The sequence below is a fragment of the Streptomyces sp. 351MFTsu5.1 genome, from assembly GCF_000383655.1.
GTDB classification, from domain to species: domain Bacteria; phylum Actinomycetota; class Actinomycetes; order Streptomycetales; family Streptomycetaceae; genus Streptomyces; species Streptomyces griseorubiginosus.
In genome coordinates this window covers 171,929-229,011 of record NZ_KB911779.1, presented here as the reverse complement: position 1 = coordinate 229,011, position 57,083 = coordinate 171,929, and the positions used below count along the sequence as shown (strand labels likewise).

The 57,083-nt window shown below is 71.4% G+C and carries 48 protein-coding genes (2 of these 48 running past the window's edge); 33 read left to right on the top strand and 15 right to left on the bottom strand.

Annotation, left to right across the window (positions count from 1 at the left end; genetic code table 11):
• The 3 genes from H295_RS0113025 to truA all read left to right on the top strand — a co-directional run.
• Window positions 1–920: the 3' portion of a DNA-directed RNA polymerase subunit alpha gene (locus H295_RS0113025; protein ID WP_003966937.1), read on the top strand. Its footprint begins 103 nt before the window's first position; the window shows 920 of its 1,023 coding nt (coding positions 104–1,023); its start codon lies off the left edge, out of view; it ends in the stop codon at window positions 918–920.
• 117 nt (window positions 921–1,037) lie between these two features.
• Window positions 1,038–1,550, top strand: a complete 513-nt coding sequence (gene rplQ, locus H295_RS0113020) for a 50S ribosomal protein L17 (protein ID WP_020135801.1) — start codon at window positions 1,038–1,040, stop codon at window positions 1,548–1,550.
• A 68-nt stretch (window positions 1,551–1,618) separates the two neighbouring features.
• The gene (truA, locus tag H295_RS0113015) at window positions 1,619–2,473 is read left to right on the top strand and encodes a tRNA pseudouridine(38-40) synthase TruA (protein ID WP_020135800.1); all 855 of its coding nucleotides are present in this window, start codon (window positions 1,619–1,621) and stop codon (window positions 2,471–2,473) included.
• A gap of 18 nt (window positions 2,474–2,491) precedes the next feature.
• Here the strand turns inward: truA and H295_RS0113010 are convergent, their stop codons facing one another.
• Complete coding sequence (locus tag H295_RS0113010) at window positions 2,492–6,898, bottom strand: choice-of-anchor D domain-containing protein (protein ID WP_020135799.1); 4,407 nt, start codon at window positions 6,896–6,898, stop codon at window positions 2,492–2,494.
• 292 nt (window positions 6,899–7,190) lie between these two features.
• Between H295_RS0113010 and H295_RS0113005 the strand changes: the two genes are divergently transcribed.
• From H295_RS0113005 to H295_RS0112980, 6 genes are all read left to right on the top strand, one after another.
• Window positions 7,191–8,783: a glycosyltransferase family 2 protein gene (locus H295_RS0113005; RefSeq protein ID WP_051135547.1), complete on the top strand. Its 1,593-nt coding sequence runs from the start codon at window positions 7,191–7,193 to the stop codon at window positions 8,781–8,783.
• The gene (locus H295_RS0113000; protein WP_020135797.1) at window positions 8,780–9,829 is read left to right on the top strand and encodes a glycoside hydrolase family 26 protein; all 1,050 of its coding nucleotides are present in this window, start codon (window positions 8,780–8,782) and stop codon (window positions 9,827–9,829) included. Before H295_RS0113005 ends, H295_RS0113000 begins: the two co-directional genes overlap by 4 nt.
• Window positions 9,826–11,673 (top strand): ArnT family glycosyltransferase, encoded by a 1,848-nt coding sequence (locus tag H295_RS0112995; RefSeq protein ID WP_020135796.1) that lies wholly within the window; start codon window positions 9,826–9,828, stop codon window positions 11,671–11,673. Before H295_RS0113000 ends, H295_RS0112995 begins: the two co-directional genes overlap by 4 nt.
• Window positions 11,670–13,478, top strand: a complete 1,809-nt coding sequence (locus H295_RS0112990; protein WP_020135795.1) for a glycosyltransferase family 39 protein — start codon at window positions 11,670–11,672, stop codon at window positions 13,476–13,478. Before H295_RS0112995 ends, H295_RS0112990 begins: the two co-directional genes overlap by 4 nt.
• Before the next feature lie 67 nt (window positions 13,479–13,545).
• Entirely contained in the window at window positions 13,546–14,304 is a 759-nt protein-coding gene (locus H295_RS0112985) for a polyprenol monophosphomannose synthase (protein ID WP_020135794.1), read from the top strand.
• An 8-nt stretch (window positions 14,305–14,312) separates the two neighbouring features.
• Window positions 14,313–14,840 carry a GtrA family protein gene (locus tag H295_RS0112980; protein ID WP_020135793.1) on the top strand — a complete coding sequence of 176 codons (528 nt, stop codon included), beginning with the start codon at window positions 14,313–14,315 and terminating at the stop codon, window positions 14,838–14,840.
• A 63-nt stretch (window positions 14,841–14,903) separates the two neighbouring features.
• Here H295_RS0112980 and H295_RS0112975 read toward each other — a convergent pair whose 3' ends face one another.
• On the bottom strand, window positions 14,904–15,797 hold the full coding sequence (locus tag H295_RS0112975; protein ID WP_020135792.1) for a hypothetical protein: 894 nt from the start codon (window positions 15,795–15,797) through the stop codon (window positions 14,904–14,906).
• Between the two features lie 870 nt (window positions 15,798–16,667).
• Here H295_RS0112975 and rplM point away from each other — a divergent pair.
• The 3 genes from rplM (at window position 16,668) to glmM (ending at window position 19,223) form a co-directional block, all read left to right on the top strand.
• Window positions 16,668–17,111 carry a 50S ribosomal protein L13 gene (gene rplM, locus H295_RS0112970; RefSeq protein WP_028809313.1) on the top strand — a complete coding sequence of 148 codons (444 nt, stop codon included), beginning with the start codon at window positions 16,668–16,670 and terminating at the stop codon, window positions 17,109–17,111.
• Between the two features lie 42 nt (window positions 17,112–17,153).
• Window positions 17,154–17,675, top strand: a complete 522-nt coding sequence (gene rpsI, locus H295_RS0112965) for a 30S ribosomal protein S9 (RefSeq protein ID WP_007384094.1) — start codon at window positions 17,154–17,156, stop codon at window positions 17,673–17,675.
• Window positions 17,676–17,864: 189 nt separating this feature from the next.
• Entirely contained in the window at window positions 17,865–19,223 is a 1,359-nt protein-coding gene (gene glmM / locus H295_RS0112960; protein ID WP_020135790.1) for a phosphoglucosamine mutase, read from the top strand.
• A 66-nt stretch (window positions 19,224–19,289) separates the two neighbouring features.
• Here glmM and H295_RS0112955 read toward each other — a convergent pair whose 3' ends face one another.
• The 4 genes from H295_RS0112955 to H295_RS0112940 all read right to left on the bottom strand — a co-directional run bounded on the left by H295_RS0112955 (window position 19,290) and on the right by H295_RS0112940 (window position 26,781).
• Window positions 19,290–20,210 carry a DUF389 domain-containing protein gene (locus tag H295_RS0112955; RefSeq protein WP_020135789.1) on the bottom strand — a complete coding sequence of 307 codons (921 nt, stop codon included), beginning with the start codon at window positions 20,208–20,210 and terminating at the stop codon, window positions 19,290–19,292.
• A gap of 26 nt (window positions 20,211–20,236) precedes the next feature.
• Window positions 20,237–21,205 (bottom strand): type I pantothenate kinase, encoded by a 969-nt coding sequence (coaA, locus tag H295_RS0112950; RefSeq protein WP_020135788.1) that lies wholly within the window; start codon window positions 21,203–21,205, stop codon window positions 20,237–20,239.
• 547 nt (window positions 21,206–21,752) lie between these two features.
• The gene (locus tag H295_RS0112945; RefSeq protein WP_028809311.1) at window positions 21,753–22,175 is read right to left on the bottom strand and encodes a hypothetical protein; all 423 of its coding nucleotides are present in this window, start codon (window positions 22,173–22,175) and stop codon (window positions 21,753–21,755) included.
• Window positions 22,168–26,781, bottom strand: a complete 4,614-nt coding sequence (locus H295_RS0112940; RefSeq protein ID WP_020135786.1) for an RICIN domain-containing protein — start codon at window positions 26,779–26,781, stop codon at window positions 22,168–22,170. Before H295_RS0112940 ends, H295_RS0112945 begins: the two co-directional genes overlap by 8 nt.
• A gap of 433 nt (window positions 26,782–27,214) precedes the next feature.
• Here H295_RS0112940 and glmS point away from each other — a divergent pair, with 433 nt between their 5' ends.
• On the top strand, window positions 27,215–29,062 hold the full coding sequence (glmS, locus tag H295_RS0112935) for a glutamine--fructose-6-phosphate transaminase (isomerizing) (RefSeq protein WP_078616639.1): 1,848 nt from the start codon (window positions 27,215–27,217) through the stop codon (window positions 29,060–29,062).
• Window positions 29,063–29,075: 13 nt separating this feature from the next.
• Here glmS and H295_RS0112930 read toward each other — a convergent pair whose 3' ends face one another.
• Genes H295_RS0112930 through H295_RS0112915 form a run of 4 tightly spaced genes read right to left on the bottom strand, consistent with a single transcriptional unit; the run spans window position 29,076 to window position 32,737 of the window.
• Window positions 29,076–30,686: a M16 family metallopeptidase gene (locus H295_RS0112930; protein ID WP_020135784.1), complete on the bottom strand. Its 1,611-nt coding sequence runs from the start codon at window positions 30,684–30,686 to the stop codon at window positions 29,076–29,078.
• 16 nt (window positions 30,687–30,702) lie between these two features.
• On the bottom strand, window positions 30,703–31,674 hold the full coding sequence (locus tag H295_RS0112925; protein WP_020135783.1) for a hypothetical protein: 972 nt from the start codon (window positions 31,672–31,674) through the stop codon (window positions 30,703–30,705).
• A 33-nt stretch (window positions 31,675–31,707) separates the two neighbouring features.
• A complete protein-coding gene (locus H295_RS0112920; protein ID WP_020135782.1) occupies window positions 31,708–31,896 on the bottom strand; it encodes a DUF397 domain-containing protein in 189 nt (62 codons plus the stop codon).
• A gap of 7 nt (window positions 31,897–31,903) precedes the next feature.
• Window positions 31,904–32,737, bottom strand: a complete 834-nt coding sequence (locus H295_RS0112915) for a helix-turn-helix domain-containing protein (RefSeq protein ID WP_020135781.1) — start codon at window positions 32,735–32,737, stop codon at window positions 31,904–31,906.
• A gap of 174 nt (window positions 32,738–32,911) precedes the next feature.
• On the opposite strand from H295_RS0112915, the gene H295_RS0112910 reads away from it, so the two are divergent.
• A complete protein-coding gene (locus H295_RS0112910; protein ID WP_020135780.1) occupies window positions 32,912–33,313 on the top strand; it encodes an ATP-binding protein in 402 nt (133 codons plus the stop codon).
• 9 nt (window positions 33,314–33,322) lie between these two features.
• On the opposite strand, the gene H295_RS0112905 is transcribed toward H295_RS0112910, so the two are convergent.
• Window positions 33,323–33,946, bottom strand: coding sequence for a histidine phosphatase family protein (locus tag H295_RS0112905; protein ID WP_020135779.1), 624 nt, complete (start codon window positions 33,944–33,946; stop codon window positions 33,323–33,325).
• 100 nt (window positions 33,947–34,046) lie between these two features.
• Between H295_RS0112905 and H295_RS0112900 the strand changes: the two genes are divergently transcribed.
• Window positions 34,047–34,418: a holo-ACP synthase gene (locus tag H295_RS0112900; protein ID WP_020135778.1), complete on the top strand. Its 372-nt coding sequence runs from the start codon at window positions 34,047–34,049 to the stop codon at window positions 34,416–34,418.
• A gap of 40 nt (window positions 34,419–34,458) precedes the next feature.
• Here the strand turns inward: H295_RS0112900 and H295_RS0112895 are convergent, their stop codons facing one another.
• Window positions 34,459–35,085 (bottom strand): TOPRIM nucleotidyl transferase/hydrolase domain-containing protein, encoded by a 627-nt coding sequence (locus H295_RS0112895; protein WP_028809310.1) that lies wholly within the window; start codon window positions 35,083–35,085, stop codon window positions 34,459–34,461.
• A gap of 97 nt (window positions 35,086–35,182) precedes the next feature.
• Between H295_RS0112895 and H295_RS0112890 the strand changes: the two genes are divergently transcribed.
• The 6 genes from H295_RS0112890 to H295_RS47505 all read left to right on the top strand — a co-directional run bounded on the left by H295_RS0112890 (window position 35,183) and on the right by H295_RS47505 (window position 40,783).
• Window positions 35,183–36,622, top strand: coding sequence for an NAD(P)H-hydrate dehydratase (locus H295_RS0112890; protein WP_106960832.1), 1,440 nt, complete (start codon window positions 35,183–35,185; stop codon window positions 36,620–36,622).
• Between the two features lie 104 nt (window positions 36,623–36,726).
• Window positions 36,727–37,377 carry a M23 family metallopeptidase gene (locus tag H295_RS0112885; protein WP_020135775.1) on the top strand — a complete coding sequence of 217 codons (651 nt, stop codon included), beginning with the start codon at window positions 36,727–36,729 and terminating at the stop codon, window positions 37,375–37,377.
• Between the two features lie 74 nt (window positions 37,378–37,451).
• Entirely contained in the window at window positions 37,452–38,621 is a 1,170-nt protein-coding gene (gene alr / locus H295_RS0112880) for an alanine racemase (protein ID WP_020135774.1), read from the top strand.
• A gap of 87 nt (window positions 38,622–38,708) precedes the next feature.
• The gene (locus tag H295_RS0112875; protein ID WP_020135773.1) at window positions 38,709–39,962 is read left to right on the top strand and encodes an alpha/beta fold hydrolase; all 1,254 of its coding nucleotides are present in this window, start codon (window positions 38,709–38,711) and stop codon (window positions 39,960–39,962) included.
• Window positions 39,934–40,440 carry a tRNA (adenosine(37)-N6)-threonylcarbamoyltransferase complex ATPase subunit type 1 TsaE gene (gene tsaE / locus H295_RS0112870; RefSeq protein WP_020135772.1) on the top strand — a complete coding sequence of 169 codons (507 nt, stop codon included), beginning with the start codon at window positions 39,934–39,936 and terminating at the stop codon, window positions 40,438–40,440. Before H295_RS0112875 ends, tsaE begins: the two co-directional genes overlap by 29 nt.
• Window positions 40,441–40,606: 166 nt before the next feature.
• Window positions 40,607–40,783, top strand: a complete 177-nt coding sequence (locus H295_RS47505) for a hypothetical protein (RefSeq protein ID WP_020135771.1) — start codon at window positions 40,607–40,609, stop codon at window positions 40,781–40,783.
• A gap of 25 nt (window positions 40,784–40,808) precedes the next feature.
• Here H295_RS47505 and H295_RS0112860 read toward each other — a convergent pair whose 3' ends face one another.
• Window positions 40,809–41,378, bottom strand: coding sequence for a hypothetical protein (locus H295_RS0112860; protein WP_020135770.1), 570 nt, complete (start codon window positions 41,376–41,378; stop codon window positions 40,809–40,811).
• Between the two features lie 118 nt (window positions 41,379–41,496).
• On the opposite strand from H295_RS0112860, the gene tsaB reads away from it, so the two are divergent.
• Genes tsaB through H295_RS0112840 form a run of 4 tightly spaced genes read left to right on the top strand, consistent with a single transcriptional unit; the run spans window position 41,497 to window position 44,021 of the window.
• Window positions 41,497–42,153, top strand: coding sequence for a tRNA (adenosine(37)-N6)-threonylcarbamoyltransferase complex dimerization subunit type 1 TsaB (tsaB, locus tag H295_RS0112855; RefSeq protein WP_020135769.1), 657 nt, complete (start codon window positions 41,497–41,499; stop codon window positions 42,151–42,153).
• The gene (gene rimI, locus H295_RS0112850; protein WP_020135768.1) at window positions 42,150–42,656 is read left to right on the top strand and encodes a ribosomal protein S18-alanine N-acetyltransferase; all 507 of its coding nucleotides are present in this window, start codon (window positions 42,150–42,152) and stop codon (window positions 42,654–42,656) included. The genes tsaB and rimI overlap by 4 nt, the downstream gene beginning before the upstream one ends.
• Window positions 42,649–43,773, top strand: a complete 1,125-nt coding sequence (tsaD, locus tag H295_RS0112845; RefSeq protein ID WP_020135767.1) for a tRNA (adenosine(37)-N6)-threonylcarbamoyltransferase complex transferase subunit TsaD — start codon at window positions 42,649–42,651, stop codon at window positions 43,771–43,773. The genes rimI and tsaD overlap by 8 nt, the downstream gene beginning before the upstream one ends.
• On the top strand, window positions 43,770–44,021 hold the full coding sequence (locus H295_RS0112840) for a hypothetical protein (RefSeq protein ID WP_020135766.1): 252 nt from the start codon (window positions 43,770–43,772) through the stop codon (window positions 44,019–44,021). The genes tsaD and H295_RS0112840 overlap by 4 nt, the downstream gene beginning before the upstream one ends.
• Before the next feature lie 33 nt (window positions 44,022–44,054).
• Here H295_RS0112840 and H295_RS0112835 read toward each other — a convergent pair whose 3' ends face one another.
• A complete protein-coding gene (locus tag H295_RS0112835) occupies window positions 44,055–46,352 on the bottom strand; it encodes a glycoside hydrolase family 3 N-terminal domain-containing protein (protein ID WP_020135765.1) in 2,298 nt (765 codons plus the stop codon).
• A gap of 132 nt (window positions 46,353–46,484) precedes the next feature.
• Here H295_RS0112835 and H295_RS0112830 point away from each other — a divergent pair, with 132 nt between their 5' ends.
• From H295_RS0112830 to H295_RS44750, 6 genes are all read left to right on the top strand, one after another.
• A complete protein-coding gene (locus tag H295_RS0112830) occupies window positions 46,485–47,549 on the top strand; it encodes a LacI family DNA-binding transcriptional regulator (protein WP_028809309.1) in 1,065 nt (354 codons plus the stop codon).
• Window positions 47,550–47,742: 193 nt separating this feature from the next.
• Window positions 47,743–48,792 carry an LCP family protein gene (locus H295_RS0112825; protein ID WP_106960831.1) on the top strand — a complete coding sequence of 350 codons (1,050 nt, stop codon included), beginning with the start codon at window positions 47,743–47,745 and terminating at the stop codon, window positions 48,790–48,792.
• Between the two features lie 130 nt (window positions 48,793–48,922).
• A complete protein-coding gene (locus tag H295_RS0112820) occupies window positions 48,923–50,332 on the top strand; it encodes an FG-GAP and VCBS repeat-containing protein (RefSeq protein ID WP_020135762.1) in 1,410 nt (469 codons plus the stop codon).
• 137 nt (window positions 50,333–50,469) lie between these two features.
• On the top strand, window positions 50,470–50,826 hold the full coding sequence (locus H295_RS0112815; protein WP_020135761.1) for a YciI family protein: 357 nt from the start codon (window positions 50,470–50,472) through the stop codon (window positions 50,824–50,826).
• 46 nt (window positions 50,827–50,872) lie between these two features.
• The gene (locus H295_RS0112810) at window positions 50,873–52,153 is read left to right on the top strand and encodes an RNA polymerase sigma factor (protein WP_020135760.1); all 1,281 of its coding nucleotides are present in this window, start codon (window positions 50,873–50,875) and stop codon (window positions 52,151–52,153) included.
• A gap of 112 nt (window positions 52,154–52,265) precedes the next feature.
• Complete coding sequence (locus tag H295_RS44750) at window positions 52,266–54,308, top strand: cell wall-binding repeat-containing protein (protein WP_234021598.1); 2,043 nt, start codon at window positions 52,266–52,268, stop codon at window positions 54,306–54,308.
• Here H295_RS44750 and H295_RS0112800 read toward each other — a convergent pair.
• Window positions 54,286–55,482, bottom strand: a complete 1,197-nt coding sequence (locus H295_RS0112800; protein ID WP_020135758.1) for a class I SAM-dependent methyltransferase — start codon at window positions 55,480–55,482, stop codon at window positions 54,286–54,288. The two genes, H295_RS44750 and H295_RS0112800, sit on opposite strands and share 23 nt — an antisense overlap.
• Window positions 55,483–55,611: 129 nt before the next feature.
• On the opposite strand from H295_RS0112800, the gene H295_RS0112795 reads away from it, so the two are divergent.
• Window positions 55,612–56,538, top strand: a complete 927-nt coding sequence (locus tag H295_RS0112795; RefSeq protein ID WP_020135757.1) for a polysaccharide deacetylase family protein — start codon at window positions 55,612–55,614, stop codon at window positions 56,536–56,538.
• Window positions 56,535–57,083 carry the 5' portion of a polysaccharide deacetylase family protein gene (locus H295_RS0112790; RefSeq protein ID WP_020135756.1) on the top strand. Its footprint extends 246 nt past the window's final position, so 549 of the gene's 795 nt are visible here — the first part of the coding sequence; the start codon lies at window positions 56,535–56,537; its stop codon lies beyond the right edge, outside the window. Before H295_RS0112795 ends, H295_RS0112790 begins: the two co-directional genes overlap by 4 nt.

Below are 57,083 nucleotides of genomic sequence, written 5' to 3'. Positions count from 1 at the left end.
GTAACTCCCTCCGCCGCACCCTCCTGTCGTCGATCCCCGGCGCTGCTGTCACCAGCATCCGCATCGACGGCGTCCTGCACGAGTTCACCACCGTGCCGGGCGTCAAGGAGGACGTCACCGACCTGATCCTCAACATCAAGCAGCTGGTCGTCTCCTCGGAGCACGACGAGCCGGTCGTGATGTACCTGCGCAAGCAGGGCCCGGGTCTGGTCACCGCCGCCGACATCGCGCCCCCGGCCGGTGTCGAGGTGCACAACCCCGACCTGGTCCTCGCCACGCTCAACGGCAAGGGCAAGCTGGAGATGGAGCTGACGGTCGAGCGTGGCCGCGGTTACGTCTCCGCCGTGCAGAACAAGCAGGTGGGCCAGGAGATCGGCCGTATCCCGGTCGACTCCATCTACTCGCCGGTTCTCAAGGTCACCTACAAGGTCGAGGCGACCCGTGTCGAGCAGCGCACCGACTTCGACAAGCTGATCGTCGACGTCGAGACCAAGCAGGCCATGCGTCCCCGTGACGCCATGGCGTCGGCCGGCAAGACCCTGGTCGAGCTGTTCGGTCTGGCCCGCGAGCTCAACATCGACGCCGAGGGCATCGACATGGGCCCGTCCCCGACGGACGCCGCCCTTGCCGCCGACCTGGCGCTGCCGATCGAGGAGCTGGAGCTCACCGTTCGGTCGTACAACTGCCTCAAGCGTGAGGGCATCCACTCCGTGGGTGAGCTCGTCGCCCGCTCCGAGGCCGACCTGCTCGACATCCGCAACTTCGGTGCGAAGTCGATCGACGAGGTCAAGGCGAAGCTGGCGGGTATGGGCCTGGCGCTCAAGGACTCGCCTCCCGGGTTCGACCCGACCGCTGCGGCGGACGCGTTCGGCGCGGACGACGACGCGGACGCCGGGTTCGTGGAGACCGAGCAGTACTAAGCGCTCCGCACCCCTTCCAGGCCCCTTCGGGGGCCTGGATCTCTGACAGGCGACCGTCTGCTCAGATACTGACTCCGGTACCTGGTACGGCCGGGGCAGACACCTAGGAGAAACATCATGCCGAAGCCCACCAAGGGTGCCCGTCTGGGCGGCAGTGCCGCGCACGAGAAGCTGCTGCTCGCGAACCTCGCGAAGAGCCTCTTCGAGCACGGCCGTATCACCACCACCGAGGCGAAGGCGCGCAAGCTGCGTCCGTACGCCGAGCGTCTGATCACCAAGGGCAAGAAGGGCGACCTTCACAACCGCCGTCAGGTGCTTCAGGTGATCACGGACAAGAGCGTCGTCCACACGCTCTTCACCGAGATCGGCCCGCGCTACGAGAACCGTCCGGGTGGTTACACCCGTATCACCAAGATCGGTAACCGCCGTGGCGACAACGCGCCCATGGCTGTCATCGAGCTGGTCGAGGCGCTGACGGTCGCGCAGCAGGCCACGGGTGAGGCCGAGGCCGCCACCAAGCGTGCCGCCAAGGACGCCGAGGCTGCTCCGGTCGCCGAGGAGACCAAGGTCGAGGAGACCGAGGTCGTCGAGGACGCCAAGCCTGAGGCCGAGGAGTCCAAGGACGCGTAAGCGTTCTGCCGCGGGCCCGTTCCTTTCGAGGAGCGGGCCCGCTTTGGTGTTCTTGAGAGGATCTCCGTGTGAGTGACGAAGTGCAGCCCGGGTACGTCCGTGTCCGTCTCGACCTGTCCTACGACGGGACCGAGTTCTCCGGGTGGGCCAAGCAGGCCGGCGGCCGGCGGACCGTGCAGGGCGAGATCGAGGACGCGCTGCGGACCGTGACGCGGTCCGGGGACGTGACGTACGAGCTGACGGTGGCCGGGCGCACCGACGCCGGGGTGCATGCGCGGGGCCAGGTGGCGCATGTGGACCTGCCCGCGGGGCTGTGGGAGGAGCATCGTGAGAAGCTGCTGAAGCGGCTCGCGGGGCGGCTGCCGAAGGACGTGCGGGTGTGGTCCCTGCGGGAGGCTCCCGACGGGTTCAACGCCCGGTTCGCGGCGCTGTGGCGGCGGTACGTCTACCGGGTGGGGGACCGGCCCGGAGGTGTGGACCCGCTGCTGCGCAACCATGTGCTGTGGCACGACTGGGAGCTGGATGTCGCCGTCATGGACGCCGCCGCCAAGTCCCTCGTCGGTGAGCACGACTTCGCGGCGTACGCGAAGAAGCGTGAGGGAGCGACGACGATCCGCGAGATCCTCGACTTCGGGGTGCGGCGGCGCGCGGACGGGGTCGTGGAGATCGAGGTCCGGGCCGACGCCTTCTGCCACAACCAGGTGCGGTCCATGGTCGGCGCGCTGCTGTTCGTGGGGGACGGGCACCGGGGCGTGGAGTGGCCGCGGAAGGTGCTGGACGCGGGCGTCCGGGACAGTGCCGTCCATGTCGTACGGCCGCACGGGCTGACCCTCGAGGAAGTCGGGTATCCGGCGGACGAGTTGTTGGCGGCGCGGAACAGGCAGGCGCGGAACAGGCGGACGTTGCCTGCGGCCGGCTCCTGAACCGGCCGCAGGCGGAGCTCATCGCCTGACGGTGAAGTACTGCCAGGCTCCCCAGGTGTCGATGTTGGTGTTGTCCCGGCTGCTGTGCACGTACTGCGCGGCCACCCGGTACCGGTTGTTGAGCCCGTTGGTGAGGGACATCTTCTGGCGGCCGGTGCTGCTGGAGCTGAGGGCCGCGCAGGCCGAGGTGGACTGTGTGTGCCAGGCACCGCTGTAGTACCGCTGCACCCGGTACTTGACGCACTGGCCGGCCTTGTTGGGCGCCACGGTGACGTCGAGCTGCTCCTTGGCGGTGCGGTGGTACACCCGGTAGACGGTGCTCCCGATGGTCGTGTTCGTGTAGTAGCCGGACAGCTTCTGCGAGACCCCCGCGTAGGTGTGCACCGCGCGGGCTGCCGTCTTCGGGGCGTACCGGTAGTCGCCCGTGAACACCGCGCTGAACGTGGTGTTGCGGGTGAGCTTGTACGACGCGGTCAGGTTGCCCTTCGAGTCGACCTTGGCGGACTTCACCAGGACCTTGCTGCCGCTGTACGGCTGGGCGTAGATCGCCACCGTACGGCTGTTGTAGGTGGTGCCGAGGTGGGCGGTGACCTTGGCGGTCTGGCCGTACTTGTACGTCCCGTGGTCGGTGGCGACCGTCAGGGACGTGGCGGCCCTGGACACCTGGACGGTGGCGCTGCCGCTGCCCTGCTTGTGCGAGACATCGCCGCCGTAGGACACCTTGTACACGTTGGCGCCGCCGATCTGCGGGGTGTCCGGGAACGAGAACGAACCGTCCGCGGCGACCTTCGCGTCCGCCAGCGCGGTGCCGGACGTGTGCCCCAGGTCGGTCTTCGTCACCTTGACGACCCCGCCGCTCGCGAAGGGCGCACCGGAGAGCTTGCCCGACACGGTCAGCTTCTGCGCGCGGGTGGCCGTGGCCGGGGCCGTCACGCTGACCGAGGTGGTCAGCCTGGTCGCCTGGACGAGCTTGGTGGCGTTCGCCGCCGCGTGGGTCGCGTCGCCCGCGTAGCTCGCCGCGTAGGTGTGGGTGCCCTCCGCGGGCGGGGTGTCGGTGAAGGTGAAGGTGCCGTCCGCCTTCGTCGTCGCGTCGGGCAGTGCGGTGCCGTTCCGGGTGAGGTGCACGACCTGGCCCGCGGGAAGGGCCGCGGTCGAGGCCAGGGTGCCGGTGACGGTGAGCTGCCGGCCCGGGACACCCGTGCTCGGGGCGGTGAGCTGGAGCGAGGTGGACGCTTTCGGCTCGGTGACCGGCGCCGCCTCGCTGACGACCGGGCCGCTCACCGACTGCACGTCGGCGGTGTCGCCGGTGGCACCGGAGAAGGCCAGGAGCGCGGTGGACGTCAGGGTCGGTGTCGCGTCCGTCACCTGCGTCCCGTCGATCCAGACGTACAGATGACCGGCGGCGACCTGGATGTCGATCTGGTGCGTGCCCTGGCGCAGGGCGATGCCGAGGGTGTTCGGCGACGCGTAGTCGATCGTTGGGGAACCGGCCGTGCTGCGGCCCACGGCGACGAAGTTCTGCGTCTTGATCGTGTCGTTCCAGCCGGTGCCGAACGCCACCACCGTGCCCGGCCGCCCGGCGATGCCGAGGCCGTCACCGGAGTCGCCCAGCGCCGAGGCGGAGTTCTGGGCCGGGTCGAGGAGGGCGAACGTCATGCCCTTCCCGCTGGTGCCGGGGCCGAACTTCGCGGTGAAGGTGGCGCGCAGACCCTCGGTGCGCACCGGCTGGGTGTAGACCGCCGAGCCCGCCTGGTAGCTGGTGGCCGGGGTCAGCTGGACCCCGCCGCCGTCCGCGGGTACCGCCGAGCCGTTGGTCTGCCACTTCCCGTCGGCGGCCGAGGTGGTCGTGGCGGTGCCGGTGCCGGTGCCCTTGATCTGCACGTACATGGCGCCCTGGGCGGAGCCGTTCGCGTCGGTGCCGGTGCCGGTGACCTCGTAGAAGGCGCTCAGGTCCGTGCCGGAACGCGGGGTGAACGTCACGCTCTGCACCGCGGTCTGCTCGGGACCGATGATCAGGCCCTCCGAGAGCTGCACCGGGCTGTTGAAGTCACCGGTGGGGGCCTTGGCCTTGGTCACCTTCACGGGGATGTTGCCGGTGTTGGTGATCGTGAACGACAGCGACTTCGAGCTGCCGACCGGGACCTGGCCGAAGTCCAGCGAGTCCGTGGAGAACTCCAGGTGCCCCTGGCCCGTGATGGCCGTCGCGCTGAGCGGCACGCTCAGGGTGTGCGTGGCGCCGCCGCCGCTGCTGCTGACGACGAGTGCGTCGGTGTCGAGCTGGTCGCCGTCCGGTGTGTAGGTGACCGAGAGCACGAACGAGCCGCCGGCCGGTACGACCGTGCCCGTGCTGGGCAGCCCCGAGGCGGAGAAGGCGCCGCCGGGCGCGTCGACCGCGTCGATGGTCTCGGGGGCGGTGCCGGTGTTGGTGATCTGGAGGTTCAGCGTCGAGGTGCTGCCGGTGGGGACCTCCCCGAAGTCCAGGGCGCCGGGTGCGGCTCCGAAGCCGGGCCGGGTGCCGACGCCGTGGAGGGCGAAGACCAGCTTCTGGCCGTCGGAGAGGTTCGCGGTCAGGGTGCCGTTGATGCCGCCGGTGGTGGTGGGGGCGAAGCTGATCGGCACGTCCAGGGTGGCGTCCGTCGCCAGCGCGGTGGGCTGGTCGGGGGTGGGCACGGCGGACGGGTCGACCGAGAACGCCCCGGAGGCCTTGAGGCCGGTGATGCTGACGTCCTGTGTGGCGGTCAGCTTCATCGTGGCCGCGCTGCTGTCACCCACGCCGACCTGGCCGAAGTTCAGCGAGGCCGCGGTCAGGGCGGTGCGGGCGGGGCTGCCGAAGCCGTAGAGGACACCGTCGCGGGTGCCGACGTACACCTTGCCGTGGTCTGCGGTCGGGGTGCTGAACTTGGTGGCGGTGCCGATGGGCGCGGACCACAGCAGCTGGAGCAGGCCGTTGCCGTCGGGGGTGGGGCTGTAGGCGCGCAGGGTGCCGTCGGCTCCGGAGGCGTTGCTCGCGGAGGTCATCCACACCAGGGCGCTGGACTCGTCGTCGCCGTCGGAGGTGACCAGGGGGGAGCCGCTGGTGTAGCCGAAGGTGTCCTGGCTCTGGCCGGTCAGGGTCAGTGTGGGCGTGCCGCCGTTGCGCACGCCGTACTTGAGGGCGCGCAGCGGACCCTGGTTGCCGACGACGTAGACGTAGCCGCCGTCGCCGCCCCAGAACGCGGGGTGGCCCCACATGCCCTGGTAGGGGCCGGACACGCTCACCGCGGCGTCGCCGCCCTGGGGGCCCTGGCCCATGCCGCCGAGGTTGTCGCGGTCGAGCAGGAAGACCCGCCCGTCCTTGCCCTGCTGGACCAGCAGGTGGGGGTGGTCGGCGGTGCCGTAGCCGTCCGGGAGTGCCATCGGGGCGCCCGAGGAGATGTCCTGGTCGGTCAGGTCCAGAGTCGCGGCGTCGCTGGGGCTGAAGAAGTCGGCGGTGCTGAGGCTGTTGTCCGCGCCGACCTGGAGGCGTACGACGGACTCGGCCAGGGTGCCCTGGACGGTCTTGCCCGGTCCGGGCGCCGGGCTGATGCCGTTGCCGGTGCTGAAGAAGATCCGGCCGGAGCCGTCCGAGACCAGTCCGCCGCCGGACTGCCAGATGCCGGCGCCGCCCGTGGTGGCACCGGTCACGGTGGCCCACATCGAGGTGATGCTGTGTCCGGTGGTGCTCACGCCGACGACGTAGCCGCGGTACGGCCAGGCGTCGCAGTGGGCGCCGAACCCGGCGTAGACGACGCCGTCCATCAGCAGCAGGCCGGGGCGCTGCTGCTCGTAGTAGGCGTCGAAGGAGACGCCCGGGTCGTTGACGGGGCTTCCGGCGATGGTGACCGGCCACCCGGGGCGCTCGGCTCCGGACGCCGGGTCCACGGAGTGCATCAGCCACTTCGGGTTGCGGTGCGTGGCGGTGCCGTCGTCGACCTTGGTGGTGAAGTAGAGGGAGCTGGTGGCGGGGTCGTAGACGGGGGTCGCGGTGGCCCCGATGTCGGGGGTCAGGTCCCCGCAGCCGATCGCCGAGGCGGGCCAGGACGGTCCGTAGTTCTTGCTCCACTCGATCGCGCCGGTGGTGCGGTCGAGGCCGTACAGGGTGTTCCGCTCCGTGACCGCGATCACCTGGTCGCCGAGCACCAGCGGCTGGGCGTAGATCTGTCCGTCCAGCTTGGTGGCGAAGAGCCGGCCGAAGGCGGAGGACTGGACGACCGCGGGGGAGAGCGCGGACTCGTCCTGGTCCCAGTTGGTGCGGAGGTTGTCCACACCCTGGGTGTTCTGGTCCGCCTGGGCGGAGGACGCGATCAGGCTGATCATCGTGCCGATCAGCGCCGCGACGGCCGTGGCGACGACGGACAGCAGCCATGTGCGCCGCCGACCGCGGTGCCGGCCACCGCGTGCGGGCATGGGAAACCCAGGCAAAACGGAACCCCCCTCTGGTGTCCGCGCCCGGAATGTTCACAGGTACGGCACAAACATGAAGACTGAGTGGTCGTTCCTATCATCAGTTGACCCGATTGCACACTGGGGCGACAGCTGTTACCCGTGTGATCCGTGATGAAACCCTCACTTAACAAGAAAGTTGAGGCGTAAAGCGCAAAGCCGGATATGCTTTCGCGGTCCGGCCGAGAGTTCGATTTATGGGGATGGTCGGTCATCCGCAGGGGTAGGCAGGGCCGGTTCGGCCCTGGGGGGTTTGATGACTAGTGCAGTCGGCACCGCCGCGCGTTCTCGTCGGCGCAGGCGAGTCGAGGAGACCCACGGGCTGCTGCCGCAGCCGCCGGACGACGTGGAGAAGTACTCCTACACGCGCCGCCACCTGTGGGTCCTGACGGCGGGTTCGTTGATCAGCTTCGCGTGTCTCGCGGTGAGCCAGCTCCTGTTCACCGCGTCGAGCCCGTGGTTCTGGCTGACCCTGCCGCTGCTGGCGTTCGTCATCGCGGACTACCTGATCTCGCTGTACCTCGACGGGCTCAGCAAGGACTTCGACGTCAAGAAGCACAAGCGCCTCGTCCGCGCGTGGCAGCCCGCCCGGTATCCGAGCGTGGACATCTTCCTGCCGGTGTGCGGCGAGCCCCTGGAGGTGCTGCACAACACCTGGGTCCATGTGAACCGGCTGGCCGGCAGCTACCAGGGCGTCGTGAAGACGTACGTCCTCGACGACGCCGCCGAGGACGAGGTGGGTGCCATGGCGGCCGACTTCGGCTTCCACTACGTGGTGCGGCCCAACCGCGGCTGGTTCAAGAAGGCCGGCAACCTCAACCACGCCTTCGAGAAGACCGACGGCGACCACATCCTCATCCTGGACGCCGACTTCGCGCCGCGCGCCGACCTGCTCGACGAACTGCTGCCGCACATGGACGACGACGAGAAGGTCGCCATCGTGCAGTCGCCGCAGTTCTTCCGCATCGTCGACGCGCAGAACTGGATCGAGCGGGGCGCGGGCGCCGTGCAGGAGCAGTTCTACCGCTCCGTGCAGACCTCCCGTGAGGACCACGACGGGTCCATCTGCGTCGGCTCGTGCGCCATCTACCGGCGTACGGCCCTCGAGCAGACCGGCGGCATCACGCTGATCGAGCACTCCGAGGACATGTACACCGGCTTCGACCTGCGGGCGCTGGGCTGGAAGCTGCGCTACGTGCCGGTCGCCCTGTCCGCCGGCGTGTGCCCGGACACGGCCGGCGCGTTCCACAACCAGCAGTACCGCTGGTGCATGGGCTCGCTCGAACTGCTCACCAGCAAGCGGTTCTGGGAGATGGACCTCAAGTTCAAGACCCGGCTCTGCTACGTCTCGGGCTTCCTCTACTACCTCCAGACCGCGCTCGCCACGTTCATCGCGCCGATCATCCCGCTCGGCCTGATGATCCTGCGCCCGGACCTGATGCGGGCCGAGGCCACCCTCTGGGTGCTGCCGAGCGTCGTGTACGTCACGCTGGTGCTGCCGCTGTGGCACCGGGCGCCGTACCGGCTGGAGGCCTGGGCCGTCCGTGTCATGTACGGGTGGTCGCACGTCTTCGCCGTCTGGGACGTGATGCGGGGCCGCCCCATGGGCTGGAAGCCCACCGGTTCGGCGGGCGCCAAGAAGAACGGCATGCGCCGCTACTGGAACTGCATGGTCATCTGGACCGGCGGCACCGCCCTGGCCTGGATCCTCGTCGCGGCCTGGCGCATGCTCACCCTCTATCCGCCGGACTTCGCGCTGATGCTGTCCGCCGGCCTCTTCTACGCCATGGTCGTCGGCCGTGTTCTCGTCCAGCCGCACGCCCAGGAAGTGCAGGAAGCGACCGCATGAGTTTCTCCGTACGCCAGCTGCGAGCCCCGCGTCCGGTACGGGCGCTGGCCGCCGTCCTGCTCGCCGGCGCCCTGCTGGCCGGATGCAGCACGTTCTCCGACGAGGGCCGCGCCCAGTACGAGCGCGGCCAGGGCGAGAACCCGGAGGCCACCGGCACGGCCGCGGCCACCGAGTCGGCGAAGCCCGAGCCGCCGTACGACGTGCGGCCGCTGCTGGACCCGAAGAAGAAGTACCTGGGGGTGGCCGCCGACGGCGCCCCCGCCAGGATGACGGCCGTCCAGGACTTCGCGCGAAGGGCCGGCAAGAAGCCCAACCTGGTGGAGTTCTACTCGGCCTGGGGCGACCAGTACGAGCAGCGGCTCGTGCAGAACTCCTGGGACTACGGCGCGGTGGCGTTCATCGCCTGGGAGCCGTTCAAGACGAGCCTGAAGGACATCGCCTCGGGCAGGCAGGACGCCTACATCCGCGAGTACGCGCAGTCCGTCGCGGACCTGAACCTGCCCGTGGCGATCAGCTTCGGGCACGAGATGAACGGCTTCTGGTACCCGTGGGGCACCAAGAAGGCCACCGCCGCCCAGTTCACCGCCGCGTACAAGCACATCCACGACATCTTCGACGACGAGGGCGCCACCCAGGTCATCTGGGTGTGGAGCCCGAACGTCACGCACCCGATGCCGGACGTGAAGCTCAAGCCGTTCTGGCCGGGCGACGACTACGTCGACTGGGTCGGTGTCATCGGCTACTACGGGGCCACCGGTCCGAACACCTACAAGACGCTGTACGGCCCGACGATGAGCGAGATCCGCAGCTTCACGAAGAAACCGTTCATCATCGCGGAGACCGCCGCCCAGGCCGGTGAGCGCAAGCCCGCCGACATCACGTCCCTCTTCCAGGGGACCGCCGACCGCGACGACGTCATCGGGTTCGTCTGGTTCAACTTCGACAAGGAGACGGACTGGCGCATCAACAGCGGTCCGCTGTCCGAGAAGACCTTCAAGGAGCAGGCCGCGAACCCGGACTTCGGATTCGATGTGACGAAGCCGTGAGCGATCGCACCACGCCCACGTGGGCGGACGAGCCCGAGGTGCACGACCCGTACGGGTACGGACAGCAGCAGCGGGAGAGCCTGCGGCAGTACGCGCAGCAGGCCCACGCGCCGGAGACGGAACGGGCCGGTGACTACCAGCCCGGCTACTTCACCGAGACCGGCAGTTGGCGCTTCGACGTCCACGGCCGGACGTCCGAGTACACCGACCAGCAGGCCTACGACACCTTCGCGCCCTTCGACCCGTACGCCTCCTACACCGCCGTCGAGCCCGAACCGGCGGCACCCGCCGCCGCGGAGCCCGAGCCGAGGAAGCCCGGCTACACCCTGCCGCCCGTGGCGGAGTCGTCGTGGGCGGTGGACACCCGGCGCAGCAAGCTGCTCGGGCGCGGGGTGCTGCTGTTCATCCTGCTCGTGCAGGCGGGGCTCTCCCTGCGGCTGACCGGGACGGCCTTCCAGGACGAGGCGCTCTACGTCGCGGCGGGCCACTACGAGCTGGCCAACCTGCTGCACGGCACCAAGCTCCCGGTGGACTTCGCGGCCTACTTCTCCGGGCACCCCAAGCTGTACCCGGTGCTCGCCGGCGCCGTGGACACCTACTTCGGCCTCGCCGGCGTACGCGTGGTCAGCCTGCTGTTCATGCTGGGCGCCACCGCGCTGCTGTACGCGCTGACCCGGCGCCTGTTCAACCTGCGCGCCGCGCTCGGGGCGGCCGCGCTCTTCTCGGTGCTCCAGTCGACGATCGTGCTCGGCAACTTCGCCACCTACGACGCCGCCGCCATCTTCCTGCTCGCGCTGTCCGCCTGGGCGGTGGTGCGCACCGACCGGATGAAGGCCTTCGCCGTGCTGCTCGCGGCCCCGCCGGCCGCACTGGCGTTCGGCGTGAAGTACGCCTCCGGTCTCTACCTCCCGACCCTGGTGGTGCTCGCGGTGATCACCGCGCACCGGCACCGCGGCATCCGCGCGCTGGGCCGCGGTGTGGTGCTGGGCACGGGCATCGCGGCCCTGCTCGGGATCGGCTATTACTTCTCCGGACCGCTGGGCGGCATCAGCTCCACCACCACCGACCGCGCCAAGGGCACGGACACGGCGGCCACGATGCTCCAGCACAGCGCGGAGTGGGGCGGGCTGGTCTTCCTGGCCGCGCTCGGCGGCACGATCGCCTACGTGCTGCGCGGGCGGATGGGCGAGATGCCCTGGATCGAGGGCGAGACCCCGGGGCGGGTACGGCGCGCCGCGCTCGGCCTGGTCCTGACGGGCACCGCACTGCTCGCTCCCGCCTACCAGATCCACCTCCACACCGAGATCTCGCTCTACAAGCACGTCGGCTTCGGACTGTTCTTCGCCGCGCCGCTGGCCGGCCTCGGCATGGCCCGGCTGGTCGGCCCGCACTTCCGGCATCCGCAGCTCGGGATCCTGCTGTACGTCGCCACCCTCGTGTTCGGCATGGTGCAGGCCCAGCGGGCGTACAGCTTCCCGGACTCCACGCAGATGACCGCGTACCTGAGCACGGTCGTCGACCGGAAGGGCACCTACCTCGCCGAGGAGCAGGAGGTCCCCGCCTACTACCTGCGGGACAAGACCAACTGGACGCAGTGGCAGAACACCTACTTCATGGACTACCGGGGCAAGAACGGCAAGCAGTACACCGGCCCCGACGCGTTCCGCCAGGCCGTCCGTGACGGAAAGTTCGACGCGATCGTGATGCACGGCGACGTCAGCCCGGTGACGTACCAGGCGGTGAAGGAGGGGTTGAAGAACAACTCCCACTACCGGCTGGCGGCCGTCTTCCCGTACACCACGAGCAGCGGAGAGCACGCCTACCGGATTTGGGTGAAGCGATGAGTCCCCACGCCCCCGCGCCCTACGGAGGCGGGTACCCCGACACCTCGGGCGGCCACGACCCCTACGCGGACCAGGGCGGCTACGCCGGGCAGGGCACGTACGCCGACCCGGCGCAGGGCACGTACGCCGACCGGGGCGCGTACGGCGTTCCACGGCAGTACGCCGACCGGGGCGGGTATCCGGGCGGGCAGGACACGTACGCCCCCGAGCCCACCGCGCCCGAACCGGTAGACCCGCAGCCGCCCACGGACGAGCCGGCCGCCGAGGAGCCCGGGACCCCGAAGGGCGGGCGGCTCGCCGCCGCGGTGGTCTTCCTGGTGCCCACGGCGCTCGCCCTCGCGCTGATCCTGCACCGGATCGGCGACCGCGAGCTGTGGCGCGACGAGCACGCCACCTGGTGGGCGGCCACGCTGTCCTTCCACGACCTGAGCCTGCTGATCCGCTCCATCGACGTCGTGTTCACGCCGTACTACGTGCTCATGCACTTCTGGATCGCCGTGGCCGGGGACTCCCCGACCGCGATGCGCATCCCGGGAGCGGTGGCCATGGCGGCCTCCGCGGGCCTGCTCGCCCTGCTCGGGCGGCGGCTGTTCACCACACAGGCGGGACTGCTCGCGGGGCTCGCCTTCGCCGTCGTGCCGACCACCACGCGGTACGGGCAGGAGATCCGCCCCTACGCCTTCGCGGTGGCCGCGGTGCTGCTGTCGACGCTGCTGCTCGCCAGGGCGCTGGACAAGCCGTCGTTCAAGGTGTGGGTCGCCTACACCCTGTCGGTGCCCATGATCGGCTGGAGCCACCTGGCCTCGATGGCCGTCCTCGGCGCGCACCTGGTGATGATCCTCATCGCCCGGCGGTCCGGCGACAAGATCGTGGGCTGGGCCTTCGCCGCGGCCTGCACGCTGGGCCTGTGTTTCGTCATCCCCATGGCCGTCTCCGGCTCGGGGCAGAGCGGACAGATCGCCTGGAACAATCCGACGGTCAACGACCTGCTCGACTTCCCGAAGAACCTCTTCGGGACCTGGGCGGTGGCCGTGCCGGTCATGGCGCTCGGCGCGCTCGGGCTGTTCTTCGCGGGACGGCGTGCCCTTCCGCTGGCCGTCTGGATCGTGCTGCCGCCCGTGGCGACCTACGCCACCGCCGCGCAGCTGCACCTCTTCCTGCCCCGCTATCTGCTCTTCACCGCGCCCGCCTGGGTGCTGCTCGCGGCCGTCGCCGTGGTGCGGATCGCGGGGCCGGTGGCCGGGGCGAAAGCCGGCACGGGAGCGGCGGTGCGGCGGGGCTTCGGCTGGGTGCTCGTGGCGGCGGCGGTCGCCGGGCTCGCCTTCCAGGCCCTGCCCGGCATCCGCGAGACCCGGCACAACGCCCTGGGCGAGCCCGACTTCCGCGGCGCCGCCCAGCTCGTCGAGGCCGGGCAGAAGAAGGGCGACGGCATCGTCTTCAGCGGTGTGATGTCCGAGCGCCGGGCCATGGACTACGAACTGCGCGACGACGCCGGCCGGCCGCGCGACACGCTGATGTACCGGACCCCGCAGCAACTGGGGTCGTTCGGCGCGCTCGAATGCCCGGACGCCGCGAGGTGCCTGGCCAAGGCCGACCGGCTGTGGCTCGTGTCGACGACGCTCGACGGGCAGCCGTTCAGCGGCATGCCGAAGACGACGGCGACCGCGATCAACAAGAGCTTCAAGGTCGTGAGGACCAAGAAGCTGTCATACCTCCAGCTCGTGCTCCTCGAAAGGACACGCGCGGCGACCGACGACCCGTCCGCGGACAGGGACGACGCCGCCAAGCGCAAGGTGCATACCTGAGTTGGGTTCCGGACGCGGGACGACCCGCGTCCGGTGGGGGGAGCAATCAATTGGGGAGGGAAAGAAGATGACGTACGACGTGGGGGCGGACGTGCCCGTCACCGTGGTGATGCCCACGTACAACGAGGCCGCCAACCTGCCGCGCATGGCGGAGCTGGTGCTCGGGCTGCCCATCGAGGGGCTGCACCTGAAGGTCGTCGACGACTCCAGCCCGGACGGCACCGGACGGATCGCCGAGGAGCTCGCCGACAAGTACAACTGGGACGGGCGGCACCGGATGAGCGTGCTGCACCGGACCGAGAAGGACGGTCTCGGCCGGGCGTACGTCGCCGGCATGAGCGCCGCGCTCGACGAGGGCGCCGCGTACGTGGTCCAGATGGACGCCGACGGCAGCCACCCCGTGGAAGCGGTCCCACGCATGCTCGGTACGGCCATGGCGTCCGGGGTCGGCCTGGTCGTCGGCAGCCGGTACGTGGAGGGCGGCTCGCTGGACGAGGACTGGGGCAGGCACCGCGTGCTGCTCTCGCGCTTCGCCAACCGCTACGCCCGGACCGTGCTCGGCACCAAGATCAGGGACATCACCGCCGGGTTCAACCTGTGGTCGGCCGCCACGCTGCGGGACATCGATCTCGCGACCCTGGACAGCGCTGGCTACAGCTTCCAGGTCGAGCTGAAGTTCAAGGCCGTCCGGGCCGGACACAGCGCCGTGGAGATCCCGATCCGCTTCGAGGAGCGCACCGAGGGCGTCTCCAAGATGAACCTCTCGACGCAGATCGAGTCGGCGGTGATGCCCGTACGGCTGCGACTGCGCAACCGACGGGGCTGAACGGGACGGTGAGCAGCGGACGTCACGCGCTTCCCTCCCGATTCGGGAAGCTGTACCGCGAGATCGCGAAGTTCGGCATGGTGGGTGCCTCGGGCTTCGTGGTCAACCTCGCGGTCTTCAACCTCATCCGGACCGTCACCGAGTGGCAGACCGTCCGGGCCAGCGTCCTGGCCACGGTCGTCGCGATCCTCAGCAACTACCTGGGCCTGCGGTACTTCGCGTACCGCAACCGCGACCAGGAGGACCGCAACAGCCGCAGGAAGGAGCTGACGCTCTTCCTGCTCTTCAGCGCGATCGGCCTGGTGATCGAGAACTCGGTCCTCTACGCGACGACCTACGGGCTCGGCTGGGACGGCACGCTCGCCACCAACGTCAGCAAGTTCCTCGGCATCGGGATCGCGACCCTCTTCCGGTTCTGGTCCTACCGCACCTGGGTCTTCAGGGCGACGGGGAGCCGGCGGACCGCCGACGAGCCCCCCGGTCCCGTGGTGCCGCACCCCGAGCCGGCTCTGAGCGGCTCCTGGGAGCGCGGCTGACCTGATCCGGCCGCTGACCTGATCCGGTCGGAGTGACCCGGCGCGCCCTCGGGGGGCGCCGGGTCACTCGCCCGCCGCTGTGGACGCCTGGGCCTCGCCCCGGCGGTGGATCTGGCGGAAGGTGAACTCGGCCAGGTTGTCGCCGATGCTGAAGACCGGGGTGTCCTTCTCCGTGACGTTCTTGCCGTTGGCGAAGCCGGAGATCGTGAAGTAGGCGTAGCGGCCGTAGGAGTTCGAGGTCGTGCGGCAGATCGCGGCGTTGCAGAAGGGCTTGACCGCGCCGCCGGACAGCGACTTCACGATGTCCTTCTTGGTGTTGACCTGCCCCTTGGCCTTCTGCGCCAGGGCCTCGGTGTCGAAGACCGCCACACCGACCGTCACCGAGACGCCGTCCTTGGTGTAGCTGACCCGCATGAACTGGGTGCAGCCGTCGGCCTTGAGGATCTTGCCGAGGCTCGCCTGGACGGTGTCCGCGGCGGCGCAGTTCTTGGTGTCGGAGGTCTCGCCCTTCTTGTACACGGTGGAGCCCATGGTCAGCTGCGTCCCCGGAAAGAGGAGCTTGGCGCTGAGGGGGTCCGTGTCCTTGGCCTTGCTGGCGATGAACTCCTTCGGGTCCAGCGGCGGCGGGGCGCTGGTCGGCGCGAACGACGGCGCGGTCCCGGTGGCGCTCGGGATGTCGGCGGTCGCCGGGAGCGATGACGTCGGCTTGTTGGCCTGGTCGTCGCCGTTGTTCGCCGATACGACGGCCATCGCGACGGCGGTGCCTATGCCGACCGTGGCGAGCGCGCCGCCGACGATGAAGAACAGCCGACGGCGCCTGTTACGGATCTCGGAGGCCTCGGCGAGCGCGGCCCAGTCCGGAGTCTGCTCGCCCCCGCCGCTGCTCCACGGCTGCTGCGACTGCGGTTTCCAGGGATCCCACTGGGACGGGGGTCCCCCCTGCTGCCCAAAGCTCATGGGGCGCATCTTAGACGGGGGACGGGAGGTGCTGTCGGGCCTGTGGACACCGGCCCGGGGGACCTTTCCGGCACCCGCACACATCTCCCCCCGAAGCCTCCGACCCGACCCGAGCGGAAGCGGGGGTGGGCCCGGAGGGGGTGGGTGTCGGCTCGGGCTGGGGGTCGGCGTCGGTCCGGGCGGGAGGTGCTGTCGGGCCTGCGGGCGCCGGCCCGGGGGGCCTTTTTCGGAACCCGCGCACATCTCCTCTTGAAGCCTCCGAGGCGACCCGAGCGGAAGCGGGGGTGGGCCCGGAGGGGGTGGGTGTCGGCTCGGGTCGGGGGTCTGTGTCGGCTCGGGCTGGGGGGTCGGTGCTGGCCCGGACGGGAGTGGGTGTCCGTCCGGGCGGGGGTCGGCGTCGGTCCGGGCGGGAGGTGTTGTCGGGCCTGCGGGCACGGGGTCGGGGGGGGCTTTTCGGCACCCGTGCACATTTCCTCTCGAAGGCTCCGACGCGACCCGTGCGCGACCCGGCGGGGTCTGTGTCGGCCGGGGCGGGGCCGCGTCGGTCACCATCGGTGGCTGGAACCCCGAACAGCAGCGCTACGCCACCGTCGCCAGCCTCGGGGGGTCTGCGTCGGTCCGGGTGGGAGCGGGGTCGAGGGGGCGTTGGGGGCTCGTTTTGACCCATCCGTGTGCGCCCGGGTATTCTGCCTCTTCGTTGTGTATTGGCTCGCTCGTTCTCATGCGAGAGGCCTCTACCTAGGTTCCCTGGAGCAGTTACCAGTGGGCGGCATACGGGCAGTGTCCCGGCATATTTGTCGTCCCCAGCTGCACGATCGCTTCAGTGATGCCATGTGTCAGCACCCATCCACTGAAGAAGAAGGCTGCGAAGTGCGTACGTACAGCCCCAAGCCCGGTGATGTGACTCGCCAGTGGCACGTCATTGACGCTCAGGACGTCGTCCTGGGCCGTCTGGCTACCACTGCCGCGAACCTCCTCCGTGGCAAGCACAAGCCGACCTATGCCCCGCACATGGACATGGGCGACTTCGTCATCATCATCAACGCCGACAAGGTTCACCTGTCCGGCAACAAGCGGACCCAGAAGATGGCGTACCGCCACTCCGGCTACCCGGGTGGTCTGCGCTCCGTCCGCTACGACGAGCTCCTCGACAAGAACCCCGAGAAGGCCATCGAGAAGGCCGTCAAGGGCATGATCCCCAAGAACAGCCTGGGCCGTCAGATGCTCACGAAGCTGAAGGTCTACTCGGGCGACCAGCACCCGCACGCTGCCCAGCAGCCGGTGCCGTTCGAGATCACCCAGGTCGCGCAGTAAGTCCGGCCACCCCCTAAGACTGAAGAGAATCTGAGGAGCATCGTGGCCGAGACCACCGTCGAGACGCCCGTCGAGGGCGAAGAGATCGTCGACATCGACAGCTACACCACCGAGTCCGAGGTCCCCGTCGAGGGCGAGTACACCTCGGAGTCGCTCGCGGGCCGCTTCGGCGACCCGCAGCCCGCGGCCGGCCTGGGCCGTCGCAAGAACGCCATCGCCCGCGTCCGGATCGTCCCGGGCACCGGCAAGTGGAAGATCAACGGTCGCACCCTCGAGGACTACTTCCCGAACAAGGTGCACCAGCAGGAAGTCAACGAGCCCTTCAAGGTGCTCGAGCTCGAGGGCCGCTACGACGTCATCGCCCGCATCGCGGGTGGCGGTGTCTCCGGTCAGGCCGGTGCCCTGCGCCTCGGCGTGGCCCGCGCGCTGAACGAGGCCGACGTGGACAACAACCGCGGCGCCCTCAAGAAGGCCGGCTTCCTCCGCCGCGACGACCGTGCGGTCGAGCGCAAGAAGGCCGGTCTCAAGAAGGCCCGCAAGGCCCCGCAGTACAGCAAGCGTTAAGCTTCGCTGCCTGTCTGCTCGTACCGGCTCGCATGCGCGGGTCAGCAGTACGTCCGTTCGCCCCGGCGGCACGCCACAGTGCCGTCGGGGCGTTCGTTTATCACTGCCTGAGGCGTATAACGGCACAAGGCGCTCAAAGGCTCATGTGATCGGATGATCTCCGTAACTGACGCTTCCCCAGGAGGACAAGTGGGACGACTCTTCGGCACGGACGGCGTGCGCGGTGTCGCCAACGCGGATCTGACGGCCGAGATGGCGCTCGGTCTGTCGGTCGCGGCGGCGCACGTGCTGGCCGAGGCGGGTTCGTTCGAGGGCCACCGGCCAACGGCGGTCGTCGGACGTGATCCCCGCGCGTCCGGGGAGTTCCTGGAGGCCGCCGTCGTCGCGGGCCTCGCGAGCGCCGGCGTGGACGTGCTGAAGGTCGGTGTACTGCCCACGCCCGCGGTGGCGTACCTCACCGGCGTCCTCGGCGCCGACCTCGGCGTCATGCTCTCCGCGAGCCACAACGCCATGCCCGACAACGGCGTCAAGTTCCTCGCCCGCGGCGGCCACAAGCTCGACGACGACCTGGAGGAGCGGATCGAGGCGGTCTACGACGCGCACCGGCACGGTGAGCCGTGGGAGCGGCCGACCGGTGCCGGGGTCGGCCGGGTGCGGTCCTACGGCGAGGGGTTCGACCAGTACGTGGCGCACCTCATCGCCGTACTGCCGAACCGGCTCGACGGTCTGAAGATCGTCCTCGACGAGGCGCACGGCGCCGCCGCCCGGGTGTCGCCGGAGGCGTTCTCGCGGGCCGGCGCCGAGGTGATCACGATCGGGGCGTCCCCGGACGGCCTCAACATCAACGACGGCTGCGGGTCCACCCACCTCGACCTGCTGAAGGCCGCGGTCGTCGAGCACGGGGCCGCGCTCGGCATCGCGCACGACGGGGACGCGGACCGGTGCCTGGCCGTGGACCACACCGGTGCGGAGGTCGACGGCGACCAGATCATGGCCGTGCTCGCGCTGGCGATGAAGGAGCGGGGCGCGCTGCGGTCCGACACCGTCGTCGCCACGGTCATGTCCAACCTCGGGTTCAAGCTGGCGCTGGAGCGGGAGGGGCTGCGGCTCGTCCAGACCGCGGTGGGGGACCGGTACGTCCTCGAGGAGATGAAGGAGCACGGCTACGCGCTCGGGGGCGAGCAGTCCGGGCACGTCATCATCCTGGACCACGCGACGACCGGGGACGGGACGCTGACCGGGCTGATGCTTGCCGCTCGGGTCGCGGAGAGCGGGCGGTCCCTGCGTGAATTGGCCTCTGTGATGGAGCGGTTGCCGCAGGTTCTGATCAACGTGCCCGACGTGGACCGGACTCGGGTGTCGACGTCCGCGGAGCTGGCGTCCGCGGTCGCCGAGGCCGAGCGGGAACTCGGTGAGACGGGGCGGGTGTTGTTGCGGCCGTCCGGGACTGAGCCGTTGGTGCGGGTGATGGTCGAGGCGGCGGATATTGATCAGGCTCGGTCTGTTGCCGGGCGGTTGGCGGATGCGGTGAAGTCTGCGCTCGGCTGAACAGCGGGTACTGGTGCGTTTTCGGGTGCGGGTGCGTGGGGGCTGGTCGCGCAGTTCCCCGCGCCCCTAAGGGCGTTTCCGCCACAGCCACTTCTGGAAGAGCAGGGTGACGATGCCTGCCAGGACGATGCCCAGCAGGTTCAGCAGGAGCTGTTCCGTGGAGCCCCAGGCCTGCTTGTACTCGCTGTAGCTGAAGGCCACCGCGGCGTTGGCGGCCGCCGGGACCGTGGTCACCGAGATGGCCACGCCCACCAGGGCACCCGACTTGGCCGAGGTCAGGGAGAGGGTGCCTGCGCAGCCCGCGAGGACGGCCACGACGAACGAGAACCAGTCGGGGCGGTAGATGAAGTTGGTATTGGGGCGTTGCGCGTCCAGCTGCTCCGCGCTGAACAGGTGCACGGCGTCCATGAAATAGCTGAAGCCGACCGTCACGAGCATCGCCGCCGCGAAACCCACGAGCAGCGCCGTCAGGGACCGCAACGCCAGGCGGGGATGACGTTGGACCAGGGCCGTGCAAATGCCTGCCAGCGGGCCGAACTCCGGGCCCACCGCCATCGCGCCCACGATGAGGATCGCGTTGTCGAGGACCACGCCGCAGGCCGCGATCATCGTGGCGAGGACGAGGAAGGCGAGGTAGGTGACGGAGAGCGTCGACTCCTCGTGGGTGGCGTCCGTCAGGTGCTCCCACAGGACCGCGTCGGCGGCCTCGCCGGGTGCCTCGTCCTCGGCCTTGTCCGCCCGCTTGGACAGCGAGAGGTCGATGTTCTCCACGGCGATGGAGCCCGTCTCGTCGAGCTCCAACTTCCGCAGCTCGCCGATGAGTTCGTCGCCGGCCTCGCGGGCCACGTCACACATCACGACGTCGCCGGCCGGGTTGCGGGCGGCGCCCGGCAGCACGACGAGGTGGGTGGTGCCGACCGTGTTCTCGATCAGGCGGACCACGTCGTCGGTCTTCCCGGCCGGGGTGATCAGACGCAGATGCAGCATGACGCCTTTCTAACAGGCGCCGGTGATCAGAGTTTGCGGAGGCTGAGCTTGCGCACCTTGTGGTCCTGGCCCTTGCGGATGACGAGGGTGGCCCGGCCGCGGGTGGGGGCGATGTTCTCCACCAGGTTGGGCTTGTTGATGGTGCGCCAGAGGGTGCGGGCGTAGTCGAGGGCCTCCTCCTCGGACACCTGGGTGTACTTCCTGAAGTACGACTCGGGGTTCTGGAAGGCGGTCTGGCGGAGCTTCTTGAACCTGCTCAGGTACCAGCGCTCGATGTCCTCGGTGCTCGCGTCGACGTACACGCTGAAGTCGAAGTAGTCGGCGAGACCGACGCGGGTACGGCCGTCCGTGCCGGGGAGGGCGGGCTGGAGGACGTTCAGGCCCTCGACGATCAGGATGTCGGGGCGGCGGACGGTGAGCTTCTCGCCGGGGACGATGTCGTAGATCAGGTGGGAGTAGACCGGGGCCGAGACCTCGTCCTTGCCCGCCTTGATGTCGGCGACGAAACGGGTCAGCGCCCGGCGGTCGTACGACTCGGGGAAGCCTTTGCGGGACATGAGACCGCGGGCCTGGAGTTCCCGGGTGGGCAGCAGGAAGCCGTCCGTGGTGACGAGCTCGACGCGGGGGTGCTCGGGCCAGCGGGAGAGCAGGGCGCGCAGGAGCCGGGCGACGGTGGACTTGCCGACGGCGACCGAGCCCGCGACGCCTATGACGAACGGGGTGCCGGACTGGGAGCCCTGCTCGCCGAGGAACGTGTTCAGCGCCCCTCGCAGCCCGTCCGTGGCACCGACGTAGAGGTTGAGCAGCCGGGACAGCGGGAGGTAGATGTCCCGCACCTCGTCGAGGTCGATGACGTCACCGAGACCGCGCAGCTTCTCGACCTCCTCGGCGTTCAGCGGGAGCGGCGTCTTCTCACGCAGCGCACTCCACTCGGCTCGGGTGAGGTCGACGTAGGGAGTCGCCTCCGGCTTGTGCCGGTGGGCGCTCCGGGGCATCGGGGAGACCGGAGAGATCACAGTCCATTGTTAACGGAGTTTGAACGGGGCGGGGGGTGGGGTGGGTCACGTCGGCGGCGGTGCCGCAGGTGACGCAGTACGGACGGATGCCGGAGGCCGGGGCGGCTGCGGCCTGGATCGGGCCCCTACGACCCAGCCTCGTTCCTGGCCGCAGCGGATGCAAGGGGAGTCGGACGTCTTCGGGTGACCGGTCGCCGACGGGTCGGGGCGGGTACGGGAACCAGGGGTGACCGGGCGCGGGCGGGCTCCGGCCGGGGGCGACGACCTGCGCGATCGCCCGTCCCGTGAGGGCCGCGGGCGGAACCGTGATCGCCTCGGCCGGGAAGTACCCCGGGGGGTGTCTGCGATAGGCCTCGTTCGGCAGGATCGTCGGCAGTCCGGCGGCATGACCATCGTGCCAGTGCGGCAGATCGGTTCCGGACGCCGTCGAGGAGCGCGCCGCCGGAGACATCGGTCTCCCGTCATGCGCGGCGGGCCCTCGCCGAAGCCGGTACAGCTCGGCTTCGGCGAGGGCCCGCCGGTCGGATCAGGGCTGGGAGCCCGTGACCCGGACCAGACTTCCATGGGTGTGGCCGTCCGGTACCTCGACCTGGAACCCCGCTGAGGTGAGGATGCCGACAAGGGCCTCGCGCATGGTCCTGACCACGGTGGTGTGGTGGCGGACGACCGAAGGCGGATTCGAGTAGTCGATTTCCTCCGCGAACAGGTCGAGAGCGGCGGTGCTCAGTTCGGCGTCGGTGTTCCAGTCCACGTACACCCCGCCATCCACATGGCGTGTCGCGTACACCTTTGCCCCTGGCTGTCCGTGGGGACCGTCGCCGAGGTCGCTCCGGTGAACGGGAAATCCGGCGCGGGCCAGTTCACGGCACACCTTGTCAGCCAGTGTGCTGCGCTTGGCGACGACTCCCGGAGGAACTTGGGGAGGCAGGCCGGATTCGGGTTCACTCATGTGCATCTTCCTCCGCAGCCCGCTGACCTTCTGTCTTGGAACGTGCCAGCCCCCTGCCGTCGGCCCGCCTGACGTACTGGTCCAGCAGCTCCCGTGCCGCTTCCGCGTAGTCGGGGTGGTAGGGGACCGACCAACTGACGGGTGTGCCCGGCGGGAGGGCGTCGTCCAACTCCGAGGCGCAGACGGGGCAGGGCTTGCGTTCCGTGTACAACCCCTTGATCTTGCTGAAGTCGACCTTCTCCGCTCTCAGCATGTCAAGGATCTGCGTCTCCGAGTGACCGTTGAAGCCGCTGCTGGCGTACACGTAGCCGACCTTCTGGCCCTTCCAGCCCTCCACCATCGCGACAGCGACGTTGTGGTCCCCCTCGTAGAATCCGGAGTCCTTCCTGAACTGGTACGCCCGGCGGCTGAGGTCGTCGCTGTTGTAGCGCACGATCCCCGTGGGGCATCCCTCGGCGGCCGTGGCCGCTCGTGAGAGCAGGGGGGTTCGGACCTTGACGCAGGTCTCGACGAATTCATCGAGTCCCTTGACCCCGATCGAGAGGGCCACGTCCTCGGCCAGGCCGAGGGTACGGAGGGCCTGGTAGGCCTCGGTGAAGCCGATACCGGTCCGCGCGGCCGCGTCCACCGCCCTGACCGCGTCCGCGATGGGACGGAGGATCTTGCCCGCGAAGAGGCTGGCGACGTCCACGGCCGCCCAGGCGCAGCCGGTCCAGTTGCCCCCCGAGATGCCGGGGGTGACCTTCTTGATGCAGTTGATCCAGCTGCCGAAGAGGATGTCGATCGGGTCGATGTTCTCCTGGTACTCGGCGATCGTGATGGTGTGCGTGACCTCGGTGGAGAGTTCCTTGGTCGGGTATTCGCCGAGGTAGACCGTCGCACCGGTGGGGCACATGTACCGCTGCGGGTCCATGTCCTGCGCCGTGCACATGTACAGGTCGAGGACCGCCTTGAACCGGATCTTCGAGGTGATCGTGCAGTCGCCCTTGTAGGCGAGCTTGTCGATCCAGCCGTCACAGCCGCCCGTCTTCTTCACGACCTCCGGATCGCCGACCTTCTCGATGTGGTCGACGGTGTAGAACATGCCGCCGATGAGCGCGCCGGTCTCGTCGGGGACGGTTCCCGCCTCGATCTGGTCCGCGTGGCCCTGTCGCTCGGTCCGGTCGGCTGCGGCCTGAGCTTCGTCGGCGTACCTGTCCGCGTCCTTGGCCGCCTCCTCCGCCTCCGTCGCCGCCGCGTCCGCGCGGTCGGCTGCGGCTCGGGCGTCCTTGGCCGCCTGTTCGGCCTCCGTCGCGGCCGCGCGTGCCGCCGCCGCGTCCAGGGCGGCCTGGTCGGCCGCCGCTCGGGCGGCGGAGGCGTAGCCCTCGGCGCGGCCGGCTGCCGCGTCGGCGGCTGCCGCGTCCTCGGTGGCCTGGCGGTCGTACTCGGTCGTGCGGGCCAGCGACTGGGTGGCCTTGGCGGCCGCTTCCGCCGCGTCGGCCGCGTAGCCCAGCGCCTCCTTGGCGTAGCCGCGGGCGTCCCGCGCGTAGCCGGCGGCCTTGGCCGCGTGCTGGAGGGCCTCCTTCGCGTCGGCCGACGCCTGGTCGGCGATGACCTGGGCGGCGGCGGCCTCCTCCTGCGCGTTCTTCGCGTGGGCGTCGGCCACCGCCTGCTGCTGCTCGGCGATGGTCTTCGAGGCCTGCCCGCTCAGGACGACCAGGGAGGCCGCCGCGTCGGTGGTGACATAGGGCGAGCCCAGCTGGATCGCGTCGTTCGCGGGGGCCGCGACCTGTTCGGCGGACTTCGCCGCGTCCACGGCCGCCTGGGCGGTGACGTGGGCGAAGCCGAGGGACCTGGCCGCGGCGACACGGGCGTTCGCGGCCTCCTTGAGGGCCTCGTTCGCGTGAGACCTGGCCTCCTTGGCGTGCGCCTCCGCCTCGTCGGCCAGCTTGACGGCCGTCTTCGCCTCCTCGGCGGCGTGTGCGGCGGCCTTCACGGCGTCGGCAACCGCCGCGGTCGCGGTGCGTACGGCGGCGTCGGCCTTCAGCTTGGCGGCCTGGGCGGCGTCCGAGTCGGCGCGCGCCCGCTTGGCGGCGGCCTCGGCACGGGTGGCGGCCGCGTCCGCCTCGGCGGCGGCACGCGTGGCGGCGTCGGCGGCGGAGCGGGCGTTGGCCGCGGCCGTCTCGGCGGCGTCCGCCTGCCGGTCCGCCTCGTCGGCGGCGGCCCGGGCGGCGGTAGCCGCGTCGCCGGAGTCCAGCGAGTCGGCGTAGGCGCCCTTGGCGTCGGCCTTGGCGCGGGCCGCGTCGGCCTTCTGCTCGGCGTCCCAGGCGTCGTCCCGCTTGGCCTTGGCCTTGTCGCGGGCCCCGACCGCGTCGTCCCGCCTGCTCTGGGCGGTCCGCTCGGCGGACTCGGCCCTGTCCTTGGCGTCGTTCGCCTTCGATGCCTCGCTCTGGGCGGTCTGCTTGTACTGGTTCGCCTCCGCCTGCCTGGCCTCGGCGGTCTCCTTCTCCTTCTTCGCGGTGGCTTCCTCGGCCTCGGCCGCGAGACGTCGGGCGTGCGCCTCGGCGGCGGCTGCCTTGGCGTCGCCCTCCGCGTTCAGGGCCTCGGTGAGCTTGGCCTCCGCGGTCTCCTTGTCCTTCTTGGCGTTGTCGCGGTGGACCTTGGCCGCGTCGGCGGCGGCCTTCGCCTGGAGTTCGGCCTTGGCGGCGGCCTCCTTGCGGAACTCCGCCTTGACCTGCGCGGCCTGCGCGAGCGCCCGCTGGGTGATGGTCGCGCTGTCCGCGGCGGCGGCCCGCGTGGCCGCCTCGGCGGTCTCGCCGGCCTTCACCATCGCCGTGAGGGCGGCGACGGCACCCTTGGTGACCTGCGCCTTCTGCTGTCCTACGAGCAGTCCACGGCCCCGGGGCGCACCCTGACCGTCCGCGATCGTGTACGCGGCCTGCTCTGCGGTGTCGGAGGCGGTGGCCGCCTTCTGTGCGGCGGCGAGCTGGCTCTTCACGGCGGCGAGCTTGTTCGCCGCGGCGGCCTGCGCCTTGGCGATGTTGGCCTTGGCCTTGGTGAACTGGGCGGCAGGCGGCACGGTCCCGGTGTGCCCGGACGGCTTGACCGTGACCTTCTGCGGGGTCCCGCCGGAGCAGGTCCACAGCCGGGTGTCCTGGCCGCTGTCGTAGGTCGCGAGGTCCAGGCACTTTCCGGTGCCGACGTTCTTCAGCGGGGTGGCGGCGCGGACGTTGTACTCCCAGGTCTGCGCCGGGGAGCCGCTGCACGTCAGCAGCTGGATCTTCGTGCCGTTCGCGGAGTTGTTGCCGGCCACGTCCAGGCACTTGAGGGACTTGACGTTGCGCAGGTGCAGGCCCTTGTCGTCGCCCTCGACCCGCCACTGCTGTCCGGCCGCGCCGTTGCAGGTGTAGATCTGGACGACCGTGCCGTTGGCCGTGCCGCCGCCCGCCGCGTCGAGGCACAGGCCCGACTTGCCGGTGACTCCGATGGTTGTCGGCGCGTCACCGATCCAGCCGACGCCGCCGTCGGACCAGTAGTCCTGCCAGCGGGTGAGGCGGTCGGCGGCCCAGGACTGGCCGAGCAGGTCGCCGAGCGCCTTGGAACCGGCGGCGAGGGCCGCGACGGTGTCCTTGTTGGCAGTCAGGATCTGGTTGCGCTGGGTGGCCTGGGAGGCGATCTCCTGCTGCCACTCGGCGGCCGCGGTGGCGGTGGCGTCGGAGAGCACGCCGTTCGGGTCGAGCGGGTCACGCCAGGCGCAACCCGCGAAACGGGACTTGAGGTTCTCGACGGCGATCCGGTACTCGGCGCTGTCGGACGCGGGGGCGGTCCGGGGGAAGCCGCCGGACTCCAGGAAGATCCGGGCGTCGTCGGCACCCGCGTTGGTCCCCGGACCGCCGTGCATCCACTCGAAGGCGCTGCGTTCGGCGAGGGCGCGGTTCCATTCGCCTGTCGGCAGGCTCGGGTCCGGAGCCGTGCCGTAGAGCGGGGTGCCCAGGGCGTCGACGGCGTTGAGTGTCTTGCCGTCGGCGCTGGGCGTCGCGTCCTTGTAGAAGTCGTCGTCGTCCTGCCAGAACCGGTCGGAGATCCACTTGGTCAGGCCGGTCTGGCCGTAGAAGCTCTGCTGTCCGTCGTTGTTGGTGCCGGGCGGCCAGTGGAAACCGGTCTCGGTGAATCCGGCCGGGGTGGTCAGTCCCTCGACGGGCACCTTCCAGGCGTCCCGGAGGGCGTTGATGGAGTCGAGTTCCCGGGCCGAGGAGTCGCGGTCCTTCTGGTACGCCGTCGCCAGCGGCGTCTGCTCCCAGTGGGCCCGGTCGGCCAGGGTGTGCAGCCTGTCCTGCGGCTGGTTGAGCGCGTCCTGGGCGGTGGCGGCCATGGAGGTCCCGCCGAGGCGCAGGACGTCGGTCATCAGGCACTGGTCCTGCCGGAGCTGCTCGGCGGCGGTGTCCTGGTACCAGGGATAGCTGTCACTCGCGGGGGTGGCGTCCCGTCCGATGTCCTGGACGACAGGACCCGAACCGACGGCTATGCCGACGAGGAGCGCGGTGGCGAGTACGGGCGGGAGGAGCCGGGCGGTCGCCCGGACGGCGATCCGTCCCGTTCTCGTGGGCGGACTGGGTCTGAGGCGCATGTGTACCCCCTGTCGGGGGGAAATCCGCGAATCGGCCAGGGCGGACTCGCGTGCGCAGGCTCTGCGGCCATGCCTGCGCGACCCCCGTGGCGGCGACGCTGTTCCCCCGGTCGCTGGCGTGAAATGGGCGCCGACAGGCTGGTCATGGCCCAGTCAAGCGCGCGCCACTTTAGGCAGCTGATGGGTGGTTCCGGCAAGAACTTTCGGCCAGCGGATCGACGGTGGCGCGAAGTCGTCGGTGGCCTTCGGGCGGCTGTGTGCCGATGCGGGTTCCACTGCGCACTGGAGTGTTCTGTGGTGCTCCCGTGGATTACCTGTGCGCGTACGAGGCCCCGGACGGCAAAGTTGGCTGGATTGCGCCCCCGGCCGCAATATCCGAAACCGGGCACCAAGTGCCGTGTCCCGTCGCCCTCCGCCCCCTAGGCTGCCCCGCATGTGCGGAATCGTGGGATACGTGGGGGCGCAGTCGGCGCTCGATGTCGTGATGGCCGGGCTGAAGAGACTGGAGTACCGGGGGTACGACTCGGCGGGGGTCGCCGTGCTGGCGGACGGGGGGCTGGCCGCGGCCAAGAAGGCCGGGAAGCTGGTGAATCTGGAGAAGGAGCTGGTCGATCGGCCGTTGCCGTCGGGGCCCACCGGGATCGGGCACACGCGGTGGGCGACGCACGGCGGGCCCACGGACGCCAACGCGCATCCGCATCTGGACAACGCCGGCCGGGTGTCCGTCGTCCACAACGGGATCATCGAGAACTTCGCCGCGCTGCGGACCGAGCTGGAGGAACGGGGGCACACCCTCGCCTCCGAGACGGACACCGAGGTCGTCGCGCATCTGCTCGCCGAGGAGTTCTCCGCCACCGCCGACCTCGCCGAGGCCATGCGGCTGGTGTGCCGACGGCTGGAGGGCGCGTTCACGCTGGTCGCGGTGCACGCCGACGAGCCGGACGTGGTCGTCGGCGCGCGGCGGAACTCCCCGCTCGTCGTCGGGGTCGGCGAGGGGGAGGCCTTTCTTGCCTCCGATGTCGCCGCCTTCATCGCGCACACGCGGTCGGCGATCGAGCTGGGGCAGGACCAGGTCGTGGAGCTGCGGCGGGACGGCGTGACCGTCACCGGGTTCGACGGGCGGCCCGCCGACGTCCGCTCCTACCACGTCGACTGGGACGCCTCCGCCGCCGAGAAGGGCGGCTACGACTACTTCATGCTCAAGGAGATCGCCGAGCAGCCCAAGGCGGTCGCCGACACCCTGCTGGGCCGGATCGACGCGGCCGGCTCGCTGAGCCTGGACGAGGTGCGGATCCCCACCGCCGAGCTGCGGGAGGTGGACAAGGTCGTCATCGTCGCCTGCGGTACCGCCTTCCACGCGGGCCTCATCGCCAAGTACGCCATCGAGCACTGGACCCGTATCCCCTGCGAGGTGGAGCTGGCCAGCGAGTTCCGCTACCGGGACCCGATCCTGGACTCCCGGTCCCTCGTCATCGCCATCTCCCAGTCCGGGGAGACCATGGACACCCTCATGGCGCTGCGGCACGCCCGTGAGCAGGGTTCCAAGGTGCTGGCGATCTGCAACACCAACGGGTCCACGATCCCCCGGGAGTCCGACGCCGTGCTGTACACGCACGCCGGGCCCGAGGTCGCCGTGGCGTCCACGAAGGCGTTCCTGACCCAGCTCGTGGCGTGCTACCTGGTCGCGCTGTACCTCGGCCAGGTACGCGGGACCAAGTGGGGCGACGAGATCTCCGCCGTGATCCGGGACCTGTCGCACATCTCCGGCGAGGTCGAGCGGGTGCTGGAGACCATGGAGCCGGTACGGGCGCTGGCGCGGTCGCTGGCGGACAAGAACACCGTGCTGTTCCTCGGACGGCACGTCGGCTACCCGGTGGCCCTCGAAGGCGCGCTCAAGCTCAAGGAACTCGCCTACATGCACGCCGAGGGCTTCGCGGCGGGCGAGCTGAAGCACGGGCCGATCGCGCTGATCGAGGAGGACCTGCCGGTCGTGGTCGTGGTGCCGTCGCCGCGGGGGCGGTCGGTGCTCCACGACAAGATCGTGTCGAACATCCAGGAGATCCGGGCCAGGGGCGCGCGGACCATCGTCATCGCGGAGGAGGGGGACGAGACCGTGGTGCCGTACGCCGACCACCTGATCCGGATCCCGGCCACCCCGACCCTGCTCCAGCCGCTGGTGGCGACCGTGCCGTTGCAGGTGTTCGCCTGCGAGCTGGCCACCGCCCGCGGCAACGAGGTGGACCAGCCGCGGAACCTGGCGAAGTCGGTGACGGTCGAGTAGAGCCGGGACGCCGTCACTTCCTCCGGCCGGCCCGCAGGAGCCGGGTCATGAGCGACTCGCCCCTTACGGTGCTCTTGCGGGTGCCGGCGGGCGGCCGGGGGACCGCACCCTCGCGCGGCTGAGGGATCTCCGCCGCGGGGCGTGCGGGCAACGGGACGATCGCGGCGGGCGGAACGGACTTGTCCAGCACGGCGATCCGCTCGGCCGTGACATCCCCGAACAGGGTCGGCTCCACGATCACCTGGAACCCGTCGAGGCCGATCAGACACCGGCCCCCGTCGGGGCGGGTGGTCATCGCGGCACACGCGTCGTACCGCACGGTGACCAGACCCGCCGGCGTAGACAGGGTCACGCCCGCGGCCCCGATGATCAGCGTGACGTCGTCGTCCTCCAGGGACGGGTGCAGGGTGCCGGAGACCCCGGACGGTGAGAAGTGGGGGGCCTGGGTGAGACCCGCCCAGTCGGCCCCCGCGCCCGGCACCTGGAGCAGCCCGCCGTCCCACGCCTCGCGGGCGACCCCGCGCAGATCCTCGACCGTGACCGCCCGCAGTTCCTCCCGGTACTGATCGGGAGTCAGGATCCGGTGGCCGGTCAGCAGGCTCAGCGCGTACGACGGCAACAGGGCCGCGCCCAGGTCGGGGACGTCGTAGCGCTTGAGCAACTTGCCGCGCGCGGAGTCCAGTTCGGACTGCTCGATGCGGCCCGCGCGCAGCCGGGCGAACGCGTCGACGAACCCGCCGACCGCCGCGTCCTGCTTCTGCGGCAGCGCGTCGGCGTACGCGGTGACGGTGGCGAAGTCGGCGTCGCGCGGGGAGCAGTCGGCCTCCGCCGAGTACGAGTAGCCGCCCTTCTGCCGCAGGTCCTGGAAGAGGGCGCGGCCCAGCACCTCGGCGAACACGGAGGCCGCGGTGGAGCGGCGGACGACGGAGGTGAAGACGACATGGCCGTCCTCGCCGTGCAGCCAGGCGGGGGTGACGGGGAGCGTGCTGGTTACGGGCGGGGTGGGGAAGCGGCGGCCGGCGGGCAGGGTGAGGTCCAGGCCGTCCGGGACGCGGTCCGCGGTGAGGAACAGGACGGCGTTGTCCCGGGTGAAGCGGGTCTCGGCCCAGTCGCGCACCTGGTCGGCGGTCAGGCTCCAGGTGCCGAACTCGTCCTGGCTCCCCAGGCCGTAGCCCTGGGCGCCGTAACGCCACAGCGGCATCCGGGACAGCGGACCCTTGCCGCGGCCGCCCGCCTCGGTGCGCAGGATCTCCTTCTCCGTCTCCATCCGGCCCATCGGGAGGTCACGCAGGGCCGCGCACACGCCGTTGAGATACGTGACGACCTCGTCCTCGTCGCCCGTGACGTGGAAGAGCGTGTACGTGATCGCCGTGGCGCCGTTGTAGTGCAGGTCGGACAGGCCCAGGTGGTGCAGCGCGAGGTGCTCGACGAGGTGGGTGATGCCCCTGGTGGGCAGGGTCTCGTCGGCGTGGCCGACCCGGAAGGTGAGACCGGCGGTGATCCGGCGGTCGGAACTCGGGGCGAAGAGGGTGGGGATGCCGTGCACGGTGGTGCGGCGGACGAAGCCGTCGAGTGCGTCGAGGCCGTCGGTCGCCGGGACGGTCGGGTGCTCCTGTGCGGTCATGTCGGTGTCCCCTCCCTCAGTGCGTCGCCTGAGCTGCGGTCGCGCGGTACTCCGTGAACCGGGTCCTCCAGTCGGGCACGTTCCGCCAGACCGACTCCGACACCGTGTCGCCCAGGGCGGCGAAGTGCGGGGCGGCGTCGACGACATGGCCGCCGAGGGAGAAGGCCAGGGCGAAGGTGCTGTGGCTGTCGGTCCAGTGCCAGTCCCGGCGGTGGTCCGGGTGCAGGACGGACACGCGGGCGGCGCGGAGCAGTTCGTCGCGGACGGTCGTGCTCCGCAGGTACTCGTCGGCTTCCGCACCCTCCAGTGCGGTCCAGTGCGCGAGGTGGGCCTCGGCGACCAGGACACCGGCGTGCGATGCGTCCGGCGCGGCGCTCGCGCACTCCTCGGCGAAGCCGTGCGCGGCCTCCCAGGATCCGTCCCCCTCGGGGCACAGGTGCCGCAGCAGGAGGGACTGCGCGCGTATGTGGTGCGGGTGGTGCTCCGCCAGCCGGTCGTAACGCCGCCGCGCCTCGGACTGCCCGAGCCCCAGCCCACGGGCCGTCCCCAGCCGGGCCGTCCACGCGGGGACGCACGCGGGCTGCTCCGCGCACACCTCGATCAGCAGCAACTCCGCCTTGCACAGCCGCTCGTGGCACTGCTGAGCGGCGTCCCACGAGACGCTCTCGGCGGGGCCGCGGCCGCGGGCGCGCCAGCCGAGGTGGATGTACCGCTCGGCGAGGAGCGTGCGGGGGAGGGGGTCGGCGGGCCGGTCCTGCACCGCCTTCTCCAGGAACCACTCGGTCCGCTCGACCCCGGCGAGGAGCGCGGCGGCGAGCGAGAGGTTTTCGGCCCCGGCTGCTTCGTCCGTGGCGATCCCCTCGAAGAACGCCCGCACGGCCGCCCAGTCCCCGTCCCACGCGGCATCCCGGAGCGGGACGAGCGCGGGCACGGCGTCGAAGGGATCGGTGACGAGGGGTCTCGGCCCGTCGTCGGTGCTGTCGCCCATACGGCGGAGGCTAGCAGGAGGGGTTACGCGGGGTTACCGGGTTTCGGGGGTGCGCTTGAGGGCGTCTAGGAAAGTGGTGAAGGCGGGGGTGGGAAGGGTGAGGGTGGCTCGGGTGGGGGTTTTGGAGTCGCGGATGGATACGTGGGTGGGGGAGGTGGATATCTCGACGCATTCGTTGCCGTCGCCCTCGCCCGAGTAGGAGGACTTCTGCCAGTGGTCCATGGGGGGCTCACAGCTCCTTTGCCAGCCGGTGGATGAAGTCGCGGGACTCGTTCGGTTCGAGTGATACGGCCTCCACCATATGGAAGCGGGTGCGGTAGATGGAGAGTTGTGCCTCGGAATCGATGAGGACCGCACCATGAGGCGCGTCTCGCACCACGGTGTCCAGCCTGGGCAGGGCGCCGCCCGCGTACGTCATCGTGCTGGAAGCGACGAAGCCGTCCAGGTCGAAGGGGATGGCGCGCAAGGTGACGTGGTCCGCTTCCGAGAGCTCGAGAAGCCGTGCGAGCTGTGCCTTTGAGGTGGCGCGGTCTTTGACCCTGATGCGAAGGGCCGCCTCATGGATCAGCGCCTGGTACGGGATGGTGATCTGCTGGCGCGCCTTTCGGTGCTGGATGCGCAACTCCAGCTCCTCATCGGGCAGTTCGGGCAGCCTGGACGAGAAGACGGCACGGGCGTAGTCCTCCGTCTGCAACAGGCCCGGCACGTACAGGACGGCCACGTGGTGCAGGAACCGGGCATGGTGCTCCAGCTCGGACAGGTCGAGGAAGGGGGTGGGCAGCAGGCCCCGGTACTCCTCCCACCAGCCGCGTGTCCGGTCGGTGGCCATCGAGATCAGGGCATCGATGAACTCCTGGTCGGTGCAGGCGTAGTGGGAGGCGAGGCGGCGCACCCGTTGCTCGCTCACGCCGCTGATGCCGAATTCGATGTGGGTGATCTGAACCCGGTTCACCCCCAGCAGCGCCGCGGCTTCGATGGTGGTCAGCCCTGCGGCTTCACGGAGCCTTCGGAGTTCGATACCGAGGCGCATCTGCCGTGCGGTCGGTTCGCGCCTCTGGACCATCTACCACTCCTCGTTCGGGGTCGGTTTCCCTGATCGCCTTGCTCCGACACACATGTTACTCCTACTCTCGGTGACGCAACGCTCACTCTGCGGAAGTGCACCGCTCCGTCCTGCCATGACGGCCGCGGCACCGCCACCGCACCCAACCCCCGCTCACCGATCCGGAGTTGACCCATGTCCTCAGCCGACCCCTGGGAGTACACGCTGTACATCCCCAACGACCTCCGAGCCGTCACGGTCGCCCGCAGAACCCTCCGTCTCGTCCTGACGATGCACGGCTTGATCCGCCTGGTGGACACCGTGGAGCTGCTCGCGGCGGAGTTGGTCTCCAATGCCGTACGGCATACGAAGGGTCCGGCCGCGCTGCGGGTGCGGTGGGCGGCGGGGGTGTTGCGGATCGGGGCGTGGGACGCGGATCCCGAACCTCCGCCGCCGCCGGGTGAGTTGGAGGTGCTGGGGGAGGAGGGGAGGGGGCTGGCATTGGTCGCGGCGTGTGCGGATCTGTGGGGGTGGCAGCCGTTGGCCAGGCACGGCAACCGGGGCAAGTACGTGTGGTGCGAGCTGGCCGCTGCCTGAACGAGGGCGTCAGACGTGGGACTCGGGCGGGAAGCCGGTCCAGCGCAGGTCGGCGGGCAGGTGGCGCATGTCGTTGGTGACGAGGACGGCGGGAGCCCGGTCGGGCGGGTAACGGATTACCGTGAGCGCCGCGTTGGCGTGGTTGAGGCCGAGCCAGCGCCACTTGGGGGCGTGCAGGGCGTCCCGCACGAGCCAGGCGACGAGGAAGTTGTGGGTGACGACCAGCTCGTGCCGGTCCTCGTCGCCGTCGACCGGTCCGGTGAAGAGGTCGAGCGCCTGGTCTGCCAGCACGGCACCGAGCTCACGCTCCTCGTCGGTGGTGCCGGCGAGGAAACGGAGGTAGAAGTCGGCGGATGCGGAGGGGAGTTCGTCGGCCGGGGGAACGTAGGGGACGTAGTCGCCGGCGACGTCCGAGGCGAGCAGGGGGACGTTCGTCAGCTGCTCGTGGACCAGGCGGGCGGTCTGCGCTGCCCGAGGCAACGGGCCGTGGTGAACGGCCGTCAGCGGGACACTCTGAAGCCGCCGACCGAGCAGCACGGCCTGCTGCCGACCCACCTCGGTCAACCCGCTCTCATCCGTCAGCGCCTCACCGTGCCGGGCGAGGTAGAGGTAGCGGGTGGCTCCGCCGGTCATCTCAGGCTCCTCCGCGCATCACGCCGGTGATGGTGATCATGCACATCGACGGACGCGCCATTCCCGACCCCCGGTTCCCGCGTGATCGTAAAGTGCCCGCATGAGCATCATCGGGGTAGGTATCGACGTCGCCGAGATCGACCGGTTCGCCGCGTCGTTGGAGCGGACGCCGGGGCTGGCGCAGCGGTTGTTCGTGGACGGTGAGTTGCTGCTGCCCAGTGGGGAGCGGCGGGGAGTCGCCTCGCTCGCCGCCCGGTTCGCCGCCAAGGAGGCGCTGGCCAAGGCGCTCGGGGCGCCGGCCGGGCTGTACTGGACCGATGCCGAGGTGTACGTCGAGGACAGCGGACAGCCCCGGCTCCGGGTGACCGGGACCGTGGCCGCGCGGGCCGCCGAACTCGGGGTGCAGTCCTGGCACGTGTCGCTCAGCCATGACGCGGGGGTCGCCTCGGCGGTGGTGATCGCGGAGGGGTGACGGCCCCCCGGAACAACAGCACCCCCTCACCCGCCCCTCCCTACCCGCCCCCCACCGCCCCGAACAACTCCTCCAGCGGCGCCGGCACCCGGTCCACGTCCAACGCCTCGACCAGCAGATGGCCGTAGCGGATCTTGCGGCCCTTCTTCGTGCCCAGGAAGCGGCGCAGCTGCTGGTCCCGGGGGCGGCCGTGCTGTGCGGGCTGGGAGAGGAAGGTCTGCCAGGGGCGCAGATCGCCGTCCGCCTCGACGATCTCCTCGACCCGCGCCGTGCCCAGCGCGCGGATCAGCTCGTCCTCCAGGTCCGCCACGCACACGAAGTACACCGCGTCGGACGCGCCCGCCCGCTGGAGGCCACGCTCGTAGAAGGGCTCCTCGCGGACATCGCACAGGCCCGTCAGACGCAGGTCCAGGCCCGGCGGTCCGAGTACCGCGGCGAAGCGGGCGATGCTCATCGCGCCGCCCATCGACACCGCGGCCACCCCCTCCGCGGCCAGGTCCCGGCCTCGCCGTGCCGCCAGCGTCTCCACGGCCGCCAGATCGCTCGGGCCCTCCAGCAGCACGGCCGCCCGCACCCCCAGTCGCCGGGCCAGTTCACGCGCCGCCTCGCCGGAACCCCCGTTCGCCCAGTCGCCCACCGCGTCCCGGAACGCCCCCATGTCTGCCATGCGCCGAGTCTGCACCCCCGGTCCGGGCGACGGCACGGAATATCCGGGTACCACGAGAGGCAGCCGGGATCACGGAAGGAAGGGGAGACTCGGACCCATGCGAACTGCGTACAGCGTGGAGACGGTCAGGGCGGCCGAGCGGGAGCTGATGGCCCGGTTGCCGCAGGGTGCGCTCATGCAGCGGGCGGCGGCCGGGCTCGCGGCGGCCTGCGCGGACCTGCTGGGGCGGGTGTACGGCCGTCGGGTCGTGCTGCTCGTCGGCAGCGGTGACAACGGCGGGGACGCCCTCTACGCGGGCGCGCGCCTCGCGCGGCGCGGGGCCGGGGTCACCGCCGTGCTCCTCGCGCCCGAGCGGGCCCATGCCGGGGGGCTCGCCGCCCTGCGCCGAGCCGGTGGGCGAATCGTCAACGCCGACAATGCCGAGGCCGCGATCCGGGACGCCGACCTCCTCCTCGACGGCATCGTCGGGATCGGCGGGAAGGGCGGGCTGCGGCCCGACGCGGCACGCCTCGCCGCCGTCGCCGACAGCGCGCGCTGTGCCGTCGTCGCCGTGGATCTGCCGAGCGGGGTCGACGCCGACACCGGGGAGGTGCGGGGGGCCGCCGTGCGGGCCGACCTCACCGTCACCTTCGGGACGCACAAGCCGGGGCTGCTGGTCGATCCGGCACGCGAGTACGCCGGGTCCGTACGGCTCGTCGACATCGGCCTGAGGGCTGTGCTGCCCCCCGAGCCCGTCCTGGAGTCCCTCCAACACGCCGACGTACGACGGCTGTTGCCGGTGCCGTCCGGAGAGAGCGACAAGTACCGGCGCGGTGTCGTCGGCATCGCCGCCGGATCCGCGCGCTATCCCGGGGCCGCCGTGCTCGCCGTGGCCGGGGCGCTGCGCGGCGGCGCGGGGGCCGTGCGGTACGTCGGGCCCGCCGGGGACGCCGTGCTCGCCCGCTTCCCCGAGACCCTCGTCTCCGACCGGGGGCCGAAGCAGGCCGGGCGGGTGCAGGCCTGGGTGGTCGGGCCGGGGGCCGGGGACGACGCCTCGGCGGTCGGCGAGGTGCTGGCCTCGGACGTGCCCGTGCTCGTCGACGCGGACGGGCTGCGGCTCGCCGACCGGGCCGCCGTACGCGCGCGGACCGCGCCGACCCTCATGACCCCGCACGCCGGAGAGGCCGCCGCGCTCCTCGGGGTGCCCCGGGAGGAGGTCGAGGGGGCCCGGCTGGCCGCCGCGCGGGAACTCGCCGCCCGCTACGACGCGACCGTGCTGCTCAAGGGCTCGACCACGCTCGTCGCCGACACGGGCGGCGGGACCGTACGCGTCAATCCGACCGGGACGGCCTGGCTGGCCACGGCCGGCAGCGGAGACGTGCTGTCCGGTCTGGCGGGCTCCCTGCTGGCGTCGGGGCTCGGCGCCCTGGACGCCGGCAGCACGGCCGCGTACCTGCACGGGCTGGCCGGACGGTTCGCGGCCCACGGGGCGCCGGTGGGGGCGCACGACGTGGCCGAGGCGGTGCCGGAGGCCTGGCGGGACGTGACGGAGGTGTGAGCGCGGGGCGGCAAATGGACGACGGGCCCCGAACTACTACCTGATGGGACCAATACCGCTCGGCCGAATATGCGGCGCCGAAAGAGCGATGTTTCGCTGGCCGCATGGATGAGCCAAATATACGCGGCACCACCCGGCGTGAGTGGCTGGGCGGAGCGGCAGTCGTTCTGGGGAGTCCCGTTCTCGGTTTCCGTGAGGACTCCCCGGATCCCCCCAACCCCCCTGATACGTCGGCGGAGGAGCCCCAAGGCACCTGCGCCGGCGACGAGTACGACGAGGAATTCGAGAAACTGCTGGAGGCCGCCGACGACGTCGAGGTCGGTGACACCGACCGCGCCCTCGCCCCGGCCAAGTGGAGCAGACCCATCCGCAAGCGAGCCCGGGTGACGATGCGTTACCGGGTGCGAGGCAACTGGCTGGTGGGATACCACACCGGAGTGGATCTTGCCGTTCCCACGGGAACCCCGGTTTACGCGGTCGGCACCGGCACCGTCGTCCTGGCCAGCTGGTCGGGGTCGTACGGGAAGGCCGTGACGATCAAGATGAGCGACTCCCGGTACGTCGTCTACGGCCACCTCTCGCGCATCTCGGTCACCCGCGGTGCCAAGGTCAAGGCCGGCACCCGCCTCGGCAGCAGCGGTGCCACCGGGCGGGCCACCGGCCCGCACCTGCACTTCGAGGTGCGCGCCAAACGCGGGTACGGCTCGGACATCGACCCGGTGAAGTACCTGGCCCGGCACGGTCTGATCCTCTGACACCCGCATTCGAGGGCGTCCTGGGGGACGTGCTCACCGGTGGTGCCGGTCGCCTCTGAGACACTGGGGGCGCCATGAACGAGACAGCCACCGCCCCGACCGCACCGCTCCGCGCCCGAGCCGAGATCGACCTGGCCGCGCTGCGGGCCAACGTGCGGACCCTGCGCGCCCGCGCGTCCGGGGCCGCCCTCATGGCGGTGGTCAAGTCCGACGCGTACGGCCACGGCGCGGTGCCCTGTGCCCGCGCCGCGGTCGAGGCGGGTGCCGAGTGGCTGGGCACCGCCACCCCGGAGGAGGCCCTCGCGCTGCGCAGCGCGGGTCTGCCGGGGCGGATCATGTGCTGGCTGTGGACCCCCGGCGGGCCCTGGCGGGAGGCGATCGAGGCCGACCTCGACGTGTCCGTCAGCGACCTGTGGGCGCTGCGTGAGGTCGCCGACGCGGCCCGCGCGGCGGGCCTGCCCGCGCGCGTGCAGCTCAAGGCCGACACCGGGCTCGGGCGCGGCGGCTGCCAGCCCGGCGAGGACTGGGCAGAGCTGGTCGCCGAGGCCCTGCGCGCCCAGTCCGGGGGACTCCTGCGTGTCACCGGCCTCTGGTCCCACTTCGCCTGCGCCGACGAGCCCGGTCACCCCTCCATCGCCGCCCAGCTCGCCCTCTTCCGGGAGATGGTGGCGTACGCCGAGGGCCAGGGCGTCACCCCCGAGGTCCGGCACATCGCCAACTCGCCCGCCACCCTCACCCTCCCCGAGAGCCACTTCGACCTGGTCCGCACCGGGATCGCGCTCTACGGCATCTCGCCCAGCCCCGACCTCGGCGCCCCCGCCGACTTCGGACTGCGCCCGGTGATGACGCTGTCGGCGTCGATCGCCCTGGTCAAGCGCGTCCCGGGCGGCCATGGCGTCAGCTACGGCCACCGCTATGTGACGCCCGGCGAGACCACCCTCGGACTCGTTCCCGTCGGCTACGCGGACGGCGTCCCCCGGCACGCCTCCGGGGCCGGCCCGGTCCTGGTCGACGGCAAGTGGCGTACGGTCGCCGGGCGGATCGCCATGGACCAGTTCGTCGTGGACCTCGGCGGCGACGAACCGCCGGCCGGCACTCCGGCCGTGCTCTTCGGGCCCGGCGACGGCGGCGAGCCCACCGCCGAGGACTGGGCCCAGGCCGCGGGCACCATCGCGTACGAAATCGTGACGCGCATCGGAACCCGCGTTCCGCGCGTCTATGTGAACGAGGAACAAGCGGGGTAGTCGCACAGTGCGTGTCAGAACCACGCCTCGTGCCACACCCGTGTCACCCGACCCGGCGACACCCGACCCAGCGAACAGGAGCGGTACGTGAGCGAGAGCAGTGCGGAGGCCGTCGTGGACGCCGCCGCCACGGTGGCCCTCGCCTCCGCGGCGGGGGCGGGCGCCGGCTGGCGCCGGGCGACCGGGATCGCCGGCGCCGCGATAGGCGTGATCGCCGCGGGCGCCGCGGCGGGCGTCGCCGTCGAGCGGCTCACCGTCGGACGCGGCATGCGGCAGAAGGCCCGCCTCGCCCTCGACTCGGCCGGGCCGTACGGCGCGCTGCGCGGCACCCCCGGCAAGGCGTACGCCGACGACGGCACCGAGCTGTACTACGAGGTCGACGACGTGGACCCGCAGGCCGTGCCCGCGCTGTCGCCGCGCCGGCGCCGGCTGTTCGGACGCAAGGCTCCCGCCCCCGTCACCGTCGTCTTCAGCCACGGCTACTGCCTCAGCCAGGACTCCTGGCACTTCCAGCGGGCCGCCCTCAGGGGTGTCGTGCGGACCGTGCACTGGGACCAGCGCAGCCACGGCCGGTCCGGGCGGGGCGTACGGCAGGTGCAGGACGGGGTGCCGGTCGACATCGAGCAGCTCGGGCGGGACCTGAAGGCCGTCATCGACGCGACCGTCCCCGACGGACCGATCGTGCTCGTCGGGCACTCCATGGGCGGCATGACCGTGATGGCGCTGGCCGACCAGTTCCCCGAGCTGATCCGCGACCGGGTGGTCGCGGTGGCCCTGGTCGGCACCTCGTCCGGGAAGCTGGGGGAGGTCAACTTCGGGCTGCCGGTCGCCGGGGTGAACGCCGTACGGCGGGTGCTGCCGGGCGTCCTCAAGGCGCTGGGGCAACGGGCCGACCTGGTGGAGAAGGGGCGCCGGGCCACCGCCGACCTGTTCGCCGGGATCATCAAGCGGTACTCCTTCGCCTCCCGGGACGTCGACCCGGCCGTGGTGCGGTTCGCCGAGCGGATGATCGAGGGCACCCCGATCGACGTGGTCGCCGAGTACTACCCGGCGTTCGACAACCACGACAAGACCGCCGCCCTCGCCCACTTCGCCGACAAGCCGGTCCTCGTGCTCGCCGGAGTGGGGGACATGGTCACCCCCAGCGAGCACAGCGAGGCGATCGCCTCCCTGCTCCCCGAGGCGGAACTCGTCCTGGTCCCGGACGCCGGGCACCTGGTCATGCTGGAGCACCCGGAAGTGGTCACCGACCGCCTCGCCGACCTCCTCACCCGCGCGGGGGCCGTGCCCGCAGGGGCTACCGTTGGCGGTTATGGAAGCAGTACCGCGCAACCCGGTTGAGACCGAGCTGACCGTCACCTCCCCCGAGCAGATGCGCGAGCTGGGCCTGAAGCTCGCCAAGCTGCTGCGCGCGGGGGACCTGGTGATGCTCAGCGGGGAGCTCGGCGCCGGCAAGACGACCCTGACCCGCGGACTCGGTGAGGGACTCGGGGTACGGGGGGCCGTGACCTCGCCGACCTTCGTGATCGCCCGGGTGCATCCCCCGCTCGGGGACGGGCCGCCGCTCGTGCACGTCGACGCGTACCGCCTCGGCGGCGGGCTCGACGAGATGGAGGACCTCGACCTCGACGTGTCGCTGCCGGAGTCGGTGATCGTCGTGGAGTGGGGCGAGGGCAAGGTCGAGGAGCTGACCGACGAGCGGCTGCACGTGCAGATCCACCGGGCGGTCGGTGACACCACCGACGAGGTGCGGCACGTGACGCTGACGCCGGTCGGGGAGCGCTGGACCGCGGCCGACCTGAGCGTGCTCACGGCCTGAGTGCGGGGCCCGGCGCGTGGTCCGGCGCGGACGGGCGGTTTCCGTGAACGTTCCGACAACGCGTCGGCAAGATATTGCGTTCGGTGTCCCGTGCGTGGTCACATGGTACCCAGCCCGTAGTTAGGTGTGCCTAACTACGCCCGCCCCCGAACCTCAGGAGGCGTCCATGTCGGCCACCGAGAACCGGCCCCGGCAGCAGCCGTACGCGATCGTCGCGGGAGTGTCCATGCGCGATCTGCTGGCGTCCTGCGCGGCGGCGGAAGCCGTCTCCACCCCGCCACGGCTGCCCGACCCGGGGACCGGCGGCGAAGCCGTCGAGCGGGACCGGCCCAGGGCCGCCTGAGCCCTCCGGGCCCGACCTGCCGGGCTCAGCGGACCACGACGACCTGCGCGCCGATCATCGCGAAGGTCCACATCGCGTCGCCGTCCGCGCGGGACTCCCGGATGCCGCCCGTCCGCACGGTGCCGGTGCCGGCGAAGGGCGTCGCCTCCGGGGCGGGCGCCGCGTCCCGCACGGCCGCGCTGAAGCCGATGGCCACGCCGTCGACGTCGGAGGCGAAGCGGACCACGTGCTCGACGGGGATGCCGTCGGTGCCGGTGATCAGGTTGGACCGGGAGCTGACCGCGTAGACGCCGGGGGCGGGGTCGACGTTCCCCGGGGTGACCTCGAAGGTGCGGGTGACCGCGTCGCCCTGGCCCACCAGCCAGACCCGGTCGGAGTCCAGGGAGTACACGACGCGTGCGCCGGTGCCGGAGGCGGCGGGGAGAGCGGTGGGGTCCTTCTTGTGCTGCGGGACCTTCGAGGTGACTGCCATGGGGGTGCTGTCGGTGCGTGTCGTGCCGGGGGCGGTGGTGGAGGCCTGGTAGCCGAGGAGGCCGACCGTCGCGAGGGCCGCTGTGGTGAGGGCGGTTACGAAGCCTGCGCTGCTGGGTGCCACCGGTGACCTCTTGAGTATTTAGTCCTGATTTGTGGCGACGGTAGCAGCTTGAGGTCGTCCGCTGCGCCGAAGTCGGCCTGAGGCCGCCCCGCCCGCCCGGGAGCCGTAGGCTGTTCGCGTGCTGTTGCTCGCTCTGGATACCGCCACCCCTGCCGTGACCGTCGCCCTGCACGACGGGCGGGACGTTCTCGCCTCCTTCGCCCAGGTGGACGCCCGTCGGCACGGGGAACTGCTCCTCCCGGCCGTCGACCGAGTGCTCCGTGCGGCGGGGGTGAAGCTGGACGCCGTGACCGGGGTGATCGTGGGAACCGGTCCCGGGCCGTACACCGGACTGCGGGTCGGACTCATGACCGCGGACACCTTCGGGCTCGCCCTCGGGGTGCCCGTGCACGGGGTGTGCACCCTGGACGGGCTCGCCTACGCGGCCGACATCCCCGAGGGACCCTTCGTGGTGGCCACCGACGCGCGCCGCAAGGAGGTCTACTGGGCGCGGTACGAGGACTCCCGTACCCGAACCGGTGAACCCTCGGTCGACCGGCCCGCCGACATCGCCGAGCGGGTCGCCGGACTGCCCGCCGTCGGAGCCGGCGCGCTGCTCTACCCCGACACCTTCCCCGAGGCCCACGAACCCGAGCACGTCAGCGCCGCCGCGCTCGCCGCCCTCGCGGCCGAGCGGATCGCGGCCGGGGAGGAACTGCCCGCGCCCCGCCCGCTGTACCTGCGGCGGCCCGACGCCCAGGTGCCCAAGAACTACAAGGTGGTCACCCCGAAGTGACCACCCCCGTGAATCCCGTGCTGCGCGAGATGCGCTGGTGGGACATCGACCCCGTCCTGGAGCTGGAGCGCGACCTCTTCCCCGAGGACGCCTGGTCCCGGGGCATGTTCTGGTCCGAGCTGGCGCACTCGCGCGGGCCCGAGGCGACCCGGCGGTACGTGGTGGCCGAGGAGGACGGGCGGATCGTGGGGTACGCGGGGCTCGCCGCCGCCGGTGAGCTGGCCGACGTGCAGACCATCGCCGTCGCCCGTGACCACTGGGGGACCGGACTCGGGGCCACCCTGCTGACCGAGCTGCTGCGGGCCGCGACCGCCTTCGAGTGCGCCGAAGTGATGCTGGAGTGCCGGATCGACAACCTCCGCGCCCAGAAGCTCTACGAGCGCTTCGGCTTCGAGGGCATCGGCTTCCGGCGCGGCTACTACCAGCCGGGCAATGTGGACGCCCTGGTCATGCGACTGACCGACCCATCAACTTCCGTACGAGGAACCGAGATCAATGGCTGACGAACCGCTTGTCCTGGGCATCGAGACCTCCTGTGACGAGACCGGCGTCGGCATCGTCCGGGGGACCACCCTGCTGGCCGACGCCATCGCGTCCAGCGTGGACGAGCACGCCCGGTTCGGCGGTGTCGTCCCCGAGGTCGCCTCGCGGGCGCACCTCGAGGCGATGGTGCCGACCATCGAGCGCGCCCTGAAGGAGGCCGGGGTCTCGGCCAGGGACCTCGACGGCATCGCCGTCACCGCCGGTCCCGGACTCGCCGGCGCGCTCCTCGTCGGGGTCTCCGCGGCGAAGGCGTACGCCTACGCCCTCGGCAAGCCCCTCTACGGCGTCAACCACCTCGCCTCGCACATCTGCGTGGACCAGCTGGAGCACGGGGCCCTGCCGGAGCCGACGATGGCGCTGCTGGTCTCCGGCGGCCACTCCTCCCTCCTGCTGTCCACGGACATCACCTCCGACGTGCGGCCCATGGGCGCCACCATCGACGACGCGGCCGGCGAGGCCTTCGACAAGATCGCCCGGGTGCTGAACCTCGGCTTCCCCGGCGGCCCGGTCATCGACCGGTACGCGAAGGAGGGCGACCCGAACGCGATCTCCTTCCCGCGCGGACTGACCGGGCCCCGCGACCCGGCGTACGACTTCTCCTTCTCCGGGCTGAAGACGGCCGTGGCCCGCTGGATCGAGGCCAAGCGGGCCGCGGGGGAGGAGGTGCCGGTGCGGGACGTGTCGGCGTCCTTCCAGGAGGCGGTCGTGGACGTGCTGACCCGCAAGGCCGTGCGGGCCTGCAAGGACGAGGGCGTCGACCACCTGATGATCGGCGGCGGTGTCGCCGCCAACTCCCGCCTCCGGGCCCTGGCCCAGGAGCGCTGCGAGGCCGCCGGCATCCGGCTGCGGGTCCCGCGGCCCAAGCTGTGCACCGACAACGGCGCGATGGTCGCCGCGCTCGGCTCGGAGATGGTGGCCCGCGGCCGTCCGGCCTCCAGTTGGGACCTGTCCGCCGACTCCTCGCTCCCGGTGACCGACCCGCACGTCCCGGGCCACGACCACGACCATGTGCACGAGCTCGGCGGCTCGGGCCACGACCACGTGCACGAGGTCGGCGAGGGGAACCTCTACCCGTGACGGTCGCGTTGATGTGGGAGGCCCGGGCGGTCGACGGGCGCGGCGAGGACCTCCTCGCCTGGGCCCGCCGACAGGAGCTCCCGGCAATTCCGCTGCGCCGCGAGACCCTCCGGGCCCAGGGGGACCGCGTCCTGGTCATCACCTGGTGGGACGCGGCCCACGACGCCGAGCTGCCCGAACTCCCTGAGCCGGACAGCGAGTTGGTGGCACGGGCGGTGCACCGCTGGCGGTTCGAGTCGGTGGAGTGACGGCGGTTCGGGTGGGTGGGGCGACGTCGGTCGCTACGACACCTCCGTCTCGCAGCGCAGCCTGCGGTCCGCGCTCAACTCCCGTACCGGTCCCGTCAGATGCAGCCGTGCCGTGTGACGGGCCTCGGCGCTCGACGCGGAGAGCCGCAGTTCCAGGTCGCCCGGCTCCACGATCCTCCGGCCCGTGCGGTCGGTGAAGGCGGACAGGTCCGTGTGGAAGCGGAAGGTGACCCGGCGGGACTCGCCCGGGGCCAACTCCACCCGCCGGTAGCCGATCAGGCGGACGTCCGGGCGGGTCACCGAGGCGACCGGGTCGTGCAGATACAACTGGAGCACCTCGGCGCCCGCGCGGTCGCCGGAGTTGCGGACGGTGACGGCGAGGTCGTAGGAACCGTCGGTGGAGAGGTCCGGCGTCGACCCCTCGACGTCCTCCCACACGAACTCCGTGTAGGAGCGGCCGTGTCCGAAGGCGTACAGCGGGGTCGGGTCCAGGTTGCTGACCTCGCCCGCGAGGCCGAGCGGCGGCTGGAGGTAGGTCCAGGGCTGGCCGCCGGGCACCTGCGGGACGCTCACCGGGAGGCGGCCCGAGGGGTTCACCCGGCCCGAGAGGACCCCGGCGAGCGCCGGGCCGCCCTCCTCGCCCGGGAAGAACGCCTGGACGACCGCGCCCAGCCGGCCCTGCCAGCGGCCGAGCGCGTAGGGGCGGCCGGTGAGCAGGACGAGGACGACCGGGACGCCGGTCGCGACCAGGGCGTCCAGCAACTCGCCCTGGACGCCGGGGAGTCGCAAGTCCGTCACATCGCAGCCCTCGCCCGAGGTGCCCCGGCCGAACAGGCCCGCCCGGTCGCCGAGCACCGCCACGCAGACGTCCGCCTCGGCCGTGCGGGCCACCGCCTCCTCGAAGCCTCCGGTGTCCGGGTCGTCGACCCCGCAGCCCTCGGTGAACGTCACCTTGGCGTCCGGGAGTTCGGCGCGCAGGGCGTCCAGGACCGTCGGGATCTCGATGCCCGTCGGGACGTCCGGGTGGTGGGTGAGCACATGGGAGGGGAACGAGTAGCAGCCGAGCATCGCCAGCGCGTCGGCGGCGCGGGGGCCGACGACCGCGATCCGGGTGTCCGGGGCGAGCGGGAGCAGACCGTCCGGGTTGTCCAGCAGAACCACCGACTCCTCGGCGAGGCGGCGGGCCAGGGCCCGGTTCGCCGTCGAGTCGAGGTCGATGCGGCCGGTGGGCTCCGGGTCCCAGTCCTCGTCCAGCAGGCCCAGCTCGCACTTCTGGAGCAGAACCCGGCGGGCCGCCCGGTCGATCAGGTCCTCGGGGATCTCCCCGGCCCGGACCGCCTCGACGAGCGGACGGCCGTAGCACTTCACCGTCGGCAGTTCGACGTCCAGCCCCGCCTCCAGGGCCACGTGGGCCGCGCCCGCCTCGGTGCCGGCGACCCGGTGCTGGGTCTGGAGGAACCCGACGCCGAAGTAGTCGGCGACGACCGTGCCGGTGAACCCCCAGTCCCCGCGCAGGAGGGCGGTCAGCAGTCCGGGATCGGCGGAGGCCGGCACGCCGTCGGTGTCGGTGTACGCGGCCATCACCGAGCGCGCCCCGCCCTCGCGCAGCGCGAACTCGAAGGGCGGCAGGGTGATGTCGGCGAACTCCCGCACTCCGGCCCGTACCGGCGCGAGGTTCCGGGCGCCCGCCGAGGAGGCGTACCCGGCGAAGTGCTTGAGCGTGGCGACGATCCCGGCCCGCTCCAGACCCCGGACGTACGCGGCGCCGATCGTGCCCACCAGGTACGGGTCCTCGCCGATCGTCTCCTCGACCCGCCCCCAGCGCGGGTCGCGGACGACGTCCAGAACGGGGGCCAGGCCCTGGTGGACGCCGACCGTACGCAGGTCGCGGCCGATGGCGCCGGCCATCTCCTCGACCAGTTCGGCGTCCCAGCTCGCCCCCCAGGCGAGCGGGACCGGGTAGGCGGTCGCCCGCCAGGTGGTGAAGCCGGCCAGGCACTCCTCGTGGGCCAGCGCGGGGATGCCGAAGCGGCCCGCCTCCGCGATTCGGCGCTGGGCGCGGGCCAGTGCCTGCGCGCCCAGCGCCGGGTCCACGGGGGCGGTGCCGAAGGGGCGGGTCAGCTGGCCGAGACCCCGGGTGATCAGCTCGTCCCAGTCGTACTCGGCGGTCATCTCGCGTTGCAGGGGAGCGACGCCGTCCCCGTCCGCGCTGGCGCCCACCCACACGCCGTACAGCTGGGCGGTCTTCTCCTCCAGGGTCATCCGGGAGAGCAGGTCGTCGACGCGGGCGGCGGCGGTCAGGGCGGGGTCACGCCAGGGCGCGGTGGTCATGTAACTCCTGTCGGGCTCGACTGTCGGGTCGACGACCTTCGCGAATGTTTCGATGTTAAATCCGAATGTTTTGGGAACCTAGGGCCGTCAGGAGGGTTCGTCAAGAGGTCGCGCAGGGATACGATCGCCGCCATGACACCCCCGGAGCCCGCTGAAACCCGGACGACTTCCCCTGCGGTGGGGCGGTCGCAGCAGACCGCGACCCTCGCCGAGATCGCTCGGGAGGCCGGCGTATCGGCACCGACAGTTTCGAAGGTCCTCAACGGCCGGGCCGATGTCGCGCCCGCGACCCGTGCCCGCGTCGAGGACCTGCTGCGCGCGCACGGCTATCGGCGCCGACGCGCCGAGGCGAGCCGTTCGCCCCTGATCGACCTGGTCTTCCACGAGCTGGAGAGCGCATGGGCGATGGAGGTGATCCGGGGTGTGGAGAACGTGGCCCGGGACGCCGGGCTCAGCGTGGTGCTGAGCGAGAGCGCGGGACGGCTCACCCCCGGCCGTACCTGGGCCGACCAGGTCGCCGCCCGTCGCCCCTACGGCGTGGTCCTCGTGCTGTCGGGGCTCGACGAGTCCCAGCGCGCGCTGCTGGGCAGCAGGTCGATCCCGTTCGTGGTGATGGACCCGGCCGGCGATCCGGGCGCCGACGTGCCCTCGATCGGCGCCACCAACTGGCAGGGCGGGCTCGCCGCCACCCGGCACCTGGTCGACCTCGGGCACCGGCGGATCGGTGCGATCACCGGGCCCTCCCGCATGATGTGCAGCCGCGCCCGCGTCGACGGCTACCGGGCCGCCCTGGAGACCGCCGGGCTGCCCGTCGACCCCGGGCTGATCATGGCCGGCGACTTCCACCACGAGACCGGCTACCGCCGGGGCCTGGAACTGCTGCGCCGCCCGGACCGGCCGACCGCGGTCTTCGCCGGCAACGACCTCCAGGCGCTCGGCCTGTACGAGGCCGCGCGCGAGCTGGGGCTGCGCATCCCGGAGGACCTGAGCGTGGTCGGGTTCGACGACCTTCCGGTGGCGCGCTGGGTGGGTCCGCCGCTGACGACCGTACGGCAGCCGCTGACCGAGATGGCCGAGGCCGCCGCCAAGCTGGTCCTCGACCTGGGTCGCGACACCGGCACCCCGGCGGCGACCCGGGTGGAACTGGCGACGAGCCTGGTGGTTCGCAGCAGCACGGGGTCGCCTCCGGCGGGGTGAGCGGGAGGAGTGGGGTGGCGTGACCAGGGAGGACGTCCCGCGCCCCCGCGGATCCGAAGCCAGTCGACTTCGAGACCGAAACTTTCGGGGCCTCCGTGGGGCCCGTGACACCGGGATGAGAAGTCTGAGAATTTCCGAAGTAATGGGGTCTCGAGGTTCCTGCCCGTAATAATTCGGACTTACGTTCTTGCCCGTGACGGGACAGAACGGGGACGGGGACGCCGGGAGAAGACCAGGCCGGCGGCCGAGGGTGCTGAAGGTCGCCGGCCTCGCTTGCGCGGGTCTGCTGGTGGTGGGCGCGGGGGCGGCCGGCTGGGCCTACTGGCATCTCAACAACAACATCAAGAGCGTCGACATCAACACCGCGCTCGGCGACGACCGGCCCCCCAGGGCGACCCCGACCCCCGCACCCTCCGCCACCACGGCCGCCCTCCCCACCGAGGCCGTCAACATCCTGGTCCTCGGCTCCGACTCGCGCAGCGGCAAGGAGAACAAGGCGCTCGGCGGCGGCGACAGCACCGGCGCCCGCTCCGACACCGCGATGGTCGTGCACGTCGACGCCGGACGCACCGGGGCCACGATCGTCAGCATCCCCCGCGACACCCTCGTCACCCGCCCCTCCTGCCCCCTCGAGAGCGGCGGCTCCTCCGCGGTGGCGTACGGCGCGATGTTCAACAGCGCCTACTCGGTGGGCGGTCCGGTGTGCGCGGTCAAGACCGTCGAGTCGCTCACCGACGTCCGCATGGACCACTACCTCGAGATCGACTTCTCCGGCTTCGCGAAGCTGGTGAACGCCCTCGGCGGGGTCACGGTCACCACGGACGAGGACATCGACGACGACGACAGCCACCTGCACCTGAAGGCGGGCACCCACCACCTGGACGGAAAGACGGCCCTCGCACTCGCCCGCACCCGGCACGGCATAGGCGACGGCAGCGACCTGGGCCGCATAGGCCTCCAGCAGACCCTCGTGAAGGCCCTGCTGGAGCAGATGGCCGCCACGAACCTCCTGACCAGCCCCACCAGGCTGTACACCGTCGCCGACGCGATCACCGGCAGCATCACCACCGACACCGGTCTCGCCTCCCTGTCCGATCTGATCGACCTCGGCGAGAGCCTCAAGGGCCTGCCGAGCGGTGAGGTGAGGACGGTGACCATGCCGGTGGTGCCCGCGCCCTCGAACCCCAACCGGGTGGTGGCCGAGGAGCCCGCGGCGAGCAGGCTGTGGAAGTCCCTCCGCTGAGGCCTCGCGGGGTTCCCGCCGCGTTCCCGCTGACGTGTTCACCGAAAAAACTGGATGACCGCTGCAACCAGCGCGCGTCCAGTGATGTCTGTTGCGGTGACCACACTGCAGTAACCAGGGGGAAACACAGATGTCCAACTCGCGTGCGTACAAAGCCTGGTCCGTGCCGCTGATCGCCGGAGTGCTGGCGCTCGGCGGCATCCCCGCCCTCGCCGGCAGCGCCTCGGCCGCCGAGTCGAAGGCCGTCCAGGACGACTTCAACGGCGACGGCTACAAGGACCTCGCCGTCGGTGCCCCGATCGCCACGATCGGCGGCAAGAAGGGGGCGGGCTACGTCACCGTCATGTACGGCGGCCCGCACGGCCTGACCAAGGACAGCCGGACCATCATCAGCCGTTCCACCAGCGGCATCCCGGGCGATCCCACCGCGGGCGAGAACTTCGGCTACCAGCTGTCCACGGGGGACCTGGACGGCGACGGACGCACCGACCTGATCATCGGGACGGCGGCCTCGAACCGGGACGCGGTCGTCGTCTGGGGATCCAAGGAGGGCCTGTCCGGCGCGGTGTCGGTGCCCGCGGCGACCACCCAGGCGGGCGACTTCGACGGCGACAGCTGGCCGGACCTGGTCCTGTTCCGCGGCGGCCGGGCCCCGGGCGACGACCCGCTCGGCACCGAGGCCACCGTCTGGCGGGGCCCGATCTCCCGGGACGGGAAGCCGACCGCCACGCAGGACTTCGGCTCGCCCAAGGTGGAGCCCTACGACGTGATGTACGCGGCCGCCGGGGACGTCAACGGCGACGGCCGCGACGACCTCGCGCTGACCGTCTACATCGGCGAGGGCGGCGTCGGCTCCCAGCTGTACCTGGCCAACGCTTCCGGAAGCGGCTTCACCTACGTCGACTCCCCTGAGGGCAGCGGCCAGGTGGCCTTCGGCGACGTCAACGGCGACGGCTTCGACGACGTCGTCCGGGGCGTCCCGAACGACTCCTCGGTCACCGTGGCCCTCGGCTCGGCCTCCGGTCTGAAGCCGGCGTCGACCTGGAAGTCGTACAGCCAGGACACCGCGGGAGTCCCGGGCGCCAAGGAGGAGGACGACCGTTTCGGCGACGCGGTGGCCGCCGGTGACGTCAACCACGACGGCTACGCCGACCTGGCCGTGGGCTCGCCCGGCGAGAAGCTCGGCGACAAGCAGGGCGCGGGCATGGTCAACGTTCTCTACGGTGGCCGCGACGGCCTGACCGGCACCGGCTCCCAGGGCTTCACCCAGGACACGGACGGCGTTCCCGGAGCCGTGGAGTCGGGCGACAACTTCGGTGGCTCGGTCAGCGTCCTCGACATCAACGGCAACGCCTACGCGGACCTCGCGGCGGCGGCGCCCGGCGAGAACCGGGTCGAGGGCGCGAACGCCGGCGAAGGCGCGGTGTGGTCGCTGCGCGGCCGTCCGACCGGCATCGTGACGGACGCCGCGTTCACCTTCGGACCCCGCACGGTCGGGGCCCCGGTCGACAGGGCGACCTTCGGCGGCTCGCTGTCGTAGCAGGTCAGGCCGATGATGGAGGGCCCGGGAGAAATTCTCCGAAGAAATTCTCGGAGTCTGTCGATCCCGGGCCCTTCCGATCGACGCACTGGTGAGAGGCCGGGAAGGACCGGCCCCGCAGCGACCGAGGAGTCACCATGCCGCGTTACCTGTCGATGGTCCAGATCGACGAGAAGACCGCCCCCGCCGAGGGCCCCTCCGAAGCCCTGATGCAGCGCATGGGCGAGCTGATCGAGGAGATGACGAAGGCCGGGGTGCTCCTCGACACCGCCGGGCTCACGCCGACCGCCCAGGGGGCCCGGGTCCGCTGGGAGAAGGGTGAGCTGTCGGTGACCGACGGGCCCTTCACCGAGGCCAAGGAGGTCGTCGGCGGGTACGCGATCGTGCAGGCCAAGGACATGGCCGAGGCGATCGAGTGGACCAAGCGCTTCCTGAAGGTCCACGAGGAGCACTGGACGGTCACCTGCGAGGTGCGGGAGATCGCCGAGGGCTGAGCCGCTTCCTTGGCTCGGGGACCGCACGGGTGTCGAATGGGGGGCTGTGACCACCTCACAGCCCTCCCGCACCGACGACCGTACCGACGCCCGCACCTCCGTCGAGACCGTCTTCCGTCTGGAGTCGCCCCGGATCATCGCCGGCGTCACCCGGGTCGTCCGGGACGTCGGCATCGCCGAGGAACTCGCCCAGGACGCGCTGGTCGCGGCGCTGGAGCAGTGGCCGCGCGACGGCGTCCCGGACAACCCGGGCGCCTGGCTCATGGCCATCGCGCGGCGCAAGGCCGTGGACCTGGTCCGGCGCCGTGAGAACTACGCCCGCAAGCTGGCCGAGATCGGCCGGGACCTGTCGGAGACCGCCCCGCCCGAGGAGCCGTCCGACCCCGAGGACATCGACGACGACCTGCTCAGGCTCGTCTTCACCACCTGTCACCCGGTGCTGTCCGCGGAGGCCCGCACCGCGCTCACCCTGCGTCTGCTCGGCGGCCTGACCACCCCGGAGATCGCCCGCGCCTTCCTCGTCCCGGAGGCCACGGTCGCCCAGCGGATCGTGCGCGCCAAGCGGACCCTCGCCACGAAGAACATCGCCTTCGAGGTGCCCTACGGCCCCGACCGCGAGGCCCGCCTCGGCTCGGTCCTGGACGTCATCTACCTGATCTTCAACGAGGGGTACGCGGCCACCGCCGGCGACGACTGGCTGCGCCCCTCCCTGTGCGAGGACGCCCTGCGCCTCGCCCGGCTGCTGTCCGCCCTGATGCCCAAGGAACCCGAAGTGCACGGCCTGGCCGCCCTGTTGGAGTTCCAGGCCTCCCGGACGGCCGCCCGCACCGGGCCGCGCGGCGAACCCGTCCTCCTCAAGGACCAGAACCGCAGCCGCTGGAACCGCATGCTCGTCGCCCGCGGCATCAGGGCCCTCAGCCGCGCGGAGGCCACTGCCGTCGGCGCCCCCGGCCCCTACGTCCTCCAGGCCGGCATCGCCGCCTGCCACGCGCACGCGTACTCCTACGAGGAGACCGACTGGCGGGCCATCGCCACCCTCTACGCCCTGCTCGCCGCCCGCGCCCCCTCCCCGGTCGTCGAACTCAACCGCGCGGTCGCCGTCTCGATGGCCGAGGGTCCGGCCCCGGCCCTGGAGATCGTCGACACCCTCACCGGCGAACCCGCCCTGCACGACTACCACTTGCTGCCGAGCGTCCGCGGCGACCTCCTGGCCCGCCTCGGCCGTACGACGGAGGCCCGGGCCGAGTTCGAACGCGCGGCCGCGCTGACCCGCAACGAACGCGAGCGGGAGCTGCTCCTGGAGCGGGCCAGGGAATGTGGATCTTGACCTGAATTCGCACAGGCGTTTACCAGTAACTCAGTTCCCCTGTGTTTCCTTGCGAATTAAAGTGACACGGCCCCCTGTACGGGGGCTGTGAATCCCATGGGGGGACGACAACTTGAGACAGACCATGCGCCGCCGTGCCGCGGCGCTCACGACCGCGGCGGCCCTCGCCGCGGTGGGCACCCTGGCCGCCGCGCCCGGCGCCACCGCCGACGACGCGGGCCCCTGGCCCGGCACCGAGGGCCGGATCCTGACCGACGGGCCGGTGCTCGTCGACACCGTCACCGGCAAGCAGACCGCGGTGCCCAACACCGGCGGCTGGTATGCCGCCTGGGCCCCGGACGGCAGCCGGCTGGTGACCTCCTGGAGCCAGATCACCAGCATCCGCCCCAGCGGCGGCTCGAAGTTCGACCTGCCCTGGGCGGAGGGCATGCGCTCCAGCGCCCAGTACCAGGACCTCGCCTTCTGGTGGGGCGGTCGTTACGTCGTCTTCTCGACCGGCGGCCAGCTCGCCTACGGCCCCTCCGACGCCTCCTGGGCACCCCGCCCGCTGCTGTCCTCGGCCCTGGAGCCGTCCACCGTCTGCGACACCGACCCGACGGTGAGCCCGTCCGGCACGGTCGCCTTCGAACGCCGTATCAACTACGGCTGCTACGACAACGCCGGCGTGTACGTCTACGACCCGACGGCCAAGACGGTCAAGCGGGTCCTCGCCGACGCCGGGCAGCCCGCCTACTCGCCCGACGGCACCAAGCTGGCCTTCGTCCGCAAGGACGCCGACGGCAAGCAGCAGATCTTCACGGCCAAGGCCGACGGCACCGACGTCAAGCAGCTCACCACCGGCCCCGGTTACGTGGCCAACCCGTCCTGGTCGCCGACCGGCAAGCGCATCGTCTTCGACGCGCACACCACGGGCGACAGCTCCGACGTGCAGACCACCGAGTACGCCGACCTGGCCACCGGTGAGCGCACGGCCGTCCCGGGCACCCCGCAGGGCAGCAACCCGAGCTGGCAGCCGCTGCGCAAGAACAACACCGCCCGGATCTGGGGCTCCGGCAGCACCCCGACCCCCGTTGCGGCCTCCCGCTGGACCTGGAACAAGGTCGGACAGCACGCGCCGGGCCTGATGGACGCCAAGGCGGCCGTGCTGACCAACCAGGACAGCACCGCGTACTCGCTGACGGCGCCCGCGCTGGCCGGCAAGAAGCAGGGGCCGGTCCTGGCGACGCCGAAGGGCGGGCTGTCGGCGGCGGTGAAGGCCGAGCTGAAGCGGGTGCTGAAGCGGGGCGCCAACGTCTATCTCCTCGGCTCCACGTCCGTCCTGAGCTCGACGGTCACCTCCCAGGTGAAGGCCCTCGGCTTCACGCCCAAGCGGCTGACCGGCGCGGACCGCTTCGCCACCTCGGTGGCCGTGGCCAAGACCATCACCACCAGCCCGAAGTACGTCTTCCTGGCCTCGGGCACCGACGCCTACGCGTCCCTCCCGGCGGCCGCCGCGGCCGGTGCCGACGGCACGGGCAGCGCGGGCGGTCTGGTCCTCACCAACGGCAAGTCGCTGACGTCGTCGGTGAAGTCGTACCTCAACGGCCTCAACCCGAACAAGACCATGGTCATCCCGGTGGGTGCGGACGCCCGGTACGCGCTGACCCACACGAACTTCTCCCGGTGGCCCTCCACCTACTCGTACTACCCGATCTCGGGGAAGACGAGGGCAGCCCTCTCGGTGGCCGTCGCGAAGTTCTGGTGGAGCACGCCGAGCAACGTGGCTCTCGCCTACTCCGGTTCCTGGCGCGACGGACTGTCGGCGGCCGGGGCGATGAACGTCTTCGGGCCGGTGCTGTGGACCTCCCGCGCCTCCCTCTCGTCCGAGCTGACGAGCTATCTGCTGCGTGAGTCCGCGAGCACCAACACCGTGGTCGCCTTCGGCGGTACGGGCAACCTCTCGGCAAGCACCCTCGGTTCGGCGGGCGCCTCGGTCGCCGCGAACAGCGCCCAGGTCGTCTACACGCCGTTCCGCAACGGCGACGAGCCGGCGAGCAGCCGGGCCGCCGCCCTGCGCACCGGCGCCGACGCGACCCTGAACGCCACCGCGGCGCGGACCGGCCCGGTCGGCGCCGACCCGCACCTGGAGCAGCTCAGGACGGTCCAGCACCAGTGACGGCCCTCGCGGGGGCACCGACCAGCATCGTCGGCGCCCCCGCGACCCGCGTCAGGAACACCGTCACCGCGTTCGTGCCCTGGGGCTTCGGCAGCGCCTTGCGCCGCAGCTCCTCCGGCTCGACGGCCGACCCCCGCTTCTTCACGGTCAGGATCCCGACCTCCCGCTCCCGCAGCAGCGCCTTCAACTTCTTGACGTTGAAGGGGAGCCGGTCGGTGATCTCGTACGCCGTCGCGTAGGGCGTCTCGCGCAGGGCGTCCGCGGTGATGTAGGCGATGGTGGGGTCGATCAGTCCGCCGTCGAGCTCCTCGGCCACCTCGGCGACCAGATGGGCCCGGATGACGGCACCGTCCGGCTCGTACAAGTACCGCCCCACGGAACGGACTTCGGGGTCGGGCAGCCCCCGGCCGAGCAGGGTCTGCGGTCCCGGCAGCAGGGTGGCCCGTACGGCGCCCGGGGTGCCGCCGAACCACAGCACGGCCTCCTTCACGTCCCCGCCGTCGGAGATCCACTCCGCCTCGGCCTCCCCGGGGACCGCTTCGTGCGGGATGCCGGGGGCCACCTTCAGTGCCGCGTGCGGGGCGCCGAGGGCCGCCTGGACGGCCCAGGAGAGCGGGGGCGAGTAGGCCTCCGGGTCGAAGATGCGCCCGCGTTTGGTGGAGCGCCGGGCCGGGTCCACGAACACGGCGTCGTACGCGGCCGTGTCGACCTCCGTGACGTCCGCCTCCCGCACCTCGATCAGGTCGGCGAGGCCCAGCGCGTCCGCGTTCGCCCGCGCGGCCGCCGCGGTCAGCGGGTCCCGGTCCACCGCGAGGACACGGATCCCGGCCCGGGCCAGGGCCACGGCGTCTCCGCCGATCCCGCAGCACAGGTCCGCGACGGAGGTCACCCCCATCGCCCGGAAGCGCTCGGCCCGGTAGGCCGCGACACTCGCCCGCGTCGACTGCTCCACGCCGTTCGGCGTGAAGAACATCCGCCCCGCGTCCTCGGCCCCGAACTTCGCCACCGCCCGCTGCCGCAGCCGCGCCTGGCCGAGCGCTGCGGAGACCAGTTCGGCCGGGTGCTCGCGGCGCAGCCGGGTGGCGACGGCGAGCTCGTCGGCGGGGGCGGTGCCGCGCACGGAGTCGAGGAGGGCGCGGCCCTCGGGGGTGAGGAGGGGGGCGAGGTCGTTCACCGGGTCATTGTGGGCCAGTCGGTGGACGGCGTGCTCCCCGGTGGCGGTGTCGACCCGGGACCAGGGGGGTGACCTGCGAGGATCCGGCCCATGCGAACGGTGGGACAAAAGTATAAAAACAGTGCATTGATGGTGTCGCTCCGCAGCGGACTCGTCCTGCTGGCCGTGGCCGCCCTGGTCTCCGGCTGCGCCGAGCGGACCGGAACCGACTCCCGGCACCCGCAGGCCGGCACCCGGGCAGGTCAACCCCTGAAGGCGCCCCCGGCCCCGGCCGCCGACCTCGCCGACGTCCAGGCCGACAAGACCCGCATCCGCGCCGCCGAGTTCCGCGCCGAGCAGGCCCGCATCGCCGCCGCCAGGCGCTGGGGCCTGAAGCGGGTCCCGCTCACGGCGCCGCCCGCCCCCGCGCAGAAGCCCCGCATCACCACCCGCCGGGGCTTCGAGGTCGACGGCCACGAGGAGGACGGGCTCCCACCGGTCTTCACCACGATCCCCACCGACCGGAAGATCGTCTTCCTGACCATCGACGACGGCGCCGAGAAGGACCCCGCCTTCCTGCGGATGGCGACCGAACTGAACCTCCCGTACACGGCCTTCCTCAGCGACTACCTGATCAGGAACGACTACGGCTACTTCGCGAGGATGCGGGATCGCGGGGTGGCGCTCGACAACCACACCCTCCACCACCCCTACCTGCCCGCACTGTCGTACGCCCGCCAGAAGCACGAGATCTGCGGGATGCAGGACGTCATCGAGAAGCGCTACGGCACCCGGCCCCGGCTCTTCCGCCCGCCCTACGGCAACTACAACGAGGACACCCTGCGCGCGGCGAAGTCCTGCGGGGTGCGGTACGCGCCGATCTGGAACGAGGAGGTCTTCGCCGACCACTGGGAGTACCGCGAGACGGACCAGGACATCCACCCCGGCGACATCGTGCTCAGCCACTTCCGGGGACGCTCGGACGGCAAGGGCACCATGCCCGACATGGTCCGTCGCTTCCTGGACAAGGTCACGGCCGAGGGATACGCCGTCGCGCGCCTGGAGGACTACCTGTGAGACCGCGGGCCCTGGTCGCCGTCTCACTGGCGGCCGCACTGCTCACCGGGTGCGCCCAGTCCGTCGACCCCATCGAACGGCTGGGCCGCAAGGCCGCGCAACGCGTGGGCTCCTACGGCCCGCCCGGCGCCGACGGACGCCCCTACCGCCACTGGGGCCTCACCGCCCCGCTGCCCGCGCCCCCGCGCCGGCCGGCCCGCCCGCTGCCGGCGGACCCGGGCGGCCCGCTCCCGGTGGTGAAACGGGTGCCGACGACCGACAAGGTCGTCTTCCTCACCTACGACGACGGCGCCGAGCGGGACCCGCGCTTCGTCGACCTGGTCCGTGAACTGCGGCTCCCGGTCAGCATGTTCCTCACCAACAGCGTGGTCGGGCCCGGGTACGGCCACTTCGCCCGCCTCCAGTCGGTCGGCGCGAGCATCCAGAACCACACCCTCGACCACCCCGCCCTGCGCGGCCTGCCCTACGCCGGCCAGCGCGCCGAGATCTGCGGCCAGCAGGAGAAACTCCACGCCCGCTTCGGAATCCGCCCCCGCCTGTTCCGC

What these genes read in the sequence shown, in the direction of transcription:
- H295_RS0112890 (WP_106960832.1), top strand. Translation starts at nt 35,183, where the DNA reads ATGCGAACTGCGTACAGCGTGGAGACGGTCAGGGCGGCCGAGCGGGAG.
- rplQ (WP_020135801.1), top strand. Translation starts at nt 1,038, where the DNA reads ATGCCGAAGCCCACCAAGGGTGCCCGTCTGGGCGGCAGTGCCGCGCAC.
- H295_RS0113000 (WP_020135797.1), top strand. Translation starts at nt 8,780, where the DNA reads ATGAGTTTCTCCGTACGCCAGCTGCGAGCCCCGCGTCCGGTACGGGCG.
- H295_RS0112975 (WP_020135792.1), bottom strand. Translation starts at nt 15,797, where the DNA reads ATGAGCTTTGGGCAGCAGGGGGGACCCCCGTCCCAGTGGGATCCCTGG.
- H295_RS0113005 (WP_051135547.1), top strand. Translation starts at nt 7,191, where the DNA reads ATGACTAGTGCAGTCGGCACCGCCGCGCGTTCTCGTCGGCGCAGGCGA.
- H295_RS0112795 (WP_020135757.1), top strand. Translation starts at nt 55,612, where the DNA reads ATGGTGTCGCTCCGCAGCGGACTCGTCCTGCTGGCCGTGGCCGCCCTG.
- H295_RS0112820 (WP_020135762.1), top strand. Translation starts at nt 48,923, where the DNA reads ATGTCCAACTCGCGTGCGTACAAAGCCTGGTCCGTGCCGCTGATCGCC.
- H295_RS47505 (WP_020135771.1), top strand. Translation starts at nt 40,607, where the DNA reads ATGTCGGCCACCGAGAACCGGCCCCGGCAGCAGCCGTACGCGATCGTC.
- H295_RS0112985 (WP_020135794.1), top strand. Translation starts at nt 13,546, where the DNA reads ATGACGTACGACGTGGGGGCGGACGTGCCCGTCACCGTGGTGATGCCC.
- H295_RS0113010 (WP_020135799.1), bottom strand. Translation starts at nt 6,898, where the DNA reads ATGCCCGCACGCGGTGGCCGGCACCGCGGTCGGCGGCGCACATGGCTG.
- H295_RS0112940 (WP_020135786.1), bottom strand. Translation starts at nt 26,781, where the DNA reads ATGCGCCTCAGACCCAGTCCGCCCACGAGAACGGGACGGATCGCCGTC.
- coaA (WP_020135788.1), bottom strand. Translation starts at nt 21,205, where the DNA reads ATGCCCCGGAGCGCCCACCGGCACAAGCCGGAGGCGACTCCCTACGTC.
- H295_RS0112945 (WP_028809311.1), bottom strand. Translation starts at nt 22,175, where the DNA reads ATGAGTGAACCCGAATCCGGCCTGCCTCCCCAAGTTCCTCCGGGAGTC.
- H295_RS0112990 (WP_020135795.1), top strand. Translation starts at nt 11,670, where the DNA reads ATGAGTCCCCACGCCCCCGCGCCCTACGGAGGCGGGTACCCCGACACC.
- H295_RS0112920 (WP_020135782.1), bottom strand. Translation starts at nt 31,896, where the DNA reads ATGGACCACTGGCAGAAGTCCTCCTACTCGGGCGAGGGCGACGGCAAC.
- H295_RS0112900 (WP_020135778.1), top strand. Translation starts at nt 34,047, where the DNA reads ATGAGCATCATCGGGGTAGGTATCGACGTCGCCGAGATCGACCGGTTC.
- H295_RS0112895 (WP_028809310.1), bottom strand. Translation starts at nt 35,085, where the DNA reads ATGGCAGACATGGGGGCGTTCCGGGACGCGGTGGGCGACTGGGCGAAC.
- tsaD (WP_020135767.1), top strand. Translation starts at nt 42,649, where the DNA reads ATGGCTGACGAACCGCTTGTCCTGGGCATCGAGACCTCCTGTGACGAG.
- glmS (WP_078616639.1), top strand. Translation starts at nt 27,215, where the DNA reads ATGTGCGGAATCGTGGGATACGTGGGGGCGCAGTCGGCGCTCGATGTC.
- H295_RS0112815 (WP_020135761.1), top strand. Translation starts at nt 50,470, where the DNA reads ATGCCGCGTTACCTGTCGATGGTCCAGATCGACGAGAAGACCGCCCCC.
- H295_RS0112905 (WP_020135779.1), bottom strand. Translation starts at nt 33,946, where the DNA reads ATGACCGGCGGAGCCACCCGCTACCTCTACCTCGCCCGGCACGGTGAG.
- H295_RS0112915 (WP_020135781.1), bottom strand. Translation starts at nt 32,737, where the DNA reads ATGGTCCAGAGGCGCGAACCGACCGCACGGCAGATGCGCCTCGGTATC.
- H295_RS0112925 (WP_020135783.1), bottom strand. Translation starts at nt 31,674, where the DNA reads ATGGGCGACAGCACCGACGACGGGCCGAGACCCCTCGTCACCGATCCC.
- alr (WP_020135774.1), top strand. Translation starts at nt 37,452, where the DNA reads ATGAACGAGACAGCCACCGCCCCGACCGCACCGCTCCGCGCCCGAGCC.
- H295_RS0112885 (WP_020135775.1), top strand. Translation starts at nt 36,727, where the DNA reads ATGGATGAGCCAAATATACGCGGCACCACCCGGCGTGAGTGGCTGGGC.
- H295_RS0112930 (WP_020135784.1), bottom strand. Translation starts at nt 30,686, where the DNA reads ATGACCGCACAGGAGCACCCGACCGTCCCGGCGACCGACGGCCTCGAC.
- H295_RS0112835 (WP_020135765.1), bottom strand. Translation starts at nt 46,352, where the DNA reads ATGACCACCGCGCCCTGGCGTGACCCCGCCCTGACCGCCGCCGCCCGC.
- H295_RS0112830 (WP_028809309.1), top strand. Translation starts at nt 46,485, where the DNA reads ATGACACCCCCGGAGCCCGCTGAAACCCGGACGACTTCCCCTGCGGTG.
- tsaE (WP_020135772.1), top strand. Translation starts at nt 39,934, where the DNA reads ATGGAAGCAGTACCGCGCAACCCGGTTGAGACCGAGCTGACCGTCACC.
- H295_RS0112910 (WP_020135780.1), top strand. Translation starts at nt 32,912, where the DNA reads ATGTCCTCAGCCGACCCCTGGGAGTACACGCTGTACATCCCCAACGAC.
- H295_RS0112955 (WP_020135789.1), bottom strand. Translation starts at nt 20,210, where the DNA reads ATGCTGCATCTGCGTCTGATCACCCCGGCCGGGAAGACCGACGACGTG.